Raw genomic sequence first — 57,671 nt, forward strand, 5'->3', positions numbered from 1 at the left:
CTTAGTTGATCAACTTGCTGCGTGGTGATAGGTCGAAGAGCGTCTTGGTAACTCGATTAAGCTGCTCTTCGCTGATAAACACCCTTTGAGCCATACCAGCTACTGTCCATGGTTGATGCAGACTACTTTCAATTTCATTATAGAGCGCTTGAACACGAGCGGTGGTGCTTGTTGATTTAGGTTCAAAACCCGTCAACGTTCGGACTATTTCACTCAAGAGTAACTTACGGTAACTGGCTCGGCCCCCTATCTCAAAGTAAACCAAGTTCATTAATGACCAGATCTGCTCACACTCTCCAAAAGGCACAATCCCCTGACCTAAACTTGCTATGTGTTGCCACTGCTTAGTATCGGGGGTCAACATCCACGCCATTTTCCAATAGTTATATTGCGGATCGAGTTCAAAACGAAATGGGGTTCCGGCAGGAAGAACCACCAGCGTATACGGTGTAATCGCTTGTACTGATGTCGTGGTTGTTAGAATGCCGCCACCTTCCATAGTGAAAATCAACGTATGAACATTAACGGATTCTCGCTCAACCCAATAACCATCGTATAGTTTTGCCATACCGCCCATATAGACACCAAAGCTTTTCATCTCTGGGATATCTTCAACGGTCAAAAAACGTTCTTTGCAATGTTCCGCGAGAAAAACATCATCTTGCCACGTTGATTTAGGCTCCATGGTATCAATGACGGATTCGCACAGGTTTTGTTGTTTTTTAAACATGTTGTTACTTCGCTCAAATCACTATAGTTCTGCCATAAATCGGAGAGCTTATGACAACTAACATCAACCCTAACTCATCTATGAATAACAAGCCAGAGAGCATATTACCACGTATCGTTAAACTTGGTTTACCTGTAGCTTTGCAAAGTGCGCTGGTTGCTATTCTTGCCCTTGCTGACGTCTTGATGGTCAGTGATTTTGGTATGGAAGCAGCAGCCGCTGTGGGAATCGCATCAAAATGGCACTTCGTTGCGATTATGATTATGGCAGGGTTGGCCTCAGCAAACGGTACATTAGTTGCTCAATACTGGGGAAAGAATGACCGAAAAAGTGCACGTACAGTGTCATCCATCGCGATGGTGTTTGGTTTAAAAGTTCTGCTGCCTGTTACAGCAATCATCACTCTTGGTTCTCAGTTTTTAATGATGTTGCAAACTAGCGATCAAACCGTGATTGAGCTTGGAGCGACTTACCTATGGTATGGGTTCCCTGTTCTACTTCTAACTCACATTGTTGTAGTGGTAGAAGCAAGCATGCGCTCATCAGGTGACACCGTAACTCCACTATTGTTAGGTGGTATTACTATTGCACTCAACATTGCGCTTAACTTCGTTCTAATTAAAGGGGCTTTTGGCATTCCAGCAATGGGCGTTGCAGGTGCTGCATTGGCGACAACCTTAGCGCGATTGATTCAAGTGGGCTTAATGTATAGCTACATGCGTGTGCGTAAACACTGGCTGCTAACCACCCCAAGCTCACCGCACCGTCCATCACTGTGGCTTTCTTACCGTCGTATTGCGTTGCCGCTAACGATGAATGCCGTGTTGTGGGCAATGGGTACCATGGCGTACCAAATGATCTTCGGTCACATGGGCACAACAGAGCTTGCGGTGTTCTCGATGCTCGCGCCGTTCGAATCGCTGTGTTACTCGATCTTCTTTGGTATCTCCGTAGCGTGTTCAGTATTGCTTGGCCATTCGCTGGGCCGTGATGAATTTGATGATGCTATGAGCATGGGTCTAACATTCATTAAAGCCGTCGTTGGCTTTGGCGCTCTCGTTGGCTTGCTACTGTTTATGGGTAAAGAGCATGTACTATCATGGTTAAACCTTTCTACAGATGCATTGTACCCGCTTGCTTCGCCAGCAATGATGATCATGTGTTTTGCAGTGGTGATTCGTATGCTCAACATGGTGATCATTAACGGTATTATTCGTGCTGGTGGTGATAACGCTTTCTGCCTTCGCATGGATTTCATCGCGATGTGGATGGTGGGTATTCCAGTGTGTGTTTATGGCGCGTTTGTCGCTGGGTGGGACTTCAAATACATCTATGGCCTGATGTTAGTAGAAGAAGTGGTGAAATTGGCAATATGCTCGCACCGCTACTTGAGCCGACGCTGGATCAACAATCTCACAGTGACCTACGACGAGCCTCAAGCGGTGTAGCTTTATACATAAAGTATTCTTTCTACAAGACTGCCTTCTGATAATGCAGTTAGCAGAAACACAAAAGGTCTGAGCAATCAGACCTTTTTCGTTTCTTCTGCGACCACTTTAAAGCACTAGTTACTTCTTGTTCATTCGGATATGGCGATTAGACACATTCGGCAGTGGCTTCTCTGGCACTTTACGTTTCTCATGAATCAAATGTCGTATTGCTAAAATCGGATGCTTAAGTAGCATTCTTGGCCCTGCATAGCGCATCACTAAACGCATCTGCTCTTTCGGGTCAGGCTTATAACAATGAATCGGACACTTATTACAGGTCGGCTTTGCTTCGCCATAAGGGCATCTATCAAGTCGTGTCGCTGCATAACGCAACAGTTGCTCACACTCTTCACATAACGCGTTATTCTGACGAACCGCACCGTGGTGATCTTTGCAGTAGATGTGCACCATCGCAATAACGGTTTTGTACTCCGTTGCGAGTTCGCCTTGTAGAATGTTGTTATGTTGGAACATGATTAATTACCTAATGAGAGACCGTACAGGTTGAGTTCTAGATCTAAAATGATTATCCTCCACCGCATAAACTAAATACAAGGCTATGCAGCAATGAACCGTAAGAAAAAAATCAATCAAATTCTAAAGAAAAGACAGAAACAGGCGAATTCTAAACTGCATGGTAGCAACAAGCCTCGCTATATTTCTAAAGCTGACCGCGCAAAAATGGAAGCTGAAGAACAAGCGAAAGCCGCTCTAGAGCAAGCTGAGGGTTCAGTAGAGACAACGGTTGAAGCAGAAGAAGCTGGTATTGAAACTAAAGAAAAAAAAGCTGCAGAGTAAACTTTTGACTCACGAGATACTCTTGCTCAGCGCTCAGATCAGAGCCTGTAGACAAGAACAAAAAAAGCAGCCTCTATTTGGGCTGCTTTTTTGATCCTACCGTATTAACCTAGCGACTTAGCTATTCAATTAACCTTTGAATGGTTTAACTTCCCAACGTGCGAACGGCGCTTTTGCATTAATCCCTGCTCTTCCCCAGCGGTCTACCGAGTCAACAACAAGAATTCGCTCATTAGGCACCAATGACTTAATCAAAGTCGTCGGCTTTTTCGCTGTCACTAACCATAGCGCATCGTCTTCTGAAAACATCGCTTTGAGCTTCGCTTTATCTTGCTCTGTCCATTCCAGTTCAGCTTTGAACATACGTTCTTCAACAAACAGTTGGCTGCCAGAAGCAAAATCTTCCAAGCTTTCTGAAAGCAACAATACTGAATCTACATCGTTATCCAATAATACCGCTTGTTGCTTGTTAATCAGTTCACGAACATCAAGCATCACACGCTGCAAATTACGATCAATCGTCTCTGCTTGCGCTGGCCACAATAACTTAAAGTCGTCAGCCACGATAGCGGCCATTCGCGTTAGATTGGTTGGATTTAACCAAGCATACTTAGACACATCACCACTCGATAACGTCAACGCAGCGACACCTTGTGCTCGTGGAGTAATCGCTTGAGCCGCATCCACCTCTACCAAACGGATGTTACCCTGCCTTGCGTATACAAATGTAGGATCCGCTTGCCAAATAGATGACAGTGTTAATGCAACGGTCGCCTTCTCTCCTGACTTAAGCACCTTGCTTTCACCCTTAGTGCCAAACCAGTTAGGTAAGCGATCAATGCCGTAACGTTTTGGTGGTAGGTATTCAGTGGTAATGTCAGTGCCTTTGGTTAGCTCTGTTGCCAATGCATAAGTCACAGGTGTGCTCGTTAAGATATCTTCTGCATTAGCGTTCAGTGACACCACAGATCCAGCCATTAACACACTACCAAGTACACCCACTTGAGCCGCTGTTTTTACTGAGCTTGAAATACGATTCATCAAAGGAGTCATGGTTATGCCTTTCTTATAATTCGGTATAGCGTTGCCGCTAGGAAAAACGTTGCAGAAACGATGATTATTGAAGCGCCTGACGGCACAGGCAGTTTAAGTTCCATCGGTAATACCGTTCCGACTAAACATGCAATGGTTGCCAGCAACGCAGAAAGCAAAACAAAGCTCCCCATGCGTTTAGTCAACAATCGCGCCGTAGCACCCGGAATCAATAATAACGCACCAACCAAAACAGCACCCACGATCTTCACCGCAGCAATCGTCACCAAAGTAATCATCATCACAAACAGGTAGTCATAGAAGCTGGTGTTATAGCCGCGCACCTTGGCAATATCCGGGCTAATACAAGTGAGAAGAATACGGTTGAACGTCGGTATCAAGAGCAAAATGATGAGCGCGCAGCTGCCTGCGAGAATTGCTAAATCTTGGTCTGTTACCGTGAGAATCGAGCCAAATAACACGTTCTCAAGCATGTGGATATTGATCTTACGCGCCACGTACATCAGCAATGCCGCACCTACTGCCAATGCTAGCGCAAGAAAAACACCGACTAAGGTATCGTATGGCACATTGGTTCTGTTTCTTACAAAGTGAAGAAGCAAAGCGAAGATCATACAGAAGCTAAACAAGCCAATAATTGGGTTTTCTGGTGGCTCACCAAGCAAAACACCAATGGCAATACCGGTTAATGCTGCGTGACCTACCGCTTCAGAGAAGAATGCCAGACGCTTTGCAATGACCAAAGTACCAAGGCCACCTAATAACGGGCCAAGTAACAATGCGGCAACCAGTGCGTTCACCATAAACGCATACATGAAGCTGTCTGATAACCAACCCGCTTCAACGCCACTAGTGGCAAGTTGTCGTAACCACTCCATTACGCAACCTCCTTCGATTTGGGGATGGCAGATCCACTGCTATAGTGCTGAAACAGACTCTCGATTTTAGTAGGGTGTAGTACTTGTTCATGTGGACCACTATCCACCAAGAATCGATTCACAACATGTACATTCGCTTCAAGGCGACGCACTGCGGTTACATCATGGTGAACGGCAAGAATCGTACGGCCTTCATCAACACATTCACGAACTAGCGATTCTAAATAACGAACGCCCTGCTCATCCATGCCAGTCGTAGGTTCATCCAACACCAATAGGCTTGGGTTATCCAATAAGGCTTGAGCAAACAACACACGTTGCTGCTCGCCACCCGACAATTGACCCATACGGCGGTCGCTACGAGTCGCCATTCCCACACGGTCGAGTTGCGCTAATGCAAGATCCAATTGCTTAGACTTACGACGCCAAAACAGTGGAATTCGAGTTTGGTTAAGCAGGACGAAATCCATTACCGTCAGAGGTAAGCTCGATTCGAAGGTCGCTTTCTGAGGAACGTAACCAATGCTTGGCTTTTGTGGCCAATGAATGTTGATTTGACCAGAGAAAGGCGTCAAACCAAGAACTGAACGTAGCAAAGAGGTTTTGCCACCGCCGTTTGGCCCCATGATCACATGGCACTCACCCGCTTTAAGATCTAGCGTGATATCATCAAGAATCACGTTGTTGTCGTATTGCAGACCGAGTTGGTTGATTGAAATTGATGGACCTTGCATTACGCCTTCCCGCTTTTAGTCTGGTTAGCCGCAGCAAATTTCATGGCCTCGATTAACGTTTCTAAGTTCTTCTTCATTTCGATTTCCACCTTATCGTCTTGATACTCACCGTGCGTCATGTGAGAGAAACGGTAAAGCTGAACGCCTGTTTCTGCTTCAATCGTGTCAACAAAGCGGTTTGGCATGTTTAGCTCGTAGAACAGAACATCAATGCCTGATGCGCGGATTTTCTCGATCGTATCTTGCAGTTGGCTCGCACTTGGTTCAACACCGTGTGCAGGCTCAATCACCGCCGCAACATCCACACCAAACTCTTGAAGGATATAGCCATAAGCATTGTGCGTGGTCGCCACTTTCATACCTGATGTATCGAGTTCACCTAATGACAACATCGCATCACGCTTCATAAAGCGAAATTGCTTGGCGTACTTACGTGCATTCTTACGATAAAAAGCTGCATTGTTTGGATCGAGTTTAGAAACTTCACTCGCGATGGTGTACACCTTTTGGATTGTTGTAGAAAGTCCAACAAACGTATGTGGGTTCACCGCGCCTTGGCCAACAGACTGGCCTAATGCAGGAAGTAGAGGTACTTCTTTGTTCGCTTCAATAACCATTAAATCATCACGTTGCGCAGCTGAAATGACTTTTAATGCGAAGTCATCGTGGCCAATACCGTTTACGACGATTGCATCCATCTGGCTCAATCGCTTCAAGTCATTCGGTTGTGGCAAGTAGTTATGCGGGTTAAAGCCAGCATCAACCAAAGGAAGGATGTTCACTTTGTCACCTACCACTGCTTTTACGTAGCTATAGTAAGGCTGTAGGGTAATACCTATCGTCAACTTGTCGCTGTCGACTGTGTATTCTTTTGCCAATGCATTGGGTGTCGATAGCACCGCCATTAACGACATCAATAGAGTCATGAATCGCATAGTAAATCTCTTATTATTTGTGAACTTATGGTCAATGAGCTGATTAGTCCGTAAGCTTTTTGATTTTGTGAACATCTTCTTTTTGAACATATTGCTGATGAGAACCTAAAGTTTGAAACATTGCTTAATGAGAAGCAGCGTCATGTTGTTCAGATACTTCTGACTCGTTCACCACCAGTTTCCAGCCTGCGGATTCCAATGTGTTTTCATCAAATTGAGTAGGTTTGCTTGCGACACCACCAAAGAAAATCCAGATTTCCGGAGAAACACTATTCGCATTCAAAATAAAGGAGTCCGCGAAGCCATGATCGCTTTGTGCAGCATATTCACTTGATGTAGCGTGTTCACTTGGCGTAGAAAAGTAGTAACCACGCTCGTCCAATAGCCAAGCATGAGAACCTTTGCGCTTCCAACTCTGGTCTTCAACAAATGGCGCAACCCATTCATCTTTAAGTGACACAACACTTGGCCATTCGCCGTCTAAGTCCATGCGAAGATCACGAATCTCTTCATGAGCTAAACGGAGTTCTGACAGCATCGCCAAGTTTGCTTGTTCAACATCAGTCACTAAGACTTGGTGATCAAGGGTCACTTCGATATGAGATTCTGCTTGATTAAACGGAATAGCAACCGTCGCAAAACAAAGGATGAATATAATGATTAGGCCAACCCACTTGCCCTCTCTTCCGCCTGTGTCAGCGCGTACACTTTGAATCATCATTTTTCTTTGATCTCTACAACGTCGACTTCAACAGGAAACTCGTGACCTGAATCAAACACAAGGTAAAACTCAGAATTTGGGTTTGGAAATTCGACAATAGAGCGTTTATCCGTCATCTCTTTCGCTATCAAGTTATCTTCGTAGTCGTACATCGCGACTGCGTAATCTATCGCTTTACTACCATCAGAGTAACCCGCTTCACAGGCAACCGTTTTGCCTTCAAACCAACAGCTCATCAACGGAAAATGTGCTTGCACAGGTAATGCAGCGAAACCAAGTCCCAGAGCTAAGCAAGGAGTCATTAATACGTTAAGTTTTGTTTTTATTGTCATGGTTCGTACCCTAGCCACAGTGCAAATTCTCAGTAGTAAACTGAGCAATAAAGGGCTCAAATGAGCCCTTGTCTTTTTCAACTAATAATGGTGACCAAAAAGTTCTAGTCAGATAGTTGGTAGTCCAATAATTCAAGGATTCAGCCCCGGAAAAACCGCCTATTGAATCTGAGCTTCAAACGTTAGGTGCACATTCGCACTTGCTTTGTCTGCCAATGGGTTGTCAACCAACTCACCTTTATAGTTCGCTTTCATTATGTAACGACCAGCAACGTCCGGAGTGAAAGTAATTTCACCATTTTCATTACTCACTAAATCAATTTGTTCTTGATGGTTGCGGTAAAGCGTACCTTCACGAGTAATATCTACTTTCACGTCTTTCTGGATTTCACCGTTGAAGAAGAATTGGAATGTCACCGGTTCGCCTTCAAGAATGTCGGAAGGGTGTGTCACGGGCTTCAACTCAAGAAGCTTACCTTCAATTTTGAATACTGTTTCCGTTGGCTTTCCAACAGTAATGTAGCTTTCTGCGCGAGTGAAGCTGAGCTGTGTTATCACGTCACGTGGATTCTCAGGTAGCAATGAATCACGCTCAACTTTGGTTGCTTTAATCCATTTCTCTGTGTCACGACGACCCGCTTTGTATAGCGTGTAGTATGACGGCTGGTTGTTAATCGCAACCTTGTGTGTGCCTTCTTCTTCAAAGTAAAAATCAAAGATTGAACGGCGTTTACTACGAACAACAAAATTAGGACGCTCGTTACGACCATCTGGCATAATTACATATGCATTTTCGCTGCCCGCTGGTTTATCATAAACAAACGCTCCATGAGATGCCGTCACATCGAACGTTAGCCAATCCCCTCCCTCTTTAGAAACGGTGAAATGAGAAGGCAAAACCCAACGAGGGTGAGCTTGTGCAGTCGTCGTTGCTGCTAGACCGAACGCCATTACACCCGCAAGAGCAAGCGCCTTTATTTTTGTCTGTTTCATCATGTTCAATTCCATTATTTGTAATTTTTAATCGTGTCACTCAATGAGCGTCTACGATGGCTACCATTATTTATCGCTTCTTTATCTACTACTTAACGATATAGTTGAGCGTAATCTGACCGGTCTCTTCCGTTGGTTCTAATTGGTAAGAAGCATTTTTGTCAGTGAGTGCTACTTTTTGGCGAAGATAGTTTCGGCCACCATGTTCACGTACAACTTCAATATAAACCGTGTATTCACCTTGCTCTAACGATTGACCGGCATCATTTTTGCCATCCCAAGCAAAACGATATTGACCAACAGGACGTGTTGCGGAAGTCACCGCATCAACGAGTTCGCGGTCGTAACGTCCGACTTTTCGCCACCAACTCCGTAAATCTTTAAGCCATTCATCTTGGCCGACCCAAAGCTCGATCGTTTTCACTGACTTTCTTTCACTGTTCTCTACCCATATCGCTACGTAAGGGCGCTTGTATGGAGAAGCCTCAATTCTTGGTAACTCGAAATGCACATCGAGCTTTGCTGTGTCAGGAAGCACCTCAGCCATGCCTAAGCTTGGTAAAAGAGACAAAGCAAGGAGCGATTTGCTCCAATTCATATTTTTCATGTTTAACAACCTTTCAAATCCGTTGCGCCTTTAATTCACCCTCACACCGCCTCATGGAACGGATAGCGGGTTACGGTACGGCGACAAAATAGATAGCAAGTGAAATTGCAGACCCAAATACCGTCCATTTAATAGAGGTATTAAGTGTTTTTTTCTTAGGTAACAGTAAGCACACACCTGTCAGTACAAAGAAGACCATCAATAGCGCAGTAATATCGATGAACCACTTCCACACTTCACCGCTATTACGCCCTTTGTGTAGGTCATTCAACAATGCAATAACGCCATAATTCGTTGTTTCGACTTCCACCATTTCAGAAGTCACATCGACGAACACAGAAGCGTTGTAGCCAGGTCCTTTGAAGTCCATAGACACTTCACCGATGAGCAACTCACCGTCTTCAATCTCTGCGTAGATGTCTAAACCCGAAGGAACGCCAGATAGGTTTGCTTCTTCAAACAAAAACGTTTCAAAAGCAGACTCGTCGGCTTTCAGTCGACCGTCTTGGATCGTAAACAAACTCGTGGGAAGCGTTAGCGTAGAGTGTTGGATATTGGGTTGGCTGGATTCAAATAGCTCAGGGCGATTAAGGGTGATGCCTGTCACTGAAAAGAAAAGAACAACAAACAGCAGCGCCATAGAAATATAAACATGAAGTCGACGAGCCCATGATTGAACTGCCCTACTTTTTAACGACATACAAACCAGTACCTATAGATTTTATGGCGATAATTTAGTTGATAATAATTCGTATTGGCATTCAATTTACATTGTTTACGTTTCTCGCGCGTCGCAAGTAAATTCACATAACATCTACTGAAGAACAATCGAACTGTATACGTATAAGAATCGCGGCAATATAAGTGGGAAACGTAGATATCCTGAGCTCTAGAGCTTATAAAATGGCCCTGTTTAGTCGGAGTTCCGTGCATTTAAGAAAGGAAGTTGAAGCTATTTAGAACAGAGATCACTATCAAGGGCATTGGCATGACGATTAGCTCAAGAGTGGTTTAAGCTTATTGACTATAAAACAGACATAACCATGCAAGTTTAAAAGGATTTAGAAATGCGTATGATTGTAGCTTTGGCTGTATTGGTAACGGCTTGTACTAGCCAGATTGTTAGTACTGACGAACATGTCGAGAGTTACATCGGTTCCAATATTGCCGATGCTCAAACGTTGTATTTAACGCCCCACTCTCAAGCCGTTACATTTTGGGAGTCACGCACATTTGCTTGGGTGGAAACTCAAACCTCACTCGAGAATGGTGAAATACAACATTCTTTCAAAAACCCCTATCGTGACTGCACCATTAACTGGATTGTAGACCAAAGCGGAGTGATCATTGCGGGATCACACAGTGGCGATATGTGTAGCCCTTAACTTTGCCTTTGCTCATACCTCGATCAAACAGCAAGGCCTAATGAAGCACTAAGGCTCAATTTTATTCAATGTACAAAAAAGGGTGTCATTTGAACATTCAAATGACACCCTTTCACTGTCTTATTTGGGACTCTGTTTTCTAGCTTCTAACTATATGTGATTAGGCGTTTCCACTTTCGCTTACCGTTCTAAGCTGAGTCAGGTATTTAATCCAACCTTTAGCCTCAGGAGACGGTTCAATGTTGTTCGCGCGCTTAGCTTGAGCGAGAGCATTATCTAAGTTCTTCAACTTATACCATGAACGTACTTTCGCTAATGCAACGTCAGCTTGCTTGTTCTTGTCTTTCACTTTGTCTAAAACAACCAGAGCTCGCTTGTAGTAACCTTGCTGAACCAATAATTGAGCAACATTCCAATGGTATCGAGTGTTCATATTCGACGCTAACGTCCACACTTCAATAGCATTGTCCCACTCTTTCGCTAACTGCCAGTAGGTTGCTTGCTCAGCCAGAAGTTGAACATCGCTGTTTGCGTCATCTAACTTGCTAATTTCTTGCGCAGCGCGCTCAGGGATGCCTCGTTTCGCGTACAGTTGAGCAAGTAGCCGACGGTCTGAATTATTCAGTTCAACACCTTGTAGCTCAGCAAGCGCTAAGGTATTCAACGCATCTCGGCTACGCTCTAGCCTTAACTGAATCCCGACCAGTTGACGCCACCAGTTGTCTTTTTCGGGTTGAAGTTCAACTAAACTTTCTAACGTAGGAATTGATTGCTTCCATTGTTTTAACTGTAGTTGAGCACCCAGCTTTAACGAGAGAGGCGACAACTGTGGTTTTGAATTAAACTTGTTATGATTACCTATAGCCGCCAGTACTTTCGTCCAGTTTTCGATTTGGTATTCAGCTTGAGCAATTCGCATCCATAGCGTGTCTTTCTTTTCAGTTTCCGGTGCTGTTTTAACGAGCTCATAATAGTGTGGTAATGCCGCTTTAAAATGCTGCTCGCTAAGCAGCAAATCAGCTAACATACGTTTCGTTACCCAAGCTTGCTCATCGACCAATAAGCCACTATCCACTGCATAAGTAAGCTGCTTGATTGCCGTCTCTGTTTTACCATCTTGCCAGTAAAACACACCAAGCATGCGAGCGACATAGGCCTTGTCATAGCCTTTAGATAACTCCAAACTAGCCAAAACCTCAATCGCCTGTTTAACCTGCTCCTCTTGAGCAAGTTTATTCGCCTTTTGAACACGAATAACGGTGTATTGGGTAAGCTCTTTTGCCGGTACTGTAAGGGGCATTATCAACAAGCCCACTAATATCCATATCTGTTTCATCATTTTGCCAACTTAAACTCTAGTTTCACGGTTTGACCAACCTGCGCTACCGCTTTTCCATCGACGACTTTAGGTTGATACTTCCATTTTTTAAGTGCTCTTATCGCTTCACGTTCAAACATACGACGTGGATTTGCATCCGTAACTTGAATATCAACAGAACGTCCTGTTTCATCGATTGTAAAAGACAAAATGACATACCCTTCTGCGCCACGCTTTAGCGCTTTTGCTGGATATCGAGGTTCAACTCGATAAAGCGGCATTACCTGTTGATTTGACCCAAAATCAGAAAATGTTGGAGCGTTAATCGCTAGGCCTTCAATTGAAGTATTCAAATCCAGTGAAGACAGTGAAGACATTGAATTCAGAGGCGTTACTTCAGCTTGCGACTGAGACGTTTGCGCTTGCGGTGGCGGCTCTGGCATTTCGGGTTGTTCCGGGACTGCACGTTGTCTTCTCTGTACTTCTTGTTCTTGTTCAACCATCACCATGTTGAAACTTAACGTCTCACTGTTGTCTGGCGAACGTTGGTGTCCATTATCGACCATCCAAGCCATGAAAGAAAATAGTGCTAAACCCAACGCTCCCGCTAAAGGTAATGCAAGAAATAGGCGAATCATTGATTAAGATCCTCCAAGATCATCGCTTTTCAGCTGCAAGCGCAATATTTTTAACACCCGCATCTTTGGCAGCGTCCATCACTTTAACAACCGTACCGTTATAAGCATGCTCGTCCGCCTGAATAACCAAAGAAGCATCAGGTTGTTCTAGCAACAAGTGTTCTAACGTCGCTTGAACACGTTCAACATCCACAACACGTTTATCTATGAAAATGTCATTCGCAGAAGTAATCGCGACAAAGATACCTGCATCTTTTTGGCTCACTACATTTGAAGCTTGCGGGCGATTGACTTCAACACCAGATTCACGAACAAATGAACTCGTCACAATGAAGAAAATAAGCATGATGAATACGATATCAAGCATCGAAGTAAGGTCTATTTGAGCCTCTTCGTTTTTAGAATGACGTCGACCGAGTCTCATCGTTGACTCCTTAAAGATTTTTCTAATTTCAATTCTAAGCGGTTACAGACTTTCGCTAAACGAGCATGAACAAACATGCCCGCTAATGCAGCAACCATACCCGCCATCGTTGGTAAAGTTGCCAACGAGATACCTGAGGCCATCAATTTAGGATCACTGCTTCCTTGAGTCGCCATGACATCAAAAACGGAGATCATACCGGTTACGGTACCGAGCAAACCCAACATCGGACAAATAGCAACTAACAGCTTAATAAAGTTCAAGTTTTGGTTAAGCAAGATACTCGCTTGCCCCAACCAACCTTCACGAATGGCTTTAGCATGCCAAGAAGAGTGATCTTCTCTTTCATGCCACTTTGTAATCCAAGCTTGGCGTTGCTTTGGAAAATAGAACGCGAGATAAAGCACACGTTCTACCACAAGTACCCAAAAAACGAGGACGACAGCCGCTAGCCACCACAGGACGAAACCGCCCTGATCCATAAAGTTTGATAAAGACAGCAGCCAGTTACTCGTTAACCAACTCGCTGGTAATAGAGAACCCGACAAAATATCCATTACGCGGCAGTCCCAACTTGTGAAACAACAGCGCTTGGTTCAATAGACTTCTCTGCCTGCTCAGCAACAAGGCCAATGCCCTGTTTCTCCAAAATATTACGAATGTTCTCTGACTGAGTACTCAGAATGTTGTGTGCCAATAGCAGTGGCATTGCAGCAACAAGGCCAAGTACCGTTGTAACAAGTGCCATCGAAATGCCGCCCGCCATTACTTTAGGGTCACCATTACCAAACTGTGTGATCACTTGGAATGTTTCTATCATGCCGGTTACGGTACCTAGCAAGCCAAGCATTGGTGCTAGAGCAGCTAGAAGCTTCAGCATTGATAAACCTTTCTCTAGGTGAGTTTGTTCATCCACTACCGCTTCTAAAAGTCGCAGTTCTAATGCTTCTACTGTTTGATTTTTCTCTTTGCTGTAAACCGCAAGAACACGACCCAGAGGGTTGTCTCCCGCTTGTTCAGGTTTTTTAAGTTGAGCGCGAATCTTCTGACGAGCGATAGCCAAAGAAATACCACGAACCAATGCGATGATTAAGCCAATTGCCAACAAGCCAAGAATAACTTTACCTACTAGGCCACCGGCTTGCAGACGATCAGCTAGGCTTGGTTCCAAAGCTAATTGTTCTAGCATGAATCCACGAGAAGGATCGACGACCACGTTAGACACTTCGCCATTAGCTAAAGTAGAAAGCGACGCCAGTGTTGGACCTTGTGAAGGCTGCTTCAAGTAAACTATTGCATCTTGATGTCTAGCATCCCACCATACGTAACCTGACTCAGCAACTAAGCCAATAGAACCCAGTCGATAAGCTTCTGCCTTTTCAGTGACCCCTTCACTATTAACTAGTGAAACTGTCGACTTGCTTATCTCTGAACTTGCTTGAATTTGCTCCATCATGCTCAACCAAAGACCTGTTAACTGGGGCATTGACGGTAATGATTTTGCGTCCACGATTTGATAAACAGTTTCTGTATACGCTGCGCGATCTACGTTAGTTACTGTATCCGTAAGCTCATGTTCAAGGTCTTTTGCATTTTGTCTTACAACGCCAAACAACTCACCTAAGCTACCTGTTTCTAAACGCAGTTTCTCTTCTAAACGAGCAAGCTTGTTTTCGTTATCACTGAATGTCTGAGTCAGAACATCGGTCGCACCTTGAATAGAGCTACGTTTAGCTTCAAGCTGTGCTTTGATCGCTCTGAGTTGTTGTTCTGTCTTTTTAAAGTCAGCTTCACGAATTACGTTATGAGACGCTTGCGTGCGACTCTCTGATTTTGCTTTGTTAACAAGCTGAGCTGTCGTGTCTGATGCAGAGAAAGCAGAAAATGAAATTGACGTAATGCAAAGCAATGCTGCTAATGGCTTTAAGTTCATTACTTAACCTCCGCAACAGTTAAAGAAACAGGTAAAGTAATTAAGCTTGGAGACGCTTGCTTATTAGCAATATCGTACGCTTTGTCCAACTCAGATTTCATCGAAGAATCCAACTCTTGCCATTGATCGCTATTTTGGTCCCAAGACCAATATTGGGTACCATTTAAGTTACGAGCGACCAGTGAAATGCGGCCAAGATGCAAAATATCAACTTCAAGCACTTTATCTTGACTTAACTCGACACGGCTTGAATAAGAACTTAGCTTAATACCGTAATCCACTTCAATTTGGTACGCCTCTAAAATACGGCGATATTTTTCAGCATCACTGACATCAGCACGAGTCATCATCGCTTTCAGCTTTTCAACGCGACGCAGACGGCTATTTGTCTTGAAAGGTAGATCGCTTTCAATAACTTCCTGGAGACCATCGATCATCTTGTACATTAAAGGCACAACACCTTGACGTGTTAGTTTGATTTCGTCGATCTGCCCTTCAATACTCAGCGCTTCTTGATCTTGGCTCTTAACCAATGCGGCAAGATGATCGTGATAGATTTCTAAATTTTTCACTTCTTCTTGCAGACGCTCAACCTCAGCTTGCAGCAATAATGTTGCTTGTGAGCTTTTATCAATAACCTTTTGGCTCGAAGCCGACGCGTTATTGGTCTTGTTTTGAATTGATTGAGCTTGATCCAAGCTGTTTGCCATCGATGACGTTGCAACCAAACTGATGGCAAGTGCTAGGCTAGTTTTTAAAAGATTCATAATTGTAGTCATTTACTTTAGAAGAAGAACAAATGAGTTTTATTGATAAGCAGTCTCATTATCATTAAAAACCACTCGCATTGCTAGGGGTATTTTTACTAAATAGCAGAATCAAGAAAGGGGAAAGTCGAAACCTTCCCCTTAATATTTAAGCTACCAATAGTACCCTACTAACAAATTAGTATTTTACCTGTAACGTAGCCATGTAGTTACGACCTTCGCCAACAACAACGCCGCGAGTGCTGCCGCCTTCTAGGTAATCTGTATCGAATAAGTTATCTACATTAAAGCGTGCAACAAAGTCTAAGTTTTCATCGTACTTAATCGTATGTGCAACACCAGCATCTACACGAGTGTAAGCGTCTTTCTTAAACGTGTTAGCACTTTCAGTGTAACGCTCACCTACGTGATACACACCTAGGTTTACATCAGTACCGTTGTTGAATGCGTAAGTAGACCAGATGCTTGCAGTAAATTCAGGAACGTCTGCTGGTGTTTTACCATTAAGAGCAGGGTCATTCTTATATTCAGCATCTAAGAACATTGTTGATGCACTTACAGAGAACGCATCCGTCACGTAGCCCGTCGCAGCTAGCTCCACACCAGTGTGAACTTGCTCACCCACCTGTGTAGTACGAGTATCTTTTGCATGAGATGCAGGAAGGTCTTCTGTAACTTGCATGTTCGTTTGTGTGATCTGGAATACTGCTCCTGATACGAATAAACGCTCATCAAACAGTTCCCACTTTGAGCCTAGCTCATAAAGTGTACCTTTCTTCGCATCTTGAGACTGGCCGAAGTTCACATCATCTTTATCAGAAATCTCACTTACAGGTTCAAAACTTTCAGAGTAAACCGCGTAAATAGAACCGTTTGGCGCCGGAGAGTAAATCGCACCGAACTTAGGTAGGATGTTATTGTAACTCTCTTCTTTACCAGAACTGCTCGTCGTATCATCGTAAGCGAAACGAACACCAGCAAGTGCTTGCCACTGCTCATTGAACGTCACTAAATCTTGAAGATATAGACCGTAGTGTTGGCTCTTCGAGTGTGATACTGAATCATCGTTGTTATAGTGAATGTCTGCAGGCATATCAAAGCCTTTGCCACACTCTTTCATTGTGTCTGCTTCTGAAGCGTTAAAACAAGCGTAGTCTGATACGTACAGGCGCTTGTAATCGTAGTGCAACCCATTTGCACCCACCAACAGACGGTGATTCACACCAAATGCATCAACATCACCAGTAAAATCCACGTAAGCCGTATCAAACGTCCACTCATCATGACGGTCTGATACTTTGTAACCATAACCTAGTGTTTTCTTGGTTTTTCTGTCTTTCTTTGAATCAATAACGTTATCTGATTCAGTACGGCGACGTTCGTAAAACTGACGACTGATACCCGATTTAACTGCCCATGTATCGCTCAAGTTTGCTGTAACAGCCACACCGTAGTTTGCTACGTCGTTGTCTGTTTGTGCGAAGCGTTGGTCATTAACCGTATTTGGGGTAATCGCTTTACCTGTTTTCGTATCAATCTTTGAGCCGTTATCTAGATCACCTAACTCTTGAGTACGGTCGTAATGCGCAGATAGCATCACATCTTCGTTGATATCGTAATCAACAAATAGGCCACCAACAAAGCGGTCAGTCTCTACATCTGTGCCGTCAAAACGTGTGCGGTAAGAGTCTTGGTTTTCTTGTGAAACAATAAGACGAGCACGTAGAGTTTGATCATCGTTCAATGAACCGCTTACATCAGCGGTAGTACGTGTGTAGCTGTCAGAACCAATGTCTTGGCTTACGCTAACTTGAGTTTCATACGTAGGCTTCTTAGCAACCATGTTAACAAGGCCACCAGGTGCTGATTTACCGTAGAGCAAACCTGCAGGACCTTTTAGTACTTCAACACGTTCTAGTAGTTCTACCGGTTGACGGTAATGAGACCAGTGTTGAACGCCATCGCGCAAGTAACCAGAACTGCTTCCTAGAGAGAAACCACGTAGGTTGAAGCGCTCACGGTTTGTTGATTTAGAACCCGCTGAAATTGACGCATCATTTTTTAATACTTCGCCAAGCGTGCTTGCGCGTTGCTCATCAATGATTTGCTCACTGATAATCGTAACTTGTCCTGGAGTCTCTAATTGAGTCGCCTCCATGCGCATTGCTGTTGTATTCGTGTCGGCTTTATAACCGTAATCACGACCTTCAACAACCATATGCTCGTCAGTTTTTACTGCTTCTGCCAATACTGCTGGTGAAGCTAATACTGCGCCGATCACTAAAGCCAATGGCTTTTTTGAAAACATGTCCTTTTCTCCACTTTTATTCTTTTAGACGAACACTTTGTTATTTATTCGATGTGTCCGTTAGACCGTTTCCGGTACCACTGAATTATTTCGATGGTGAATATAAGTGATAACTATTACTATTTGCATTAAATTTACATTCTTTGCATTCGTAAAGTTTTGTAAAGACGAGCTGACGAGTCGTTAACCTGCAGTTAAAAGAAACCAATTCAATACAGTCATTTAACGAGCACTTGAATTAAAAATCGGCTCTCTGCGCCAAACTTTTTGAAACACCGCCATTTGCGCAGTCAATGTAATAAGCAAACATCTATAACAAAATCCTCTTATCTTATTTATTACCTTCAGAACGACGATTTTTTGTATAAAACACTCGATAAATGTAAAGGACTGGTGAATTATTTTGTTTTATTTTGTTTTATTTGAACAATTATCAGTGATTATGATCACATCTGTAATTCCAAACTCATTTTTTGTTTTTCGATTTAATCAACCGACTGCTAATCTCCTGCTCACTTTGGAAAGGTATCAAAGTTATAAATAATAAGGAGTGTTCTAAATGAATACCAAGAAACCTATGTCTCTGACTGGCCGAGTTATCCTCGGTATGGTCGTAGGTATATTAACGGGATTTGCCATTCAATCCCTTTTTGCAGACAGCGGATTTGTTAACAACTACATCGTTAACGGACTCTTTGAAGTAGGCGGACAGATCTTTGTCGCCAGTTTAAAAATGCTTGTTGTACCACTCGTCTTCGTTTCACTCGTGTGCGGTACAAGCTCTCTTAAAGACTTATCAACTCTTGGCCGTATGGGGGGCAAAACACTTGCACTTTATATCGGTACAACTGCTGTAGCTATCACTCTAGCACTGACTATCGGTAATTTGTTCCAACCTGGAGCGGGTGCGGATCTTACGGCTGCGAGCTCTTTCAAATCAGCTGATGCTCCTTCTTTGGGCCAAGTCATCATCGACATGTTCCCGACCAACCCTATTCAGGCGATGGCTGAGGGCAAAACGCTACAAGTTATCGTATTTGCTGTGTTGTTTGGTATTGCAATCAGTGCAGCGGGTAAACCAGGTGAGCGTATCGCTGCGGTTTTCTCTGATCTAAACGAAGTGATTATGAAGCTAGTTGCGCTACTAATGAACCTTGCGCCTTACGGCGTATTCTTCTTAATGGCGAAGCTGTTCTCTGGCCTTGGTTTAAGCGCAATTTGGAACCTAGCAGAATACTTCTTAGTGCTTGCGGGTACCCTACTTCTACACGGTTTGGTTACCTACAGCGCGATGCTTAAAGGATTCACAGGCCTAAGTCCGATTACGTTCTTACGTAAGATGGAAGATGCAATCATGTTTGCGTTTTCAACTGCCTCTTCGAACGCAACGATTCCAGTAACAATGGAAACGGCTAAAAACCGCATGGGCGTAGACAACAAAGTCGCTTCATTCACCGTACCACTAGGTGCAACAGTGAACATGGATGGCACAGCTATCATGCAAGGTGTTGCAACTGCGTTTATTGCACAAGCTTACAACATCGACCTGACTATGGGTGATTACCTAATGGTTATCCTAACAGCGACATTGGCGTCTGTTGGTACCGCAGGTGTTCCTGGTGTTGGTCTTGTTATGCTAGCGATGGTATTGAACCAAGTTGGTCTACCGCTTGAAGGTATTGCTCTAATCATGGGTGTTGACCGCCTTCTTGATATGATTCGTACCGCTGTAAACATCACAGGTGATAGTGCCGTAACTATCATCGTTGCTAAGTCTGAAGGTTCTCTTGATGAGTCTCGCTTCAATGACCCGGCAGCTGGTGAGAAAGAAGAAGAAGTTAAGCTAGCACGCCAACAGGCATAATCTAGCTTCTCTGTCGCTCTTATCTCCAAGCTAAGGCGTAATTAATGGCTATGCCTTAGCTGATCAATGAAAAGCGTATAAACAAAAACACCACTGCATCTGCAGTGGCGTTTTTTATTGGGTTCTCTTTGAGCCGAAACGATTCAACTCTCATCTATCTTCTCGTTACAGGGGCTGAGCGTTGAGTGCCGAGCCTAACGCTTAATCTACGATAGGAAACATAAGGTTCACTCTAAGTCCCCCACCTTCTCTGTTCTCAGCGGTAACATGCCCATTCATCACTCCCATGGCTTCCTTAACGATCGCGAGTCCAAGACCGTAACCACCAGACTGTTTATCTCTGGCTGACTCGATGCGGGTAAACGGGTCAAAGATATCTGCAATCTTGTTATCTGGGATACCTTCACCATCATCCTCCACAGAAATGACACTGTAACGCTTATCATTGACCTGCCCATAGGTCTTGACGACAATATCCGCATTGCCCCCTGCGTATTTGATCGCATTTCCTACAAGGTTACTGATCACCCTCAAAAGTAGCCTCTCGTCAACATTAACCATTGATGTTGCAGTTTCCAAATCACCAGTCAAAGTTTGATTAGGTTTCAAGTCATTTTGCATCTGTACAATGAGCATTGAGCAATACTGCTCAAGATGCATTGGAGTTAACTTAGAATCATAACGAGAGGTTTCTAGCCGGCTGAACTCAAGAATTTCACCCACCAGCTTATTCATCTCTTCCGTTTCGCTTTCCATCCGTTCGAGTAAACCCATACTTTTTTCATCGACCTTACTACGTAGTAAATGTAATGCGAGATTCTGCCTTGCTAACGGTGTCCTCAACTCATGTGATACATCACGAATCAAACGACGCTGCTTTTCAGCCAGAGACTTAATCTCAAAGGTCATATGGTCAAAATCATTGGCAAGCTCATTGAATTCACGTGTAGTTGAATCCAACTCAGACACAACACTCACTGAAAAATCTCCTTGTGCGAGCCTTCGACTGGCCTCCCTTAAACGATCGAGTGGCTGCTGCAGACTTTTCGCCATAATAATGGAAAACAGCGATAACACGATCAAAGCAATCACAGCTTTCAGCGCGTAGGAATACGGTGCAAAGGATTTTGCTGGATGAAACTGGCCTGGCAGTTGGATCACGAGTGTATTGCCGTTATCAAGTGGCAAGCCGAAGATAGGCTTACTCACACGATCACTGAGTTGATGGTCTAATGTACGCAGGTACTTCAACTTAAATTCAAAATGCGGATGCATGTGTCGGTGGGTAATAGGTCGGTTGTTTTCATCGATAATGAATAAATAATAACGTTGGGCATTGCCCCAGTCGGCAAGCTCATCCATGTCCCCTTCTTCGATCAGTACATTAGCTTGATAAGCCAAATCCAACATTTCAGCTTTGACAGGTTCAGGTACCTTCAACAAGGCTTTCATCAGCGCTCGTTCTGCGACACCTTGAAGGATGAGGATACTGACTAAAATCACGGTCAGGCAACTGAACAGCTGAAACGTTAAGCCATCCTTACGCTTGATAACGAAATCAGGGCACCGTAAAAACCAGTTACTCATACTCCTACCGACTCTAGGTAGCTGTAGCCTTGACCGCGCACAGTTTTAATATGTTGCTTTGATAAGCCAGCCTGCACCAATTTTCGACGTATGTTGCTGATATGCATATCTAGATTACGGTCGAAGGGGCACAGCTCTTTCTTCAAGACATGTATTTGCAAGTCAGATTTTGATACAACGATGCCATTATTTTTGATCAGATAATCGAGCAACTCTTTTTCAGTGCCCGTTAAAGGTAAACGGGTAAGTTGCTCGCACAAACCTTGATTAGATGAAGCCATTGATTGTCTTTGTCGCTCAAACCCAACTCGGCGTAAGATCACCTTAATCCGGGTCAAAAGCTCAGGAACATTGAAAGGCTTAGCGATGTATTGATCTGCCCCGGCTTGATAGCCATCTAGCATGGAGGCATCATCATTAAGCGCAGTTAGCATAAGGATAGGAGTAGCAAAACGCTGACAAATACGTCTTGCGACTTGAATACCACTTAAATTGGGGAGCATCACATCGAGTAAGACTAAATCAACAGGATTTGATTGAATAAACTCTAGAGCTGATTCACCGCAATGAACGGTATCAACGTGATACCCTTCATTTTCCAACACTTCACCCAGTAACTCACACAACTGAATATCATCATCAACAACTAAAACACGAGACATTTCACACACCGATAAATAAGAACTGTTTGCATTCTAATTATCGTTATTATTGATTTCAATTATAAAGTGCGTGATTTCCTCTATAGAAGAAAATCTTTTTCAATCGGTACAAATTTTGAGGCAGAATCGATAAGATTTTGAGCTGTTAACCCAGGAACGCCATACACTTCAACAGGTTTTCCAAAGCGCTCTTTGATTCGTTCTACCAAGATTTCAAAATCGCCATCACCCGATACCAAAACAATCGTATCAACCGTCTCCGCAAGCTCTATCGCATCTAACGCGATACCGACATCCCAATCCCCTTTGGCGCTACCATCACGACGCTGAATAAACGGTTTTAGCTTCACATTAAAACCAACACCACGAAGGATATGGTGGAATTGGCGCTGTTTAGGATCTTGGCTTGAGATTGCGTAAGCATTGGCTTCGACAACGTTACGTCCTTCCGTGGCAACATACCAAAACTGGTTATAGTCGAAGTTAGAACGGTATTTATCGCGTGTTGTATAGTAAACGTTCTGAACGTCGACCAAAATTGCTATGTTTTCCATAAATTCATACCTTTAGATTTTCCGTATACCCTATTCTATTCACTTCTAAAATGCGAGTCGCTTTCTTTAATAAAAATGAACTCATTAGCTATGCTTAACGTACTTATTATTGGCTTAGCGTAGCTATTGCTAGCTTAACGTAGTTGCCATTAACTTAGAGCTTGTTTGGGTTTATCGAGGAAGGTGGAACATGCAGTACCGACAAATAATCAGATCATGCCTTGCCAGCGACACCATTGACTCAGTATTGACACGTTGCTGCGCGGCAATAACTAAGGCTGCGATAACTAAGGCATCGGTAACAAACGTAATTTCCAAAACACTGAACGCTCTAATAACAAGCACGGTTATGTTTATGATTCTGTCAGTCAACTCGTTACACGCCTACCCAGCCTACTCTCATTCCAAAGCTCTGCCACACCGCAGTGTTATTTATTTCGCTCCAACAGAAGATTCGATCGTAAAAGAGTTTCTTAATGAAGTCTTGATTAACAATTGTCAATTGGACGAGCGAGATGTAGTAATCATGGTCATCGCAGAAAGCGGCTACACCGTTCCTGCATGGTTAGTTGAAGAGTTTAATTTGGATGCAGTGACTAACAGTTATGGAATACCCAAAGGTTCACACACTGCCGTGTTGATTGGTAAAGACGGGAAAGAGAAACATAGGTGGAGTGGTAAAACCGACTGGAGTTTAATCACTAATATTATTGACGAAATGCCCATGCGCCAACAAGAAATGCAGCGACAGAGTAGCCGCTGCAGTATTTGATTCTTAGTCAGCTAAGCTTGATCATCAATCACTTAAGCTTGCTTGTTAAACCAAGCCAGTTTTTCATGAAGCTGAGCAACACTTCCAACCACAATCAGTGCAGGGCTCTTTGCAACGCCAGCAAGATCAGCTAGATCACGTAGCCCACCTCTAAACACTTTCTGCTCTTGGCGAGTGCCATTTTCGATAATCGCAACAGGCATGTCTTCTCGCATACCATTATCGAGTAAGTTCTTCTGAATGTTCGGACTCTCTTTCAAGCCCATGTAAAACACGATGGTATGGTTGTGCTGAGCAAGAGATTGCCAGTCAATATCTTCGCCATCTTTCTTCAAATGACCCGTAATAAACTGTACGCTTTGCGCGTGGTCACGGTGAGTCAATGGAATTCCCGCATATGCGGTCGCTCCTGCGGCTGCAGTAATGCCAGGAATCACTTCAAATCTCACGTCATTCTCAGCTAACGTTTCGCACTCTTCGCCACCACGGCCAAAGATAAACGAATCACCACCTTTTAGACGCACAACGTGCTTGTTTTCTTGTGCTTTGGTCACCAATAGTTGGTTGATCTGATCTTGTGGTACGCAGTGGTGATCGAGCTTCTTACCCACATACAACATTTCAGCTTCTGGATTAGCCATCGCTAAGATATCTTTTGATACCAAGCGGTCATAAACCAAAACGTCTGCTTGTTGAATCACTCGTGCGGCTTTTAGTGTAAGTAGGTCTGGGTCGCCCGGACCTGCACCTACCAATGAAACAAATCCATTGCTTACTTCTTTAACATTCGATGACGATACTTCTGACATTCTGCGCTCCGAAGGTTTGCTTGTTTTATCTCAAGCTTCAATCTATGTGATAAGTCACTGTATTCATGATGACTTATCAAAATCCTTACCTCTTAGACTATCAGGTGTTGAAATAAATATTCAGTCTAAATACTAACGAAGATAGAAATAATTATAACAAAACAATCTATTGCGGATGTTTTGCTCAATAGCAAACAACGCATCTATGATAACTAAGGTGTTGTCTGCCCGAGAATACACTGACAGCTTTCAAACTAAAAAAGCCCCAAACACGTTGTTGGGGCTTTCAATCTCATACTAACTTACGTTTACCGTATTACTTCGCGCCTAGAGAAGGAGCTGTTTTAACATGAGTCAGGTATAGGGGAACACACGTTAACAGTAGGCCACCAACGATGTTACCTAAGATTGTTGGGATAAGGTTGAAGTTCAACCATGTCGCGATACCGAAGTCAGCGCCAAGAATCATACCCAGTGGGAATAGAAACATGTTTACAACTGTGTGCTCAAATACAAGTGCGAAGAAGATGAAGATTGGGAACCACATCATTGCTACACGACCAGCAACTGTACGTGCAGTCATGTTACCAATCACACCTAGACAAACCATTAGGTTACAGAAGATGCCGCGCACGAAACATGTGATCCAGCCGTCCATGCCCATGTTTTCAAACCCTAGGCTACGACCTGTAGAAACAGCAATGAACTTTTGAGCAACTGCGTTTGGTTCTAAAGAGAAGTTACCTGTAAGTGAAATTGCCACTAACACTGCAACAATTAAAGAACCGATAAGGTTACCAAGACCAACAAGACCCCAACAACGTAAAATACGACCCCAAGTAATACCTGGACGGTTATCAAATTTCGCTAAAGGAGCAAGGCCAAATACACCGGTTACTAGGTCATAGCCCATTACACTTAGAATGACGAAGCCCACAGGGAACACAAGAGCGCCAACAATACCAATGCCTGTTTGCACGATAGTCGTGATTGCCACTACAACAGCAAGAGAAAGAATGATGCCTGCCATTGTGCTTCGAATCAGTAGATCACGAGTACTTGTTTTCGTTTTCGCTTCACCTACATCGATCATTGTTTGAACGAATTCTGCTGGTTTAAAATCAGTAGACATAAGATTGTCCTTAAAAAGTTAAAATTAAAAGTTGAAATCGGATAGGAAAAGGTTCTAATTGCCGAATTAAGGCAATGTCGATAACTAGAACCCTTGATCTATCAAATCTTGCTAAGTAACTGTGTCGAAATTTCGAACTAACTATGATTTCGCACTAGCTATGGTTTCGAACTAACTATGCTGAAACTTCTACAGCACCTTTAGTAACGCGAGCTTTATACGCTTTTACACTGAAGCTCTCGTCTTCCATGCACACACCTGTTGCTAGGTTAAAGCGTTGCTTCTTAAGTGGGCTTGCCACCCAAAGCTCACCTTTGTGCTCAACCGTTAAACCGCGAGATAAAACGTTTGATTGAAAAAACGGGTCAGTGTTACTAATAGCGAACACTTCTTCGGCTTTAGTTGGGCGGAAAATAGCCACTTGCTCACCACCAACCAACGCACAAACACCGGTACCTGGAATAATGTCTTCGATCTTACAAACTTTGGTAAATGCCATGATGTCGTCTCCCAATTAAACCAGTTCAACGTGAAGGATATCGCCCTTCGCTTCTGGGTGTTTTTCTGTGAATGTTGCTGGGCGGTGTTGTTCACGGCCATCGTCAACAAACACAACGTTTTCATCACGGTCGTCAGCATTGATGAAGTGTGAGAAGCGCTTAAGTTGAGCTTCGTCGTTGATAGTGTCAGTCCACTCACAAGCAAAGTTACCCACAAGGCCAGCTACGTCCGCTTCAAGTTGGTCATTGATGCCAAGCTTGTTGTCGACAATCACTTCACGTAGGTAGTCAACACCACCCTCTAGGTTGTCCATCCATACCGAAGTACGTTGTAGTGGCGCAGCCGTGCGGATGTAGAACATCATGAAACGGTCGATGTATTTGATCAGCGTTTCTTGGTCTAGGTCGCTTGCAAGTAAGTCTGCGTGACGAGGCTTCATACCACCGTTACCACATACGTACATGTTCCAACCTGCGTCAGTCGCGATAATACCTAAGTCTTTACCTTGAGCTTCAGCACACTCACGAGTACAGCCAGACACACCAAACTTCATCTTATGAGGAGTACGGATGCCTTTGTAACGGTTCTCGATCATCACACCTAGGCCAACTGAATCTTGAACGCCGTAACGACACCAAGTTGAACCGACACATGTCTTAGCCATACGTAGCGCCTTCGCGTACGCTTGACCTGTTTCGTAGCCCGCAGCAACTAACTTCTTCCAGATTGCTGGTAAGTCATCTTTTTGAGCACCGAATAGACCGATACGCTGAGCACCTGTGATCTTGGTGTAAAGGTTGTATTCAGCCGCTACATCAGCAAGAACGCTTAGTGCTTGAGGCGTTACTTCACCACCTGCCATACGAGGGATAACAGAGTAAGTACCGTCTTTTTGGATGTTACCTAGGAAGTTATCGTTGGTATCATGCAGTTTCACTAGCTCAGGCTTAAGGATGTGCTCACCCCAGCAAGAAGCAAGAATAGAACCCGCTAGAGGCTTACATACTTCACAGCCGTAGCCTTTACCGTATTTCTCTAGTAACTCATCGAATGTTTTGATTTCTTCGATACGAATCAAGTGGAAAAGCTCTTGGCGAGAGTAAGCAAAGTGCTCACATACGTCGTTCTTCACTTCCACACCGGCTTTAGCAAGTTCAGCGTTCAGTACTGAAGTCACAAGTGGAATACAACCACCACAGCCAGTACCAGCACCAGTTACTGCTTTGATATCACCAATGGTGTGGTGACCTTCAGCAACGGCTTGTGCAATCTTGCCTTTAGTTACATCGAAACAAGAACAGATAACAGCAGACTCAGGAAGAGAATCCGCGCCAAGTGTTGGCTTTTCAGCACCCGCGTGAGCAGGAAGAATCAATGCATCTGGATGCTCTGGCAGGTCGATTTCATTCAGCATTAACTGAAGAAGATCACCATAGTCAGACGTATCACCGACCATTACCGCGCCAAGCAGCTTCTTGTTGTCTTCAGAAACGATTAGTCGCTTGTAAATTTCTTGTTCTTCGTTTTGGTAAACGTAGCTCTTACAACCTGGAGTGCGGCCGTTAGCATCACCGATAGAACCTACTTTCACGCCAAGAAGCTTAAGCTTCGCAGACATGTCTGCACCTTCAAATGTGCTTTCGTTACCAACAACGTGGTCAACCGCAACGGTCGCCATTTTGTAACCAGGAGCCACTAGACCGTAGAACGTTTGGTTCCAAGATGCACACTCACCGATAGCGTAGATATCTTTGTCTGTCGTTTGACAGTGATCGTTAATCTCGATACCACCGCGAGGCGCAATACCTAGGCCCATTTGACGAGCAAGTTTGTCTTGTGGGCGAATACCAGCAGAGAATACGATGAAATCAGTTTCTAGCTCTGTACCGTCTGCAAAACGCATTACGTTACGAGCTTCAGTGCCTTCAGGAGCAATTTCAAGCGTGTTCTTACTTGTATGAACGTTTACGCCCATACGTTCGATTTTTTGACGAAGTTGGTTACCGCCCGCTTGGTCAAGTTGCTCAGCCATTAGCTTAGGAGCGAACTCAACAACGTGTGTGGTTACGCCAAGTGCTTTCAGTGCGCCCGCCGCTTCAAGGCCAAGTAAGCCACCACCGACAACAACACCAGACTTTGAGTTCTTCGCGGTTGCTTCAATCGCTTTCAAATCTTCGATTGTACGGTAAACGAAACAGTCTTTACCTTCGTGACCTTTGATTGGCGGAACGAATGGGAAAGAACCAGTTGCAAGAACAAGTTTGTCGTATTGAATTTCACGACCTGTGCTTGAGTAAACAGTCTTTTTCTCACGGTTAACGTTAATTGCACGTTCGCCGATCAGCATGTTGATGCCGTGTTTCTCGTAGAAGCCTTCTTTAACTAAAGAAAGTTCGTCCGCAGTATGGTGTGAAAAATAAGAAGAAAGGTGTACACGGTCATAGGCTACGCGAGGCTCTTCACAGAACACCGTGATGTCCATGTTAGCGACATCTGTCTTCTCGACTAAATCTTCGATATAGCGATGGCCTACCATCCCGTTACCGATTACGACTAGCTTCATCTTGCTCATAAGAATTCCTGAAGGTTATATATTTCTTAACTACACGAATAATGAATTATGAAAGAAAATGAAAATATGATGTAAATCAATTACGAAATCGAACTACCCAAAAGGGGTAGAACAAAAGAGGTAGAACTGCTTAATTATCAGTCAAAGCAAACGAATAACCGTAGGTTTGGTAGGGTTTAGCGGGGTTTTATATACACTTCAACGCATTAAGAAGTAGGTTGTAAACTTTCACAACAGGTTACCAACAACGTAAGTAAATGACAATCATTTTCATTTAGCTTCTTATAAATATATATAGAAGCCTATAAATACATGTAGAACACCGTTTGCGTGAAAAACTATGTGTAATTGTGAAAACCACTCCTACCTATTCGGAATGTAAACAAAGCTGTTCGCCCTTTAATGTCGTGATGAATTCAGTTTATAGCTTGGGTCATCGGTTTGTTTGCTTGATCTAACACAAGAACCCTTTTGATTCACATGTGTGATGTAAAAATCAACTTCCAACCAAACCCTGAATAAATTAGCATTGTTGAAAATAATTCTTATTTAACAGAGTGAATACGATGCGCCTAATTTTACTAATCCTATCTATTATTGCAGCCCCTGCGTTTGCTGAAACAAAGGTCATCAAACAAGTGATGGACATGAATTCTGAAAACATCGATAAGATGTATCAATTCATTCCTGATTACGTAGAGATCGAACCTGGTGACAAGGTGCTTTTTAAAGGAACCGTTGGCTCTCATACTGCTCATAGCATTCAAGGGATGCTTCCTAACGGAGCTAAACCTCTTATGATATCTGGGTCAAATGCTCAGGAAGTCACTTTTGATAAGCCCGGAGTTTATGGCATAAAATGTAAAGTACATCACCGACACGGAATGGTGGCACTTGTGGTTGTTGGTGATCCAAGTGTTAACTTAGAAGAAGCTCGCACCGCGGCAAAAAAACGTGTGAGTCGCAGAGCTCAGAAAAAGATGCAAGGCTTGCTCGATCAAGCAGAGCAAAAGGTTCAATAACCTTTGTCCCTTCCTTTAAGCATCAGCTCTCTGTTGATGTGTGATAGGAATGCCAGCCTGAAGACAGGCTGAGGGGTCAGTAACAAGAAGAAACACCGCCGAATTGGCGCTGTTTCTTCTAACTTATCTAACTTATCTAACTTAGACATTGTCAAATATTCCGCACTAAACGTAAAAGCAGATCAAACTAGCCAACCCGTTCTAAATGAAACTCCGACAACCACAAACAAAATTGAAATAATGGTCACTGGCACAATATGCAGCGCCATATCAACCAAGTTGTCCTTCGATAGTTTTGGAATCACACGAAAGCGTGCGTCTAGGGCTAGCAATACCGTCAGAGACAGCAACGTCAATTTAGCGGCAATGCCATGAGCCAGTGGAATCGACATATCAAACCATAAGCTAACGTCCGGCAACATGTGATAAGCGAGCATCAACCCAGTCACCACTTGAACTACCAAAGCAGGCATTCCCACCTTTTCGTACCCTTGCTCAAATTCCAATAACATTTCTGGAGAACGGTGTTTCAAGACTTTAGGAAGGATAACGACGCTGAGAATAATGTGCCCTCCCGTCCAAATGGTGGCAGCCAATACATGCAAAACCAATAATACGCCAAACATAAACTTCCCTTACACAATGTTACGTGGTGCAAAGGAGAACCCTTCAAACTCACGCTTATATTTTGATTCACCAATTTTCTTTATTTTGGCGACGCCCATTTTGTAGTTGTAGTTACCACTGATTTGGTCAACTACCCTTGTTGTTAAAGCATTCGCTGGGTTCTTCATGTCCATCATATTGCAATACAACACACCTTTTTTCGTGGCTGAGGTGACAATCGCAACGGCTTTAATCTCCGCGTAATCCAGTTGAATGTGACCATTTTTCATTAGGTTACTAAACTGAAAATCACCTGACTCGATACCCAGAATCGTATCTTTAAAATTGGCCACCCGCTCCGAGTACACAAGCACTTCATCTCCGGCTTCTATGCCCCGTTTGTCCGCATCTTCTGGGTGAACTTCAATCCAGTTTTCAGGCCAGCGATGAGTGATGTAAGGCCTGCGCTCGGTATCATCAAACCCTGACTGCCAAATTTCGTTGATACGACCATTCGAGAACCACAACTCGTCCTTTTGGGGAGTAAGCCAAGCATGGAAATCACTAAACAGATCCCAAGGATGTTTTTGAAGATTGACCTTCCCCGTCTGACTATTAAATTGAGTGAGCTGTTTGCGCATAATATTGGCGCCTTGAGGGCCATCTTGTAGCCCTTTATCGACCAGATCATCCCAACTCATTTCAGTGTCATGTAGGCGCTTAGTGCCAATCAGCTTTTTGGTGTCATAGTTATAAAAAACAGGCCCTTGGATCCCTTCAGTACCAAATTCAGTGAGCTTTTGATGAAGCGTTTTTCCTTCAGCATGTGCTGCAACTTTAATCATATTGAAATCTTTACGGCTACCACGGCTAAATCGTGATGACTCTTCAGCTACGTCATTTGAGTTTTGCCAATCAAACCCGTCGTACCCCATTCGCGAAGCCATTTGAGCAACAATCCACCAGTCTGGCTTAGCCTGACCCGGCGCATCAGCGAACTTTTGGTAAAGGCGTAGACGACGCTCACCATTAGCGCGCATGAAATCCTCTTCCCCCCAAGTCGCGGCCGGAAAGATGATATCAGCGAATTGTTTACCAATAGGATCACGTAAATAAATATCTTGATTGATGACGACCATTCCACCGGAATCTGCACGCTTTTTGAGTGTATCTATAATGTGCTGTTTATCACGTCGCATCGCTTGGTGAGGATTACGTGTTGTTAAGTCGGTGAATTTCTCTTTCAACCCATAACTACCACACATAGCTTGAATCCATGTTGTACCAATGACATGGGCCATACGGGTATGCCCGGAATAGAGATATCTATCGGTGTCTATTGAGCGCCTGCGCCTACCTGCGACTTTTTCAGGTGACTTATTCCTTGGTAGTTTCCCACCGGCTAGTCCACCACGTTGATGCCCACCAAATCGACCAATCACACGCCCTTCTCGGCCACCAGTACCGATTATCGTTGCAAGGGAGGCGATGGCGTTGGTATTCCCGGTATTATTCGACCAATAAAAGCCCTTCTCTATACCAATTGAGGCTTTAACTCGTTGACCGTTGACTGGCATTGCCAACATCTCAGCGGCTTTATGGATCTTCTCAACATCGATACCCGCTATCGACGCGGCATACTCAGGTGCGTACTCTTTCTGCTCCAAATTCCATTGCTTATAATCATCAAAGCCATTCGTTTGGAATTTGCCCCAAGTGGTTCTCCACTGCCATGGCGTATTACGCGTACCCTGACCAAAACCTGAGCTCGATTCCCATTTATTATTGACCCAGTTTTCAATCCACTCGTTATCTTGCCAACCTTGCTCTAAGATCACTCGAGCAATTGCACCAATCACAAGATTATCGCTACCAGGGTTAATATCGAGGTGTAATCCACCTTGAGCTTTAAGCCACGCTATTCCAGCGGTTTCACGAGGGTTCAAAATCACGGTTTTCATCCCACGATGCACCGCTGGCATAATAAACTGCGTAAAGATGATGGTTTTTGTCTCATACGGATCTGTTCCGCAGATCATTAAGGTGTCTGCCGCGCCCCAATCATCATAACTCGGAGCGAAATTATCAAAACCCGCATCTCGAAATCCTGGGGTTGCGGTGACATCTGACGGCGTATCATGAAACGAAAAATTCGCGGTATTGACATGACGCAATGCATACTTTGTTATCGCATAGGTGTTTTCAATATACTGATAGGAATAGGTTTTTACGCAGTAACTGTTCGAACCGTGCGTATCAATCACATGACGGCCGACTTGGGCTGCTATATCCAACGCAAAATCCCATTCTACCGGTTGTAACTGACCGTTAATTCGAACAAGTGGTTGCTTCAATCGATCTTTGGTTGGTGTTTCTGGGTTATAAAGCTTTCTTGCGAGCAGTCCACCACGAACCGAAGAATCACCGCCTTTATTGACGACCTGTATGTCTTTGTCTGCCACTACAACCACATGGTGTGGTTTGCCATTATGCGAAACAATATTATGTTGCTGTGGCGAAACCCAAGTTTGCAGAGCATGAACCGGGAAATCGACACCAAAGGCGTTTTCACTAGCAGCCGCGCCGCCTGAAGGGCTATTTACGGGCCAACGATAAACCTTATAACCACACGCAACAATACAATAGTCACACGCTGTTGTGATGACTTCCGCACTAGCAGGTGGCAGTAATGTACTAGTCGGTTGCAGATACTGGCTGTTTAAAGCAGATTGATCGTTTAAAGCCAATTTATCGTTAAAAGAAAGTTGAGTCATCTAGCTAATCTCCACATCGATCAGGTTTTCCATTCGACCAAAGATCAACCCCATAACCCCGACCGCATAGATATCATCACCTTCTAGCTCCAGCAGTACTTGAGGTAAGCTCTCAAAGGCTTGACCAGAAACCATAATGCCATGACGTCGTAAATCAAATGTAGACAGGTGGAATGGACATTGCCCGACAATGCGATGCTCCCCTGTTGCTTTGTAAGCACCAGTTAAAGGCCCGCCTTGATGAGTACACGTCATCGAGTACGCCACAATATCTCGCTGTAACCCTATCCCACCGCCACATTCGATGTCGGATTTAACCAGCATCGCAATCGAGTTTTTTCCTTCATCTGGATATTGAAAGTGAACCGGAATGTGGTTACTGAGTTGACTTAACTTTGCGATTTTCTTACGCGGGTAACCAACAATACGACCTTCAACCTGAGTTTCAGAATCCGTTCCTGCAAATAAGGTAAGAGGAACCATTGATACGGCAGTCGCCGCGCCGGAATAGAGTAAAAAATCACGTCGTGACATCATGCATTTGTTGTGTCGTTTACTCGAATTTTGCTCTGAGTTGGCGATCATTTTTCTGCTCCAGCAAGTTCTTCTTTAGTAAATAACGGTTGGTATTCTGGAATTGTCGGCTCTTCAATAAAAATCTGTTCACCTGAAAATGCTTCGATAAAGCTCAGTAAGTTCTTTTTATCTTGCTCCGTTAAACCGAGAGGTTGAATTAAAGCAGATTTTGTCTGAGGGTAACCAGTAGTACGTCCGTCATCCGCCACACCACCTCGGTCGTAGAAATCAATCACCGCTTCTAAAGTTGGAATAGTGCCATTGTGCATGTAGGGCGCAGTGTATTTTGTATAACGTAGGCTTGGCGTGCGAAACTTACCTAACATCTCTTTACGTTTTGCACGAAAGTAAGCACCGGGATCAGCTTTTGTAGTGCGGTACATCTCTTCGGTGACACCTTTAGAATAAAGCTCAAATCGAAACGTTATCTGTGCCAGTCCATCATCATTCCACCAAGGGCTTGGCGGCACGCCAATGTTGTAGAATTTCTGGTCAGAAGCCAAAGCCCCGTTGTGACAAGCTATGCAATTCGCTTTGCCCTCAAACAGTGCTTTACCCTTCAATTGGGACTCAGACAAAGCGGTTTTGTCACCGAGTAAATAGTTATCTATTGGTGTGTCACGTTGAATCATCGTACGTTCAAACGCGGCTATAGCACGCCAAGCGTTGTGTATTTTCGGAGTATCATCACCAAACACTCGCTTAAAACGTTCAACATACTCAGGTACTAACGCTAAACGCGCTTCCATGATGTCATCTTCACCATTACCCGCGACCGCGCCCTTCGCAGCATCTTTGGCTTGCGCTTCCAATGACATAGCGCTGCCCGCCCAGAAAAATTTGTCATAATAAGCCGCATTAATAATCGTTTGGCTATTACGCCAATGTACCGTACCCGGATATCCCATGGATAAGTCATCAGGAAAACCCCAGCCCTGAGATTGAATATGGCAACCAGCACATGGGCTCGTCGTATCGCCACTTAGCCGACCGTCATAAAATAAGACCTTTCCCAACTCAATTTTTTCTGGTGTTTGTTTATTATCCGCAGGTACAGGCACCTCCCCTAGAGGCTCAAGCTGTACCTTTGCATTAACAACATTGGGAAGCCCCGTCATCCCAATAAGAACAAAGAGTGCTGCCTTTAATACAGAGCGTTTAGTTACTAGCATTTGACCAATCCTCCGTGTATTCGTAGCCGAAGTCATAGTCTAACCATTCGTATTCTTCGCCTATAAGGGCGTCTCCAGATAACGATTCCAAAAAAGCCACCAGCGCCTTTTTTTCATAGTCCGTTAGAGAAAGTGTGGTGAGTCGAGAGTCTTTGTTTGAATCTTCGCCACCACCTTGATTATAAAACTCAACCACATCTTCAAGCGTGGCAAGCATGCCATTGTGCATATATGGCGCAGTTTGAGTGAGCTCTCGCAGCGTTGGCGTTATGAACTTACCGCGATCGCTACCATCCGCTTTATGAGTTTGAACATGCGCACCAACATCGCGCTTTAACGTTAAGTAATCTTGCACACCCATAAACATGTTGTAGGCAAGAAAAGATTGATGTCGCATGGGGTCTAAAAATATCTCATGATTTTCTGGCACTCCGGTATTGTGTGCCTTTCCGTCCGAAAACAGTGCGCCACGGTGGCATTGGCTGCACCCCGCTTTGCCTGTGAACAGTTTTTCTCCCTGGCTCGCTAAGTCGCTAAGCTCACCCTTGTCAAAAGGGACGTTTTTCGAAGTCAATGTTTTTAGGTATTCAGGCAGAGCTTTGCGTACTCCGCCATTTGACGGTTCTCCAAGATTGGCCGCTTTAAACATCTCGACGTATATTGGGTCTTGTTTGAGGCGTTCCTGCATCAAACGCATGTCCATATTCATCAGCCAGTCTTCAGTGATATTTTCCCGCACCACATCGTTTAGGTTGGTGCCAATACGACCATCGTGAAACCACACCTCTTTATAGGCTGTATTAATAAGTGTTGGAGCATTGCGAAATCCATCACTCCCCGTATAGGCCGGGCTCAACGGTTCAGGGTAAGAAAAACCATTAGACGGAATGTGGCAACTGGAGCACGATATCGAGTCGTCCCCAGACAAGCGCGTATCAAAAAACAGTCGTTTACCGAGTTCTGCCTTCGCCGTATTTATACTTATAGGGGGCAGAGCGGCGTATAGAGTTGCAGAGAAAAGGGCACACACTCCTACCAAGCTTTTTAGTGCGATGCTCATCGACATTCCTTCGGGGTTACTATCATCTACCTCTATTATTAACACATGAAACATTAAAGATATGATTAGGATCATACAATTAGAAATGATAAGAGTTATTATTCAAACTTGTTAATTCAGTGGTGCTTAAATAAATGTCTCTAGATAAATTACTTCACAAAGTTAAAGACATCTACTTGACTGGAAACCTATCCGAACAGGTATTGGCAGCACAAATATTAAGCCGTTTTCAAAACACTAAATATCTGATTATAGAAAGGTTAGCGTCCCAGAATCCTGACCTTGTTATTACTAGTCTTGAATGCCTCGCTTTAGATAATGCAGCGCCTATTGAGCCCATCCTCAACTGCTATCAATACTGGGACGACAGCGAAATTAAATTGGCATCGTTAATGGCTATTGAGAACAACCAACACTCTCTACTCGTTGTTCCTGTATTATTAGAAGCAGTATGCGACGAAAATGACTACTGGGATGGAGGTTGGAATGACGGAGATGACATCAGCTTGATAGCTGCGCGGATTTTAGACAATCACAAACACCAACTAGATCACGAACAGTCTCTGCGTTTACTACACCGACTTCAGAATGACCCCGAGCCAGATCTAAAAGGCAAACTCATTGCTTTACTTTCGCGCCACTCCCCGACTCTGCTAAATGAAAACAACGTACTCAAAAGCACCGCTGATACTCGGATTTTTTTGAGAAACACTCAAGACAAAGTCGTATTATACAAAGCCACACAACACCCTGATATTAGCTGCCAAAAAGTGGCATTTCAGCGTCTATCTGAAATGGATTGTCGTGAATATCTGCAGGTATTTTTAAACGGCCTGTCTCATTCAGACCCATCCATCAGAGAGAGCTCTGTACATCAATTAACGAAATGGAATTACCTAGTAGATATAAAGCACCTTAATTTTGAATTGCTGCTATCTGGTATGCTGCTCAACTCACTCATAGGGCTACTGAGTAACAAAGATAAACTGCATGTCATTGACCAACTTCAAAATAAACCGAATCTAGCCAATGCAACCGCAGCGGTTATTTTACTGATTTCAAATTTGGAAACTCAGCATAAACAGTTGCAACTAGCCCGTTTTATACCCCATTTCTATCAAGTGTTTTCAAAGTTGGAAGAGTCAGAACAACTCGACAGCCTAAACAGCCTATTAACTGAAACTTCCGAACAATTTAGCGTTGCCTTTATTCGGCAACAACTTCAGCAGGAAGCTTGTAGTAACTCTATCAAGCGACTGTTAATTGAACACCTTTCGAAAAACCCAAAAACTAGCCACCAAAGCTATTTAAAAGAACTCACTTTAGGGACATCAGGTATCATAGTTGCGGATTCTTCATTAAAACCTAGAACAACAACGAGCATCGCCCCTATAGATGAAATGAATAACACGGTAATCAATGGCACCAATGAACAGTCAGCACTTGTGACATCAACACTTGATTCACTAATGCAAACTCACTCTCCAGCTGTATCTACCGCCCCCTCAAGCTTAACATCAGTTAAGAAGCGTTCTAACAGATCTGCAAAGATAGAGGCTCTAGAAAATCAAGCGATCGCTCTAGAGTTTTGCTCAAACAAAACATGGCTGTGCGGCCTTTGCTCTGACGACAAAATAAGTCATCTAACCAAAGCGGCATTTCACGCCTTGATTCATGCCTTATGTAGACACAATATAAGCTTTTCCGATGTACAATCATCACGCTTTAATCAGCTCACGTTAGAACTCTTGCTAGATGAGCAATCCGAAAATATCGGCGACATCCTCGACTGGCTTGGCGATGATTGGATACAACAGAACCGTTTGTCACTGATGTCATCACCCTGCCTATCTTTAAGAGTCGGCTTAATAAAACACATCAATGACGAGCAACAATTATTAGAATTGATCAAACATTCGTATATCGGCATTCAGCACGCAGCACTCAATCAACTTGCGCTTAATGGTGTTTGTCCCCATAAGAAACTGATCGGGTTGCTTTTGGAAGAGCCGTTACTTTATCCACAGTTGGCAAACTTTGAAGCACATACGGTTTATGAATTACTTGAAAGTGAATTCGATCGCCGATCCTCAACGACTCTTCAAGCCACTCTCACGTATCTTGAAACGACAAGTAATCACCCCTAACAAAGAACTCAAATCTGGTAGCAAAATCATGTCCATTGATTTGAGGCTTTCATTTTTACTTCACTCGCAGCCGGTAAAGTTAGTAGCAACGAATTAAGCCTCGCTTTGTAAGGTATTGTATGGGTTTGTCTAACAGCAACTTCTGTCACTAAACAACGCACTTCAGTTCCGTATATTGATACTTCGTATGAATAATAAGGTGTGTCATGAAAACTCTATCTTTAGCTACCTTAGCGACAGCTATCTTTCTCATTGGATGCGGTTCAAATCAAAGTAAATCGCTATTCAATCAGGCAAACGCAGCACCGTCAGTTGTGCATGGGGTCACGATTGAAGCCGTTCCCTCTCAATTCGCTGAATACTCTCAAGCAGGCTACAACCGATATGTCGCGGTCAATGCCCCGAATGGCAAATCTATCCATATTTTGATTATGGATCGCCTGAGCGATTATCAAATAGTCAAAGCCGTCAATGTTCTCAACCACTATCTAACCCCTGTTGATGGCACTAAGTATGGGAGCACTGACTCAAAACGCGAGATTGCAAACGCGATGGCCGACAATGGCGCAATACTAAAGCTAATGAATTATTACGATGAGCCACGATACAACGATGACTTGCCCGGGCAGCCCTTGTTCGAAGAAGAGATTCAGGTTGAAGGCGGTGAATGGTATGTCCAACAAGATTATGAAGAGCATCGTGACGCCTCTTATGAGGAAATACTGCATTTAGTCCATGACTATGGCATCGGGGTTTTTAACGCGCCTGAAGATGCAGTAACCGCATTACCTGAATTTCAAAAAGAATTTAATGCGATACAGAGACAAGCATTACACAATGCTTACACACCACCCCGTGATATTTTAGAAGAGTGGCAAGAAGAAGTCAGCGTTGATCAAGAGTACTTTGCCGCTGTAATTGATAGCTACTACGGGCTTTGGGGAGCATACAACGGCAAAGGTATGTGGGGGTTATACCAAGTTAAAACCCGCGACGATTTCTCAAAAGAAGACCCCGATGCACAAGCGATAGTAGAACAGATTTTCTCTCCAACATTAACTTACGATGCATACCTGGCCGATACATTCACCGGAACATTTAAAATGAGGTATGACCCAGTGACGTCCTATACTCATCACTCTCAATACCTTACTAAACTAACGCTATCAGGTAACAATGATGCGAATATTGAGATCAACCAGCATGACAACCGCGTAACCGGAAACGCGGGGGTAAATACAGTGATCGCCCATGGCCCTAAAAGTGAATACCAAATTCATGATCTGGGGAATGGTAAATTTCAGCTTAATGATACCGTTGTTTCGCGTGACGGCTTGAACGTGCTATCCAGTATCGAAAAAGTACAGTTCACTGATCAGCTTTGGACCTTTTAACTAGCAACACTCAAAAGCCAAATCACTTTCCTAAAGACGTAAAAAAGCCCGACCATTTCTGATCGGGCTTTCTAAATGATGGAGGCGCCTCCCGGAGTCGAACCGAGGTCCACGGATTTGCAATCCGCTGCATAGCCACTCTGCCAAGGCGCCTTCAATAGTGTTTTAAGAGAACAACTCTGTTGATTACTACCCAACAAGGTAACAATCGAATAGATGGTGCCCCGGGCCGGACTTGAACCGGCACAACGCGAACGTCGAGGGATTTTAAATCCCTTGTGTCTACCAATTCCACCACCAGGGCACGCAATTCTTTATTGCGATGCCGATTACTGAAAAGTAAAACACCATCTTAATGTCAAAATGAATCAACATTACAAAATTTGGAGCGATACATCGGGTTCGAACCGATGACCTCAACCTTGGCAAGGTTGCGCTCTACCAACTGAGCTAGTATCGCAATTTCATTCTTATTGCCTCTTAATTTATCAAACTAAGAGAAAGAATGGAGGCGCCTCCCGGAGTCGAACCGAGGTCCACGGATTTGCAATCCGCTGCATAGCCACTCTGCCAAGGCGCCTTTATCAACATAAAATATATTGAAGTGTTTAAAGAGAACCACTCTTTGTTCAACACTCTACTAAAAGTAGAAACTAGATAGATGGTGCCCCGGGCCGGACTTGAACCGGCACAGCGCGAACGCCGAGGGATTTTAAATCCCTTGTGTCTACCAATTCCACCACCAGGGCAACGCAATCATGCGATGCTGATTACTGAAGAGTAAAACACCATCTCTCCGCGACCTAAGCCGTGAGAACGAGGTGTACTTTAACGGATGAAAAAAATTCGTCAACAATAAATTTTATCATTTAATTCAAGTGATTAATTATCGAACTCTACAGAATGAATTTAGTGCAGCTTGTACGGTTCTTATGCGTAGATTTTGAGTTTTAACAGGAACTCATAAGCCGAAGTCCAGTTTGAAGATTCACTAAATACCGCTGATTCAGTTGAATGAATGAAACACTCCTTCGTTTTCATGTGCTTTTCACATTCAAAGGCTAAAGTTTTACACAACTATAATTACGAAATGAAAACGTGAAGTCACTAAAACGATACCAATATGAACGCTACGCGGTTCTTTGTAACCTCGCCTACCCGAGAGTTTTTAAACAGACTCGTTACGGTTTTGACCCTAATGGACAACGCATCATCAAGAACCAGTTTGGCAAAACCATGATTCGAGTGTTGTGGAGCATCGACAAAGATGAGGTGGTTGTGGTTATCAAGGGATCACACAGTGTTTCTGACTGGCTACTCACTTTTGCATTATGGACAAGAAGCTGCAAAAGAATTGGTCTCAACTATCGAGTGCATGCGGGGTTCTACCATCTTATGTTTCAGGAAAGCCAACCAAGCCGTAATGAAGATAAACTGGGACAAACTGTCATTGAACGCTTGGAAACCACTTTGATTCCTCTATTGGAACAAGGCAAAAGAATATCGATTACTGGCCACTCTTCTGGTGGCTCTATTGGCTGTGTATTCGCTGATTACTTGGACCAAAAATACCCAGGTTGTATTAAACGAATCGTCACGTTTGGGCAGCCCGCGGTCGGTGATTGGAGTTTCAAAAAAAACTACCGTTTAAGCAAGAAAACCTACCGTATCTGTTGCGACATCGATATTGTTACCTTCATGCCGCCCGTACCGCTGTTGTATTGGCATGTAGGGAAAGTACTTTGGCTCTATAACGGCAGGATCTACGAAAACACACCGACGTTTATACGCCTTGGGCGCTCTGTTCTAAGTTGGTTGATCAGACCTTTCTCTTACCACTTAATGAGCAAATATATTCGCAATAAGGATTTCTTTGATAAACATTGAAATGAGTACGTTGGAAGCTTATGAAGAAGCCAGAAACGAAAAAACCAGCCACAAGGACTGGGTTTTTCTGAATGATGGAGGCGCCTCCCGGAGTCGAACCGAGGTCCACGGATTTGCAATCCGCTGCATAGCCACTCTGCCAAGGCGCCTTCAAGTCGTGTTTTAAGAGAACGACTCTGTTGATTACTACCCAACAAGGTAACAATCAAATAGATGGTGCCCCGGGCCGGACTTGAACCGGCACAGCGCGAACGCCGAGGGATTTTAAATCCCTTGTGTCTACCAATTCCACCACCAGGGCACGCAATTTTTATTGCGATGCCGATTACTGAAAAGTAAAACACCATCTTAATGTCAAAATGAATCAACATTACAAAATTTGGAGCGATACATCGGGTTCGAACCGATGACCTCAACCTTGGCAAGGTTGCGCTCTACCAACTGAGCTAGTATCGCAATTTCATTCGTCTAACTTCTCATTAACTAAATAAGAGAGAAAGAGAATGGAGGCGCCTCCCGGAGTCGAACCGAGGTCCACGGATTTGCAATCCGCTGCATAGCCACTCTGCCAAGGCGCCTTTTCAATTCAACACTTTAGGGGCTAAAGCAAGCCACACCGCTGTGTTCGGGTGCCTACTTTACGGATCGCGGGGAGATAGTCAAACAAAAAAATGAATTTCAATTCCGTTTGCTGACATTTAAATCAAATTGCTGCATGTTCGATCTCTTCAATCAATAAACACGCAGCAAAATGGAGCAAATTAAGGAATTCGACGTTACCACTTCTTCATAAAACGACCGACTAGGCTTGGATGGTAAGCCCAACAATGGTCAAACATCGTCATAAGTTGTGGGTTGCCATATTTCGAAAGACTAACCGCATGAAAACGGTTTTTGTGCTCTTTCAATTTTTCAACCTGAGCAATCATTTCATCAGACTGCTTAGGAGCAATAAAGTCAGAAAGCACGATCAAATCTGCGTTCTTGTATTTGTCACCCGTCATCAAATCAATCGACTTCATCAGAACAGGTTCTAAATCTGTACCGCCATGGAATGAGTAGCTTAAAAAGTCACTCGCTTCACGTAGGCCATCTTGCCTTGTTAATTCATAGGTAATCTGCTCAGAAGAGAACAAAATCACGTAACAGTCTCTCTCTTCCGCAAGAGCGATTTGCATCAAAGCATAAGCCATTGCTTTAGCTGACTGCTCAGGGAAACCACTCATAGAGCCCGAAGCGTCGACACAGACGATAAACGGGCCCTTTTCAATATCGATATTCTTGCTATCAGGCTTTTGCGCTTTCACTTTACGTAATGTCCGTGATTTACCTTGCGAACGATAGCTCAATAAACGCTTGTCGGCCAAGTGCTTATAAAAGATAACCTCAAGTTCAGGGTAAGCGAGAAACATGGTTTCGTTTGGCAGCATCTTGTTGAGATCATCACTTTCATGAATCCCAACAATATCATCGACTGCTTCATCGCTTTTCTCTTCAACCATCTGTAGTTCTTCTACAGGGGCTTTGTGTAGCGAAGGATCATCTTCCTCACCAGCCATACGGCCTAGCTTTTCTGCGATCTCTTGCAAACCCTTGTGCTTATTCAGAAACTCAGCGTGGCGCTTCATGATGGTTAGGTCTGTTTTGCTTAATTTGGCCGATGCCATGTCCCACAAACGCCCTACACTGCCTTCATCGCCCGACTCTGTCACTTTGTCCATGTTTTTCATGGTTTCCATGCGCTGATAAAGATCAGCTAAGACTTTTTCTTTGCTTGTTTCGAGTTCGGTGACTTGAGCTTGTTTGATGGCATCTGACAGCGATTGGTACCATTGATCACAAAAGTAATGTGGAAACATCGCGTTATAAACACCTTTATTGTTTTCCATCAAACGTCTTGCTTGTAGATAAAATGCTGAGTGCCACTCCAGCTTCTTGATAACGCGATCAATCTCGTCAAAGAACTGAGATTCATCCCAGTAAATCACTTCTTGGTAAAGTGCGATTTCCTCTTGGAAACGGTCGGTTTCACACACTTTAGTGACGCGTTTTTTTACTTTACCGCGCCATTTAACTAAGTGGTTTTTGACTGATGTTTTCACACCTTTATTCTCAGCAGCCATCATCACTTGAGAACGAGCGATAAGATCATTCATCGCGGTATCAATGATACCTGAGTCAGCCACCATCAAAGCGAGGTTTAAGCCGTCAGCTCCTAACATATGCTCCCCCTCTTACTCAAAGTACTGACTCATAAACTTAATGCGTTGTGCGATCTTGCTACTCTTCACTTTTGTCGTTTCAAGCTCTTGTGTTACCGCCTGTAAGCTTGATTCCATCGCTTTCGGTAAATCAGGGTCAATATAGTTATGCGGTAATGCGTCATGGAATTCAGTGCGTACTCTTTTTAACTTGAATTCAGCTGCAGTTAACTGTTCTAGGGCTTTCTCAGCGCCATTCAACCACTTGTTATACAGTTCTTGATCTAAACCGTCAGTAGTCACCACACTCACCAATACAGAACGATTAGCAATATCTTTGATCACTAATTGATTCGATGCATCCAAGTCGAGCTTTAAGCGGCATAGATTTTTGTTTTCGTTTACGTAACCATAAATATCGCCATGACCTTCTTTTAGAACACGGTCAAAATCATCTTTGGCTACATACACCCAACGACTATCGCCTTTCTCAGATTCAGACACCGACATATTGCTTTGCAGCATAACCAATTTAATAAGATTGTATGCGCTACCGACGCTGTACATTTTCGCGTTCTTGATATCATGTTGGTAAACGTCTTTTCGTCGTAAGCCACTGGTTGACTCCACAGAGAGCGACACCGACAGAGTCGATTCAACATCATCTTGAATCTCTTCTAGCTCTTCACGAGACATTTCGATTTGAGATTTAGACTCTTGCTGATCAAACGCTCGGTTCAACGCAAAATCTTTTACAACGCTACGAACCACATCGCGAGATTCAGGGCTATGCCACAAACAATCTTGAAGAAGCATAATATCGAGCGGGTTAACGCTATCACGGCCACTGAAGAATGCGCTCGCTTTCAATAGTTTAACCGCTTTCTTCCAGCGTCTGTCCGAAACATACAAATCCGACTCGGATGCTGAACCTTGCTTCTTAACCGTCTCTTCAAGCATGGTTTTTAGCTCAAATAACTTGTTAAACGAGTTATCCGTCAGCTCCAGATTATCGAGTTCTTTCTGCCATTGATGATATTCAATGTCTGTAATCGCTAACCCTTTTGGAATGACGGCTTCTTGAGAAGTACCTGTTGTCAGCATCGATTTGAAGTTTTGTTTGTTTTGAATACGGTTGACGAACACACGAACTAACATTCGGTCATAAAGTGCTTCTAGCCCGCTGTCTTCGTCTGGAAGTTCATTAGACGCTGAAACCAACAAGCGCATCGGCACACGCTCAATGTCTGCGCCGTTTTTAAATGTCTTTTCGTTAACCACAGTCAGTAACGTATTGAGAATGGCAGGGCCTGCTTTCCAGATCTCATCAAGGAATACAACTTGCGCGGTTGGTAGGTAGCCTTCGGTCAGCCTTACGTAACGACCGTTGTCTTTTAATTCTTGAATGCTTAGTGGGCCGAACACTTCCTCAGGAGTAGAGAAACGTGTCATCAAATATTCGAAGTAGCTACTGTTGTCAAAAGCCTGGATGAGGCGTTTAGCGATAAGGCTTTTTGCGATACCCGGAGGGCCCAATAGGAACACACTTTCGCCAGCCAGAGCCGCCAGTAAACAAAGCTTAATGGTGTCTTCTCTTTCATAAACGCCATCAGAGAGAGCATGCGCTAATTTATTGATTCTTTCAGAGAGTAGCGCCTTGTCAGCATGTGAGGAAATAGAAGGGTTCATGCGTTACTCCGAAAATCTTTGAACAGTTGAGAGTGTAGATACGTTTTTATACATTTGTTAGCACTTTGTTACAAGTATCTTTTATTATTGAGTTGCCTTTATATCAGATGGTTAAGCTGCAATTTTCGCGCAATCATAGATTCCAATTATGAGAGTAGCATCACGAATGGTGTGAAACTAAATCTATTGTTAACCCTAATTTTTCTTTTATTTTCGACACCATAGACGTTATGGTGGTACACGTCTTCAGTTATAAGAAAAATTGGCAAGGAAAGTGGCCAGATTGCATGAGTAAAGTTATCCATCAATGGAAAAGTATTTCTCTTATAGAAGAGAACGTGACGCTCCCTACGAACGTCGTGGTAAAACATACAACAATAAACCACCCCGGCGCGGCCGTTATTCTTCCTATCACTTCGTCTGGAAAAATCATCCTCATTAACCAGTTTCGTCCTTCTCTTAAAAAATGGCTTTTGGAACTCCCTGCTGGCACGATGGAAATTGATGAGACACCTCTTCAATGTGCACAACGCGAACTCGAAGAAGAAACGGGTTACAGTGCAACTTATTTCCAGAGCTTGGGACAAGTTACCCCTTTAGCTGGCTTCTGTGATGAGATCCAACACTTGTTCATCGCAAAAGACTTAAGCCTTACTACCCGCTTTGAATGTGATGAAGATGAAGTAATAGAGGTTATCGAACTTAGCTTGGAAGAACTGCAACATAAAATTCGCAACGATCAAATTACCGATACCAAAACCATCGCTTGTTTAAGCAAAGCCCAACTATGTGGCCATCTATAGCCAATTATATGACTACCTAATAGTACTCTAGGAGATAAACATGGACTTTCGTTCTGACACCGTAACTAAACCTTCGCAAGCTATGCGTGATGTAATGGCAAATGCAGAAGTAGGCGATGATGTATATGGCGATGACCCAACCGTCAACGAACTGGAACAATGGGCTGCAAATGAAACCGGTTTTGAAGCGGCTATGTTCACTTCTTCCGGCACACAGGCCAACCTACTGGGTTTAATGGCGCACTGTGAGCGTGGTGACGAATACCTTTGTGGCCAACAAGCGCACAACTACAAATACGAAGCTGGTGGCGCTGCAGTATTAGGCTCGATTCAACCTCAGCCAATCGAGAACAACCCTGACGGCACGTTAGATTTTAAAAAGCTTGCTGCAGCGATTAAGCCAGACGACAGCCACTTTGCTCGTACTAAGCTTCTTAGTTTAGAAAACACAATCAATGGTAAAGTGCTGCCAGTCTCTTACCTAGCGGAAGCGCGTGAGTTCGTAAACCAACACGGCCTGCAAATGCACTTAGATGGCGCGCGTGTCTATAACGCGGCGGCTGCACTAGATGTTCACATTAAAGAGATCGCACAACACTTCGATTCGATGACAATTTGTTTATCAAAAGGTTTGGGTGCTCCGATTGGCTCTCTACTTCTTGGTAGCAAAGCGTACATCGCTAAAGCTCGTCGATTGCGTAAAATGGTCGGTGGTGGTATGCGTCAGGCTGGTATTCTTGCTGCAGCAGGTAAAATGGCGCTCACGGAGAACGTGGCTCAACTTAAAGTAGACCATGAAAACGCAAAAAAACTAGCGATTGGTCTAAGCAAGTTAGAAGGTTTCTCAGTTAACCCTGATTTCATTCAGACTAATATTGTGTTTGCGAAGTTAGATCAGTCGATTGATATTAACCGTATCGCACGTGAGTTAGGAGAGCAAGGCATTACAATGTCACCAGGTAACCCTGTACGTTTTGTTACTCATAGAGATATCAGTTCAAAAGACATCGCGACTTTCCTAACTAAGTTGGAAAGTGCGCTTTAACGCTGAACAAGATTCGCATTAAAGCAATTAAGACTAGAGCTTCCCTTACGAAGCTTTAGTCTTTTAAAAAAATCATTCACCTCTTCCACCGAAAAATAGCCACCTCACCTATACCTATACCTATACCTATACCTATACCGACTAATCTGCCTAATAGACTCAACTAAATTAACTGCAACAGAACGCAATCTTGTTTTGGCCTATGTGAATACCTTCTATGTATTAAACCTGCGTTTAAGTATTAAATTATCGTTAAATTTCGATTTTCATTTGTGAGATTAAATTTTTCATGCACGATAAAATCAAATAATTTAATCGTAATAATTTAATTTTTATTTGCCACGCGTACGGTATTTAAGAATAAAACACACCAATTCTAAAAAAACATCGTAAGAGGCTAATTTAAATAGAAATTACCGACTAATATAGATAGCCACTTTTCACTATTACAATTAAAAATTGTCACATTCAAATTATAAACCAGTGAATAAAACTAAAAATAAGATATTCCTGGAAGAATAATCCATCGAAAAATTCACCAAAAATAACGCCGTAGACCATAGTTCTAATTTTATCAATTAATAAAAATCCACTCGTAAATTTAACTGTGGGTCAAAAACTGCCTATCTAATTGAAAACAAAATTATTATCTAAAAATGTACTATTTATACCTTACCTTAAACTCATACTAAAACTCATACTTCGCCTAAATAATAAACTTTTTTTACTACTTCACCATTTTTTAAAGCACTTATAGTTTTGAAAGTTAAGCAACAGGTTACATTCAATCAATGAGAGGTGAAATGATGATTAGAGCATTCGTATTTATTCACAAATTCATCGTCTCAACGTTAATTTTTAGTCTGTCACTTTCATTCTACACCAGTGCTAACACCTTAACGTTAGGAATTAATGGCCAGATCAAAGATCGATGCGAAATAAATTTCTTTTCTGGCAATGTCATGAAGTTTACGGAACACCGTGATGTGCAACTATTGCCTTTTAATATGTATTGTAACCGTCCGTTGGGTATAACGATTAATTCAAAATATGGAGGTTTAAAATATCAACACCAAGGGGTTGATATTATTGAAACTTATAATCTGTCATTACAAATAGACGAGCTTCGTCTTGATGAAAGTAGGCACAGCAGCCAACTTACTTCACCAGTAATGATAAACAGTTCTGGTGTTATTCCTTTCTCTCAACAGGGGAGCCTTAGGGTAGCACTCGAAAATAGCTTGCGTTTCGCGGGTTATTATCAAGACGTTATTGAGATCGAAGTTTACCCTTCGATTCATAGCGTGACCAAGTAAAAGCTCTGCAATGTATCTGCAGAACAACATACGCTCAGCAGTATTCGAGCCAATCATTTAAGATAAAGGAATTTCTAATGAAAAAGCTAACACTCTACGCAGCAACAGTCACAGCTATTTTTGGTGCTCAAGTTCAAGCCGCTCCTGGTGATGTCCAGCTAGTTGGTTTTGTTTCACCTGTATGTGAAGTTACTGGTCTTTCAACACAACTGATGGACTTTGGTAATGTATCTCAAATTCAAAACCTTTCTGTTAGTGGCCTTAACATGAAGTGTAATGACGTCGATGGTGCAACTGTAACACTGACGAGTGCTGAGGGTGGTCTAGAGTCCGATGATAGCGAAGACTACGCTCTTACATACGAAGCAACATTTAACCCTTCAGGCTTAGCTCCTTTCACGCTTAATGCGCCAGGAGGCCCAGGCCTAAATGACGTTTCAATCAGTAACTCTTATGGTGGTTCAGGAGTATTGGCGACTGGTGTTGCCGCGTCCATTGATATTGTGACAACAGAAACCTCCCCATGGGCAGGTGGTTATTCAGATACGTTAACCGTAAATATCACCTCAAATTAGAGGTTGAATAAGTCGGGGGCTATTATTTGGCCTCCGACTTCATCTAAGCCTTTGTTGTATTAAAACTTAACCTCAGTTGTATTACGACTCTAGTTTAATTTGGAGCTCATCGCGATGTATAAATGGATCATGCATAAATGGACTGTTCTCTTATTATTGTCACTCACTTGTTTGTCAGCTCATGCGTTCAAAGTAGAGCCGATGTCTATGGAGATGACGCCACTTGGTAAAAGAGCTCAAATGACAATGAGGGTTGAGAATTCGTCTACCGAACCACTCACAGTCGAACTGTCTCCAGTATTTATGACTATGAATGAATACGGAAAAGAGACCACGACGCCTGCAGATGACGAGCTATTAGTGATTCCAGTAACTGCAATTATAGAGCCTGGACGTTCGCAATCTATTATGGTCCGATATTTAGGCGATCCGTCCATTACAGAGTCAAAAGCTTTTCGTATTGCTGTTAAGCAAGTGAAAGTTCAAAGAGCAAGTAGCAACCAAGGGCAAGTGAGTCTGTTACTTCAGTTTAATACGCTTATCAACGTGCGACCTCAGAACACTGCCTCTCAACTAGAAATTAAAAGTATCGAACCAAATAACAAGAATAACAAATGGGTCCTTGAAGTACTGAACAGCGGTAATAGTTATGGTCGGTTAACCAATACGACATGGAAAATTTCTGACGGCAAAAAATCAACCTATTTAAAAGGCGTAGAAATCGCCAAACGTATTCCAGGAACTTTAGTTCTTCCCTATTCCACTCGTTTTTTCGAAATGCAGCCACTTGAAAATTACAATGTAGAGACGCTATCGATTGAAATCGAGCAGGATCAGTAGCAATGAGACGTTATATTTTTGGTGGGTTCATTTCTTGTTTTCTGTGTGCACAAGCGCTTGGCATAACACTGTTTCCAACCGTCATTGAACTCAATACCGATCACAGGGCAACATCGCAACTGGTTGTGACTAACAACTCAACGCGGGATCTCCCACTTGAAGCTAACGTTCGTCGTTTGAAATTCTTACCTGATGGTACGTTCCAAACATCAGATCTATCGAGTGAGGTGATGTTTGTGTTTCCACCTGCCGCTATGTTGGCACCCGGTGAACGTCAAGTATTCCGTATACAATGGTTGGGAAACCGCCAACTCGAAACTTCCCAAAGTTACTTTGTTCGTTTCAGTACCGTAAATATTGGTCAAAACAACGAAAAAATGGACAGTCCTACCAGTTTAACAACCGGTATCAATTTGCAAGTTCACTACAATGCGTTGTTGCACATTCACTCATCCTCGCTAGAGCCTGACGTGAACTTACATATAGATGAACAAGGAAAACTAACACTCACTAATTCAGGGTCGCGATTTACCTATACATCGTTACTTCATTTTAAGGGGCTCGAATCTCAGAACCAAAAGGTACATGAGGCTTTAGGTGAACAGTTTATTCCACCACGCTCGACTATTACTTTGCCTTCTTCTTTAAATTACTTACCAGTAGGCACTTATCATGGATATGAAAACTGAAACCTCTCACAAGATGTGGCAAGTTTTCTATGTCTTGGGATTAGTACTGTTTTATTGTGCCGCCTTAAGCCCTGTAACTTGGGGCCAGGATATGGTATTGAACCCGACAGGACGCGACATTCAACTTACCTCTTTACTAAGGATAAGTGACACCATTCTTGGTGAAGCGGATATTATCATTACCGCAAACAACGAAATTCTTTTGCCAAAGGAAAGTACGCTGTCTCTCCTTTCGTCTGTCGTCACTCAAGAAGGTATTGGTAAGCTCCATGACACGACAGACGATGAGATGCTGTCGCAGCACCACTTTATGAGCGTAGGGCTGGGACTTAATTTCGACTTTTCTTCGTTGGAATGTATCGTGACGGTTCCGCCAGAATTTAGCTTAACCCAACAACTCTCGATGAACGGCGCAGATGATTTTTATAACTATGCTGAGCCAAGTCTGTTAAGCGGATACGTTAACGTCGCCCTTTCCGCCAATGAGAGCCAATATGTCGATCAAAAATCGTCAAGGCAAGATCTTTATCGCAGTCAATTCGACTCTGCACTTAACATTGGTTTTTTCAATTTTGAATATGAATCCTATTTAGAAAATGGTTCATCGAAAAAGTCACAATATGTGAGAGAAGGAACTCGTCTTAATATTGACTTTGCACAGCAAGGTACACGACTTGTGCTCGGCGATATGTACAACAGTGGCCAATCTTTTCAGGACAGTACCGATATACTTGGTATTGGCTTAACTCGAGATTTCACACTGATTCCAACCAGAAATGCACGACCACGAGCCAATCAATCATTCACACTTCAAAGAGCCTCGAATGTCGATGTCTATATAGATGGGATTGCAGTCCAACGACTAACTTTAGGCGCTGGTAGCTACAACCTGAGTGATATACCTCTTGCGCAAGGTAGTAACGATATTGTACTCGTCATTACCGATCGTTCTGGAAACGAAGAGCGTATCGAGTTTTCTATTGCGACGGGTAACGACTTGCTCAATAGCGGTGAGTTTGAATATAGCATTATGTACGGAGCACCCTCTGAACTCCAAAATGGACAACTAGAATACCTAACCGATGAGCGTATTTTCCATGGTTATATTGATGTGGGGATTAACCCTTGGTTAACGTTAGGTACCAACTTTCAAACCCGTGAAGATTTATACCAATATGGTACTACCGCACTCATCGCTTCTAGATGGGGAGTCACTGAACTCAATGCTTCACGTAGCGAACATCCTGTATTAGGAAATGGCGATGCTTACAAATTTGCATTCGATGCGGAATTTTCCAGTAAGAATACACTGGCTCCACAACTGAGTGTTAGTTATGAGTATCTGAGCAACAATTTTACTGGTGTTGCTGGGTTTGACGCCTCCGATAAAGACATCAACTTAACCACTCATTATGCTTCTGCATTCGGTTCGATTTATCTAAGTCGATCATTACGTGCCGCCATGACAGTCAATTACCGTTCAGGAATAGACAAAGAGAACGACTATTGGCTAATTAGCCCGAGTTTATCGGACGGACTGTTTGATACTCACGCGACTTGGAGTGCCCGTGTTAGCTATCAAGATCACGCCAGTAAAGACGATGACATCAGCACTACGCTCACCATAAGTTGGCCTCTTAGCCGACAAACTCGTGTCGTCGGTCGTTACAGTACAGAGCTAAGAGAAGCCGCCTTAGATTACAGCTATCAGAATAATATAGGTAACACCGGAGGGATATCAGGCTTTGCGAGTGTCATTACGAATGAAGAAACGGACGCCGATATGGACGCTGGTATTAACTATACAGCAAACCGTTACGAATTCAGTGCCACCCATGCCTCGCGACTTGACGACATTAATGGTGACACAAGAAACCACAGTACCGACGTGACCATCAGCAGTGCACTTGCGTTTGCAGGTTCATCGGTAACGATCGGCAGACCAGTCCGAGAAGCATTCGCTATTGTCAGCAAGCATGAAAGCCTCGCAGAGAATGACGTGGCATTAGACCCAACAAAAGATGGAGAGTACGCACGCGTTTACCTTAACGGAGATGCCAGTGCCATGGTCCCTGATCTTGTTGCTTATAATAGCCAAGTCATCGGTTATGAGGTCGATAACTTACCACCGGGATATGATTTGGGGGATGGTGCTTTTTGGGTTAAGCCTGATTACAAGCGGGGCTTCCAACTACAAATTGGTTCCGATGCTGTCTTAACCGTGATTGGTAAGCTATACGACCGTCAAAGTAACAATCCAATTTCACTTGTCGCTGGTGTAGCACATTACCTTGGTGAAGCTAAACAGTTACCGATTGACTTCTTTACCAATCGGAGTGGCATATTTGCGATATCTGGGTTAAAGCCAGGGAAATATCAACTGATTCTTGACACTAAAGGACAAGAGTCAGCCGTCATTACTCTCAGCGAGCGCAGTGACAACTTGATCAGACTAGGAGATGTGTATGTGGATTAAACAACTTCGGTGGGGAGGATGGTTCCTCATCGCCATAAATTCTGTATCCTCTGTATTAGCATGTGAAGCTAGTGCATTGACGATTCAACCCGTCTCATCCCAGTCTCAATACGACGTTTTCAACACTGGTAATTACGCAACAATTAATACTTACAGGATCGATGCGAATATAATTGGCGAAGACTGTAAATTGAGTTTGGTTCTACAACTTAATGATACTAGTCGGACGTTAAAAGGGGTAAACCAAGACAAACTCAACTTCGAGTGGAGTGGACAAGTGGGTGTGCCAATCGCCAATCAGTGGCATGTATCATTAACCGACAGTCAACCTTCGACAACCATACAAATGCGTTTCCCAAGCAAACAGTGGCTAGCGTCAGGAACCTACCGGGGGCTTTTAGAAGTGTCGCCCTCTTATACCTCAGACAACCAACAAATAGAGATTAGCCCTAGCTCACTCCCAGTATCTGTTACCGTGCCACCAGCTGCAAAAGTTCACTTTTATGGGTTAACTCAACAGCATTATGACCTTGATCTAGGAACATTATATTCAAACAAGATTATTCGTTCTGCACCGAACCTATGGGTGCAAAGTAATACAGCGTATACCATCGTATTGGAATCATCCCATCAAGGGATGCTACGTCATGAATCTGATGAGACAAAATGGGATATTCCATACGAACTTTCCCTAGATAACGATAGAGTAAACCTCGGTCAACTTGATGCAAAAATTCAGCGTATTTCGGCTACGATCGGTCAACCTATTCCTTTGAGTTTTGTAATTGGGGAAACAGAGAACAAACCGGGAGGAATATATGACGATACATTACAAATTTCTATAGAACCCCTCCTTTCACAGCAGCCTTAAATATGTAATTATATAAATCCTGAGATATGCAACGCAATTATATAAAACCCAGTATCATATAATCACAACACGATTTGTCAGTTTCGGAGTAAAGTATGCATAACAGTAAAAATAATTTAAAGCACATGCTCCTAATTGGCGATAACGGTATAAATAACCAGTTTATTCAACGAGAAATAGAGAAATACAGTGACTTTTGTTTTAGTCGCGAATGTATTTCAGGCATTGAACGTTCGAATCATCGCAAGACGTTTGATGTCATTCTCATTAGTTACTTACTCTTAGCTGACATCAAAGATGTTTACATCACCTTATCAAAAGTAGAGTCCAACAAATGGGTAATCTATGACGTTCCCTCTGATATTACCGGACAGAGTATTACCGTAATGCAACTATTCAACATGTTTAATATAAAGGGCATAATCTATCAAGATGCTCCTGTAGAACACCTTACACGTTGCTTGAAAACGGTTTGTGATGACGACCTATGGTTACCGAGGAAGTTAATGTCGCATATTTTATCCAATGCGCGCTCCCAAACATTCAAGTCACAGGTAATATTATCTACCCTTACAAAAAGAGAAGCTCAAATATTTAAACGAGTTATCAGAGGAGATACAAATTTAGAGATATCAAGTGAACTATTTATTTCAGAAAGTACAGTAAAAACGCATGTATATAATATATATAAAAAAATAAACGTAACCAACCGAAAAGAAGCAATAAGAAAAGCAAATTTTATCAATAGTTTAGAGACTATTATACAACCAGGCATGTAGTTAATATTTGAGTCACAAATATAGAGACACTGGATTGCAGTTATTTTTACAACAGATCGTATTATAATTTAGGCCCTTGAAAAGGTGATCTTCTATTATCCCCCTCCGTCATAAAATCACAGTTAGACTGAACAACGAAGTTTAAATCATATCACCAGTGACTTAATTACATTCTGCCCTCTAAGGTACGAATAGAATTTTTGAACTCACAAAACATCACTTCTTAAGCCCTCTACTCGCCTAACAGAACGAAGTCAGTTGTAACTGTCAACACTATTAGCTTCTAAAATATCTAAAGCATTAAGCATCTAAAGCAATTCGGACTTGAGCTTCCCCTTAGGGTAAGCTTTATTGTTATGTTTTTACCGGAGCAAAAGCATGACTTACCGTTCCTTCACTTTACTATTACTCACTCTTTCCCCTAGCCTTCATGCCTCTAATTTTGGCGATCCTGAACTGGGTAAAATGAAGTCACCAAGTTGCATTTTCTGTCATAACCCCACGGGTGAAACAAGTAACACTGCTTACCCAAAACTTTCTGGCCAAGATTCAACTTACCTCTATAACACAATGAAAGCTTACCAGAACGGTGATAGACAAGGCGCTTACGCTGAGATGATGCAAACACAACTGAGTAAACTCAATGATCAAGACTTGAAAGATATTGCGGCTTTTTATGCTTCACAACAGTAATGGATTTCACCTTCATTAGATCAGTCTAAGTTAAATAAACATCACTAAGTCGCCTATACTTCAAGCAAACTCACTGAGCTCATTGAAGGTCGGGAGAGATATACCTTTACACGTATCATCCAACCCTTACAATGTGCAGCAAATATATTTATCAAGGTTTATCTCTATGTCTATTCAATGGTTTCCGGGTCACATGCATAAAGCCCGTAAAGAAATCGAAGAAGTTATCCCACAGGTTGATGTGATCATCGAAGTACTGGACGCTCGTATCCCGTTCAGTAGTGAAAACCCAATGATCTCTTCACTGCGCGGCGATAAGCCTTGTGTAAAAGTGTTGAACAAGCGCGATCTTGCGGATCCTGAGCTTACTGAGCGTTGGATTGAGCACTTCGAGAAAGAGCAAGGCGTTAAAGCGATTGCGATTACTACTAGCGCTAAAGAAGAAGTGAACCACGTTATGGAGCTCGTGCGTAAGTTAGCACCGCACCGTGAACAGATGGGTAAGAACATTCGTACAATGATCATGGGCATCCCGAACGTGGGTAAATCGACCATCATCAACTGTTTAGCGGGACGTACGATCGCGGTTACTGGTAACCAACCTGCGGTAACTCGTCGTCAACAACGTATCAATCTACAAAATGGCGTGATCCTTTCAGATACTCCTGGAATCCTATGGCCTAAAGTAGAAAACCCACACAGTGGCTTCCGCTTGGCTGCAACAGGCGCTGTAAAAGATACGGCAATGGAATACGATGAAGTGGCATTCTACACAGTCGAGTACCTTGCAAAGCAATACCCTAACCTTTTGCAAGAACGCTACCAAATTGAAGAGCTTCCAGAGTCTGACATCGAATTAATGGAAGCGATTGGTCGTAAGCGTGGCGCACTTCGTGCTGGTGGTCATATCGACATTCACAAATGTTCGGAAATCCTACTTCACGAACTGCGTAATGGTACTTTAGGTAAAGTAACGTTAGAGCTACCAGAAATGATCACACAAGAACTGATCGAAGTTGAAGAAGCGGCTGCGCTGAAAGCCGAACAACAGATTAAGAAAAAAGAAGAGCGTCGTAAGCGTTACTTGAAGAACAAGCGTTAATCTCTCTTCGTTTTAAGAAAAAATCACATGGTGCGACTAAGTGCCAAATAATTGAAGTGTCTAATCTAATCAAAAAAGCCCCGAACAATTTAATGCTCGGGGCTTTTTGGTTTGTTCTTCAGCTTTAAAGCAACTTCAGTAAGAGGCAGCTGTTGAGCAAGGAACCATTATTCAACTTGAAGTGACTAAGAATACACAATGCTTGCTGTTTTCTGTTCAAGTTCAACGGGAGAGCTCCAAGAAATCACCTTCTCATTCACTTGACTTCCACATGGTGCATTCCAAACTTGCTCTAGCTCTTCTTTACCACCAATCGCTTGATAAAAAGCAATCGCTTGGTGATTTTCAGACATCACCTCTAGGTACAGACCTGAATCCGAATAGTATTGCTGCAACCACTTCGATAATTCAGACAATAAACGCTTACCAACACCACGACCGCGATAGGCATTATCTACATGTAACGCATCGATGAACGTGCCACGCTCAAAGTTGTGATTACCAAACGCGCAGACGAAACCAACCAGTAAACCGCCCTCTTCAAGCAATAAAACATGTTGGTTAAAAGGAGGGTTAATCAAACGAGTCTGCCAAATAACAGATCTGTCCTCCAAAACATCATTTTCTAAGTAATCATCAGCAAGAATGCCACGATAATATAGCTTCCAGCTATCCGCGTGTAATTGGGCAATCCGCTCATAATCTTTATATTCAGCTACCTTAATTTCCATTTATTAGCCCTTAGTACTTCCATTTATGACTTGCTACTACATTTCACACTACCTTTATACAATATTTAAGCAAAACATACTAATACACGTTTACACTTTCAATATTGACTTACACGTGTACGCTGATATTCTAGCGCACAGATGTAAGCTCAATGGAAATTTGCTAATGAATAGTGCCGACAAACAATCTACAAAAAAGCCGCCATTAATCTGGCTCAATATTTTTGTATTCTCTTTTAGTATGCTGCTTGCTGTTGTTGCAGCTCCCGTTTATGGCTACTTTTTTGGCTATGGTATGGAGCACTGGATATGGCTAGCGATCTGCTTTACGTTCTGTAACCTTTCAATCACGACGGGTTATCATCGCTTATGGTCACACAAAGCGTTTGAAGCGCATTCAAGCCTAAGATTCCTGTTTGCACTAGGTGGCGCATTTGCCCTGCAGAACAGCGCGTTACACTGGTCTTCTGATCACCGTGTGCACCACAAACATGTAGATAACAACGACAAAGACCCATACTCAGCAAAACGTGGTTTTTGGTATTCTCACATCGGGTGGATGATTCGTAACTACAGCACCTCGATGTATGAAAATTATGAAAATTGTCGAGATTTAAAGAAAGACAAAATTGTTATGTGGCAGCACAAGCACTATGTTCTGTTGGCATTGCTAATGAACTTCGGTGTTCCTATCGCATTGGGTGTTATTTACGGTGACGTACTTGG

At 43.2% G+C, this 57,671-nt stretch carries 53 protein-coding genes, 9 tRNA genes and 1 pseudogene (1 of these 63 only partly in view); 21 read left to right on the plus strand and 42 right to left on the minus strand.

Translation table 11 applies throughout. The annotated features are described in order from the left end of the window. Positions 1-7: 7 nt before the first annotated feature. Positions 8-730: pseudogene (locus MED222_RS19350) on the minus strand (helix-turn-helix transcriptional regulator); the annotation flags it as partial. 50 nt (positions 731-780) lie between these two features. Here MED222_RS19350 and MED222_RS19345 point away from each other — a divergent pair. After that, positions 781-2,178 carry an MATE family efflux transporter gene (locus MED222_RS19345; protein WP_009845391.1) on the plus strand — a complete coding sequence of 466 codons (1,398 nt, stop codon included), beginning with the start codon at positions 781-783 and terminating at the stop codon, positions 2,176-2,178. 120 nt (positions 2,179-2,298) lie between these two features. Here the strand turns inward: MED222_RS19345 and MED222_RS19340 are convergent, their stop codons facing one another. Further along, positions 2,299-2,694: a nitrous oxide-stimulated promoter family protein gene (locus MED222_RS19340; protein WP_009845392.1), complete on the minus strand. Its 396-nt coding sequence runs from the start codon at positions 2,692-2,694 to the stop codon at positions 2,299-2,301. A 93-nt stretch (positions 2,695-2,787) separates the two neighbouring features. Between MED222_RS19340 and MED222_RS19335 the strand changes: the two genes are divergently transcribed. Beyond that, entirely contained in the window at positions 2,788-3,018 is a 231-nt protein-coding gene (locus tag MED222_RS19335; RefSeq protein ID WP_009845393.1) for a DUF2986 domain-containing protein, read from the plus strand. Positions 3,019-3,147: 129 nt separating this feature from the next. Here MED222_RS19335 and MED222_RS19330 read toward each other — a convergent pair whose 3' ends face one another. The 9 genes from MED222_RS19330 to MED222_RS19290 form a co-directional block, all read right to left on the minus strand. Continuing rightward, entirely contained in the window at positions 3,148-4,071 is a 924-nt protein-coding gene (locus MED222_RS19330) for an ABC transporter substrate-binding protein (protein WP_009845394.1), read from the minus strand. Positions 4,072-4,073: 2 nt separating this feature from the next. Then, the gene (locus MED222_RS19325) at positions 4,074-4,949 is read right to left on the minus strand and encodes a metal ABC transporter permease (RefSeq protein ID WP_009845395.1); all 876 of its coding nucleotides are present in this window, start codon (positions 4,947-4,949) and stop codon (positions 4,074-4,076) included. Next, the gene (locus MED222_RS19320) at positions 4,949-5,683 is read right to left on the minus strand and encodes a metal ABC transporter ATP-binding protein (RefSeq protein WP_009845396.1); all 735 of its coding nucleotides are present in this window, start codon (positions 5,681-5,683) and stop codon (positions 4,949-4,951) included. Before MED222_RS19320 ends, MED222_RS19325 begins: the two co-directional genes overlap by 1 nt. Continuing rightward, on the minus strand, positions 5,683-6,618 hold the full coding sequence (locus tag MED222_RS19315) for a metal ABC transporter solute-binding protein, Zn/Mn family (protein WP_009845397.1): 936 nt from the start codon (positions 6,616-6,618) through the stop codon (positions 5,683-5,685). The genes MED222_RS19320 and MED222_RS19315 overlap by 1 nt, the downstream gene beginning before the upstream one ends. A gap of 124 nt (positions 6,619-6,742) precedes the next feature. Further along, positions 6,743-7,339, minus strand: a complete 597-nt coding sequence (locus MED222_RS19310; RefSeq protein WP_009845398.1) for a DUF6162 family protein — start codon at positions 7,337-7,339, stop codon at positions 6,743-6,745. Further along, positions 7,336-7,671 carry a hypothetical protein gene (locus tag MED222_RS19305; RefSeq protein WP_009845399.1) on the minus strand — a complete coding sequence of 112 codons (336 nt, stop codon included), beginning with the start codon at positions 7,669-7,671 and terminating at the stop codon, positions 7,336-7,338. The genes MED222_RS19310 and MED222_RS19305 overlap by 4 nt, the downstream gene beginning before the upstream one ends. Positions 7,672-7,830: 159 nt before the next feature. Next, entirely contained in the window at positions 7,831-8,667 is an 837-nt protein-coding gene (locus MED222_RS19300; RefSeq protein WP_009845400.1) for a DUF4198 domain-containing protein, read from the minus strand. 85 nt (positions 8,668-8,752) lie between these two features. Further along, the gene (locus MED222_RS19295; protein WP_009845401.1) at positions 8,753-9,271 is read right to left on the minus strand and encodes a DUF2271 domain-containing protein; all 519 of its coding nucleotides are present in this window, start codon (positions 9,269-9,271) and stop codon (positions 8,753-8,755) included. 70 nt (positions 9,272-9,341) lie between these two features. Beyond that, positions 9,342-9,971, minus strand: coding sequence for a PepSY-associated TM helix domain-containing protein (locus MED222_RS19290; protein ID WP_032555053.1), 630 nt, complete (start codon positions 9,969-9,971; stop codon positions 9,342-9,344). 367 nt (positions 9,972-10,338) lie between these two features. Here MED222_RS19290 and MED222_RS19285 point away from each other — a divergent pair, with 367 nt between their 5' ends. Next, positions 10,339-10,656: a hypothetical protein gene (locus tag MED222_RS19285; RefSeq protein ID WP_009845403.1), complete on the plus strand. Its 318-nt coding sequence runs from the start codon at positions 10,339-10,341 to the stop codon at positions 10,654-10,656. A gap of 160 nt (positions 10,657-10,816) precedes the next feature. On the opposite strand, the gene MED222_RS19280 is transcribed toward MED222_RS19285, so the two are convergent. The 7 genes from MED222_RS19280 to MED222_RS19250 all read right to left on the minus strand — a co-directional run bounded on the left by MED222_RS19280 (position 10,817) and on the right by MED222_RS19250 (position 18,044). Continuing rightward, complete coding sequence (locus MED222_RS19280; RefSeq protein ID WP_017099923.1) at positions 10,817-11,995, minus strand: tetratricopeptide repeat protein; 1,179 nt, start codon at positions 11,993-11,995, stop codon at positions 10,817-10,819. Further along, complete coding sequence (locus tag MED222_RS19275; RefSeq protein WP_009845405.1) at positions 11,992-12,612, minus strand: energy transducer TonB; 621 nt, start codon at positions 12,610-12,612, stop codon at positions 11,992-11,994. The genes MED222_RS19280 and MED222_RS19275 overlap by 4 nt, the downstream gene beginning before the upstream one ends. A gap of 19 nt (positions 12,613-12,631) precedes the next feature. Then, entirely contained in the window at positions 12,632-13,036 is a 405-nt protein-coding gene (locus tag MED222_RS19270; protein ID WP_009845406.1) for an ExbD/TolR family protein, read from the minus strand. Next, positions 13,033-13,593, minus strand: coding sequence for a MotA/TolQ/ExbB proton channel family protein (locus MED222_RS19265; RefSeq protein WP_009845407.1), 561 nt, complete (start codon positions 13,591-13,593; stop codon positions 13,033-13,035). The genes MED222_RS19270 and MED222_RS19265 overlap by 4 nt, the downstream gene beginning before the upstream one ends. Further along, complete coding sequence (locus tag MED222_RS19260; protein WP_009845408.1) at positions 13,593-14,969, minus strand: MotA/TolQ/ExbB proton channel family protein; 1,377 nt, start codon at positions 14,967-14,969, stop codon at positions 13,593-13,595. The genes MED222_RS19265 and MED222_RS19260 overlap by 1 nt, the downstream gene beginning before the upstream one ends. After that, positions 14,969-15,736 carry a DUF3450 domain-containing protein gene (locus MED222_RS19255; RefSeq protein WP_009845409.1) on the minus strand — a complete coding sequence of 256 codons (768 nt, stop codon included), beginning with the start codon at positions 15,734-15,736 and terminating at the stop codon, positions 14,969-14,971. The genes MED222_RS19260 and MED222_RS19255 overlap by 1 nt, the downstream gene beginning before the upstream one ends. A gap of 178 nt (positions 15,737-15,914) precedes the next feature. Continuing rightward, positions 15,915-18,044 (minus strand): TonB-dependent siderophore receptor, encoded by a 2,130-nt coding sequence (locus MED222_RS19250; protein ID WP_009845410.1) that lies wholly within the window; start codon positions 18,042-18,044, stop codon positions 15,915-15,917. A gap of 559 nt (positions 18,045-18,603) precedes the next feature. Here MED222_RS19250 and MED222_RS19245 point away from each other — a divergent pair. Then, positions 18,604-19,908 carry a dicarboxylate/amino acid:cation symporter gene (locus tag MED222_RS19245; protein WP_009845411.1) on the plus strand — a complete coding sequence of 435 codons (1,305 nt, stop codon included), beginning with the start codon at positions 18,604-18,606 and terminating at the stop codon, positions 19,906-19,908. 201 nt (positions 19,909-20,109) lie between these two features. On the opposite strand, the gene MED222_RS19240 is transcribed toward MED222_RS19245, so the two are convergent. The 3 genes from MED222_RS19240 to MED222_RS19230 all read right to left on the minus strand — a co-directional run bounded on the left by MED222_RS19240 (position 20,110) and on the right by MED222_RS19230 (position 22,711). Further along, positions 20,110-21,495 carry a sensor histidine kinase gene (locus tag MED222_RS19240; protein WP_009845412.1) on the minus strand — a complete coding sequence of 462 codons (1,386 nt, stop codon included), beginning with the start codon at positions 21,493-21,495 and terminating at the stop codon, positions 20,110-20,112. After that, entirely contained in the window at positions 21,492-22,157 is a 666-nt protein-coding gene (locus MED222_RS19235; RefSeq protein WP_009845413.1) for a response regulator transcription factor, read from the minus strand. Before MED222_RS19235 ends, MED222_RS19240 begins: the two co-directional genes overlap by 4 nt. Before the next feature lie 80 nt (positions 22,158-22,237). Beyond that, a complete protein-coding gene (locus MED222_RS19230) occupies positions 22,238-22,711 on the minus strand; it encodes a LabA-like NYN domain-containing protein (RefSeq protein ID WP_009845414.1) in 474 nt (157 codons plus the stop codon). Positions 22,712-22,901: 190 nt separating this feature from the next. On the opposite strand from MED222_RS19230, the gene MED222_RS21365 reads away from it, so the two are divergent. Next, positions 22,902-23,483 carry a DUF4174 domain-containing protein gene (locus tag MED222_RS21365; protein WP_032555054.1) on the plus strand — a complete coding sequence of 194 codons (582 nt, stop codon included), beginning with the start codon at positions 22,902-22,904 and terminating at the stop codon, positions 23,481-23,483. A gap of 32 nt (positions 23,484-23,515) precedes the next feature. On the opposite strand, the gene cobA is transcribed toward MED222_RS21365, so the two are convergent. From cobA to nirB, 4 genes are all read right to left on the minus strand, one after another. Continuing rightward, the gene (gene cobA / locus MED222_RS19225) at positions 23,516-24,292 is read right to left on the minus strand and encodes a uroporphyrinogen-III C-methyltransferase (protein WP_009845416.1); all 777 of its coding nucleotides are present in this window, start codon (positions 24,290-24,292) and stop codon (positions 23,516-23,518) included. Positions 24,293-24,608: 316 nt separating this feature from the next. Continuing rightward, on the minus strand, positions 24,609-25,424 hold the full coding sequence (locus tag MED222_RS19220; protein ID WP_009845417.1) for a formate/nitrite transporter family protein: 816 nt from the start codon (positions 25,422-25,424) through the stop codon (positions 24,609-24,611). Positions 25,425-25,599: 175 nt separating this feature from the next. After that, positions 25,600-25,923, minus strand: a complete 324-nt coding sequence (gene nirD, locus MED222_RS19215; protein WP_009845418.1) for a nitrite reductase small subunit NirD — start codon at positions 25,921-25,923, stop codon at positions 25,600-25,602. Between the two features lie 15 nt (positions 25,924-25,938). Then, on the minus strand, positions 25,939-28,497 hold the full coding sequence (gene nirB, locus MED222_RS19210) for a nitrite reductase large subunit NirB (RefSeq protein ID WP_009845419.1): 2,559 nt from the start codon (positions 28,495-28,497) through the stop codon (positions 25,939-25,941). 566 nt (positions 28,498-29,063) lie between these two features. Here nirB and MED222_RS19205 point away from each other — a divergent pair. Next, on the plus strand, positions 29,064-29,519 hold the full coding sequence (locus MED222_RS19205) for a plastocyanin/azurin family copper-binding protein (protein WP_009845420.1): 456 nt from the start codon (positions 29,064-29,066) through the stop codon (positions 29,517-29,519). A 182-nt stretch (positions 29,520-29,701) separates the two neighbouring features. Here MED222_RS19205 and MED222_RS19200 read toward each other — a convergent pair whose 3' ends face one another. Genes MED222_RS19200 through MED222_RS19180 form a run of 5 tightly spaced genes read right to left on the minus strand, consistent with a single transcriptional unit; the run spans position 29,702 to position 35,707 of the window. Next, the gene (locus tag MED222_RS19200) at positions 29,702-30,145 is read right to left on the minus strand and encodes a CopD family protein (RefSeq protein WP_004731117.1); all 444 of its coding nucleotides are present in this window, start codon (positions 30,143-30,145) and stop codon (positions 29,702-29,704) included. A gap of 9 nt (positions 30,146-30,154) precedes the next feature. Continuing rightward, entirely contained in the window at positions 30,155-32,899 is a 2,745-nt protein-coding gene (locus tag MED222_RS19195; protein ID WP_009845421.1) for a molybdopterin-dependent oxidoreductase, read from the minus strand. Then, positions 32,900-33,484: an arsenate reductase (azurin) small subunit gene (locus MED222_RS19190; RefSeq protein ID WP_009845422.1), complete on the minus strand. Its 585-nt coding sequence runs from the start codon at positions 33,482-33,484 to the stop codon at positions 32,900-32,902. It abuts the gene before it with no gap. After that, the gene (locus MED222_RS19185; RefSeq protein ID WP_009845423.1) at positions 33,481-34,647 is read right to left on the minus strand and encodes a cytochrome-c peroxidase; all 1,167 of its coding nucleotides are present in this window, start codon (positions 34,645-34,647) and stop codon (positions 33,481-33,483) included. Before MED222_RS19185 ends, MED222_RS19190 begins: the two co-directional genes overlap by 4 nt. Beyond that, a complete protein-coding gene (locus MED222_RS19180; RefSeq protein WP_009845424.1) occupies positions 34,634-35,707 on the minus strand; it encodes a cytochrome-c peroxidase in 1,074 nt (357 codons plus the stop codon). The genes MED222_RS19185 and MED222_RS19180 overlap by 14 nt, the downstream gene beginning before the upstream one ends. A gap of 134 nt (positions 35,708-35,841) precedes the next feature. Between MED222_RS19180 and MED222_RS19175 the strand changes: the two genes are divergently transcribed. Together MED222_RS19175 and MED222_RS19170 are read left to right on the plus strand one after the other, a co-directional pair. Further along, the gene (locus tag MED222_RS19175; RefSeq protein WP_009845425.1) at positions 35,842-37,854 is read left to right on the plus strand and encodes a hypothetical protein; all 2,013 of its coding nucleotides are present in this window, start codon (positions 35,842-35,844) and stop codon (positions 37,852-37,854) included. A 206-nt stretch (positions 37,855-38,060) separates the two neighbouring features. Next, a complete protein-coding gene (locus MED222_RS19170; RefSeq protein WP_009845426.1) occupies positions 38,061-39,248 on the plus strand; it encodes a hypothetical protein in 1,188 nt (395 codons plus the stop codon). Between the two features lie 79 nt (positions 39,249-39,327). Here MED222_RS19170 and MED222_RS19165 read toward each other — a convergent pair. The 5 genes from MED222_RS19165 to MED222_RS21370 all read right to left on the minus strand — a co-directional run bounded on the left by MED222_RS19165 (position 39,328) and on the right by MED222_RS21370 (position 39,997). Further along, a tRNA-Cys gene (locus MED222_RS19165) sits at positions 39,328-39,401 on the minus strand. Between the two features lie 64 nt (positions 39,402-39,465). Further along, positions 39,466-39,552 (minus strand) — tRNA-Leu (locus tag MED222_RS19160). 80 nt (positions 39,553-39,632) lie between these two features. After that, positions 39,633-39,708 (minus strand) — tRNA-Gly (locus MED222_RS19155). 46 nt (positions 39,709-39,754) lie between these two features. After that, positions 39,755-39,828: transfer RNA gene (locus MED222_RS19150), tRNA-Cys, on the minus strand. Positions 39,829-39,910: 82 nt separating this feature from the next. Continuing rightward, a tRNA-Leu gene (locus tag MED222_RS21370) sits at positions 39,911-39,997 on the minus strand. 349 nt (positions 39,998-40,346) lie between these two features. Between MED222_RS21370 and MED222_RS19145 the strand changes: the two genes are divergently transcribed. Continuing rightward, positions 40,347-41,135 (plus strand): lipase family protein, encoded by a 789-nt coding sequence (locus MED222_RS19145; RefSeq protein ID WP_009845427.1) that lies wholly within the window; start codon positions 40,347-40,349, stop codon positions 41,133-41,135. Between the two features lie 75 nt (positions 41,136-41,210). On the opposite strand, the gene MED222_RS19140 is transcribed toward MED222_RS19145, so the two are convergent. From MED222_RS19140 to MED222_RS19115, 6 genes are all read right to left on the minus strand, one after another. After that, positions 41,211-41,284, minus strand: a tRNA-Cys gene (locus MED222_RS19140). 65 nt (positions 41,285-41,349) lie between these two features. After that, positions 41,350-41,436: transfer RNA gene (locus MED222_RS19135), tRNA-Leu, on the minus strand. Positions 41,437-41,515: 79 nt separating this feature from the next. After that, positions 41,516-41,591, minus strand: a tRNA-Gly gene (locus MED222_RS19130). Between the two features lie 48 nt (positions 41,592-41,639). Beyond that, a tRNA-Cys gene (locus MED222_RS19125) sits at positions 41,640-41,713 on the minus strand. 198 nt (positions 41,714-41,911) lie between these two features. Then, positions 41,912-43,357, minus strand: a complete 1,446-nt coding sequence (gene viaA / locus MED222_RS19120; RefSeq protein ID WP_009845428.1) for an ATPase RavA stimulator ViaA — start codon at positions 43,355-43,357, stop codon at positions 41,912-41,914. A gap of 12 nt (positions 43,358-43,369) precedes the next feature. Beyond that, the gene (locus MED222_RS19115) at positions 43,370-45,025 is read right to left on the minus strand and encodes an ATPase RavA domain-containing protein (protein ID WP_009845429.1); all 1,656 of its coding nucleotides are present in this window, start codon (positions 45,023-45,025) and stop codon (positions 43,370-43,372) included. Positions 45,026-45,312: 287 nt separating this feature from the next. Here MED222_RS19115 and MED222_RS19110 point away from each other — a divergent pair, with 287 nt between their 5' ends. From MED222_RS19110 to ylqF, 11 genes are all read left to right on the plus strand, one after another. Then, positions 45,313-45,828, plus strand: a complete 516-nt coding sequence (locus MED222_RS19110; protein ID WP_009845430.1) for an NUDIX hydrolase — start codon at positions 45,313-45,315, stop codon at positions 45,826-45,828. Positions 45,829-45,868: 40 nt separating this feature from the next. After that, positions 45,869-46,873, plus strand: a complete 1,005-nt coding sequence (ltaE, locus tag MED222_RS19105) for a low-specificity L-threonine aldolase (protein WP_009845431.1) — start codon at positions 45,869-45,871, stop codon at positions 46,871-46,873. A 791-nt stretch (positions 46,874-47,664) separates the two neighbouring features. After that, positions 47,665-48,189, plus strand: a complete 525-nt coding sequence (locus tag MED222_RS21375) for a hypothetical protein (RefSeq protein ID WP_232281791.1) — start codon at positions 47,665-47,667, stop codon at positions 48,187-48,189. Positions 48,190-48,266: 77 nt separating this feature from the next. Then, positions 48,267-48,764 carry a hypothetical protein gene (locus MED222_RS19100; protein WP_009845433.1) on the plus strand — a complete coding sequence of 166 codons (498 nt, stop codon included), beginning with the start codon at positions 48,267-48,269 and terminating at the stop codon, positions 48,762-48,764. Positions 48,765-48,878: 114 nt separating this feature from the next. Continuing rightward, the gene (locus tag MED222_RS19095; protein ID WP_009845434.1) at positions 48,879-49,604 is read left to right on the plus strand and encodes a molecular chaperone; all 726 of its coding nucleotides are present in this window, start codon (positions 48,879-48,881) and stop codon (positions 49,602-49,604) included. 2 nt (positions 49,605-49,606) lie between these two features. Next, complete coding sequence (locus MED222_RS19090) at positions 49,607-50,293, plus strand: molecular chaperone (RefSeq protein WP_009845435.1); 687 nt, start codon at positions 49,607-49,609, stop codon at positions 50,291-50,293. After that, positions 50,277-52,769 (plus strand): fimbria/pilus outer membrane usher protein, encoded by a 2,493-nt coding sequence (locus MED222_RS19085; RefSeq protein WP_009845436.1) that lies wholly within the window; start codon positions 50,277-50,279, stop codon positions 52,767-52,769. The genes MED222_RS19090 and MED222_RS19085 overlap by 17 nt, the downstream gene beginning before the upstream one ends. After that, on the plus strand, positions 52,759-53,640 hold the full coding sequence (locus tag MED222_RS19080; RefSeq protein ID WP_009845437.1) for a hypothetical protein: 882 nt from the start codon (positions 52,759-52,761) through the stop codon (positions 53,638-53,640). The genes MED222_RS19085 and MED222_RS19080 overlap by 11 nt, the downstream gene beginning before the upstream one ends. A 95-nt stretch (positions 53,641-53,735) precedes the next feature. Next, entirely contained in the window at positions 53,736-54,419 is a 684-nt protein-coding gene (locus MED222_RS19075) for a helix-turn-helix domain-containing protein (RefSeq protein ID WP_009845438.1), read from the plus strand. Between the two features lie 378 nt (positions 54,420-54,797). Continuing rightward, entirely contained in the window at positions 54,798-55,112 is a 315-nt protein-coding gene (locus MED222_RS19070) for a c-type cytochrome (protein ID WP_009845439.1), read from the plus strand. Between the two features lie 166 nt (positions 55,113-55,278). Continuing rightward, complete coding sequence (gene ylqF / locus MED222_RS19065) at positions 55,279-56,214, plus strand: ribosome biogenesis GTPase YlqF (protein WP_009845440.1); 936 nt, start codon at positions 55,279-55,281, stop codon at positions 56,212-56,214. Positions 56,215-56,399: 185 nt separating this feature from the next. Here ylqF and MED222_RS19060 read toward each other — a convergent pair whose 3' ends face one another. Continuing rightward, entirely contained in the window at positions 56,400-56,945 is a 546-nt protein-coding gene (locus MED222_RS19060) for a GNAT family N-acetyltransferase (RefSeq protein WP_009845441.1), read from the minus strand. A gap of 166 nt (positions 56,946-57,111) precedes the next feature. On the opposite strand from MED222_RS19060, the gene MED222_RS19055 reads away from it, so the two are divergent. Further along, positions 57,112-57,671: the start of an acyl-CoA desaturase gene (locus MED222_RS19055; RefSeq protein ID WP_009845442.1), read on the plus strand. Its footprint extends 583 nt past the window's final position; 560 of the gene's 1,143 nt are visible here — the first part of the coding sequence; the start codon lies at positions 57,112-57,114; the stop codon falls past the right edge of the window.

The sequence above is a fragment of the Vibrio sp. MED222 genome (genome assembly GCF_000153005.1).
Lineage (GTDB): Bacteria > Pseudomonadota > Gammaproteobacteria > Enterobacterales > Vibrionaceae > Vibrio > Vibrio tasmaniensis_A.

Bases quoted from the DNA above. Each gene is read 5' to 3' on its own strand.
- MED222_RS19345 (WP_009845391.1), top strand. From the start codon at position 781: ATGACAACTAACATCAACCCTAACTCATCTATGAATAACAAGCCAGAG.
- MED222_RS19340 (WP_009845392.1), bottom strand. From the start codon at position 2,694: ATGTTCCAACATAACAACATTCTACAAGGCGAACTCGCAACGGAGTAC.
- MED222_RS19335 (WP_009845393.1), top strand. From the start codon at position 2,788: ATGAACCGTAAGAAAAAAATCAATCAAATTCTAAAGAAAAGACAGAAA.
- MED222_RS19330 (WP_009845394.1), bottom strand. From the start codon at position 4,071: ATGACTCCTTTGATGAATCGTATTTCAAGCTCAGTAAAAACAGCGGCT.
- MED222_RS19325 (WP_009845395.1), bottom strand. From the start codon at position 4,949: ATGGAGTGGTTACGACAACTTGCCACTAGTGGCGTTGAAGCGGGTTGG.
- MED222_RS19320 (WP_009845396.1), bottom strand. From the start codon at position 5,683: ATGCAAGGTCCATCAATTTCAATCAACCAACTCGGTCTGCAATACGAC.
- MED222_RS19315 (WP_009845397.1), bottom strand. From the start codon at position 6,618: ATGCGATTCATGACTCTATTGATGTCGTTAATGGCGGTGCTATCGACA.
- MED222_RS19310 (WP_009845398.1), bottom strand. From the start codon at position 7,339: ATGATGATTCAAAGTGTACGCGCTGACACAGGCGGAAGAGAGGGCAAG.
- MED222_RS19305 (WP_009845399.1), bottom strand. From the start codon at position 7,671: ATGACAATAAAAACAAAACTTAACGTATTAATGACTCCTTGCTTAGCT.
- MED222_RS19300 (WP_009845400.1), bottom strand. From the start codon at position 8,667: ATGATGAAACAGACAAAAATAAAGGCGCTTGCTCTTGCGGGTGTAATG.
- MED222_RS19295 (WP_009845401.1), bottom strand. From the start codon at position 9,271: ATGAAAAATATGAATTGGAGCAAATCGCTCCTTGCTTTGTCTCTTTTA.
- MED222_RS19290 (WP_032555053.1), bottom strand. From the start codon at position 9,971: ATGTCGTTAAAAAGTAGGGCAGTTCAATCATGGGCTCGTCGACTTCAT.
- MED222_RS19285 (WP_009845403.1), top strand. From the start codon at position 10,339: ATGCGTATGATTGTAGCTTTGGCTGTATTGGTAACGGCTTGTACTAGC.
- MED222_RS19280 (WP_017099923.1), bottom strand. From the start codon at position 11,995: ATGATGAAACAGATATGGATATTAGTGGGCTTGTTGATAATGCCCCTT.
- MED222_RS19275 (WP_009845405.1), bottom strand. From the start codon at position 12,612: ATGATTCGCCTATTTCTTGCATTACCTTTAGCGGGAGCGTTGGGTTTA.
- MED222_RS19270 (WP_009845406.1), bottom strand. From the start codon at position 13,036: ATGAGACTCGGTCGACGTCATTCTAAAAACGAAGAGGCTCAAATAGAC.
- MED222_RS19265 (WP_009845407.1), bottom strand. From the start codon at position 13,593: ATGGATATTTTGTCGGGTTCTCTATTACCAGCGAGTTGGTTAACGAGT.
- MED222_RS19260 (WP_009845408.1), bottom strand. From the start codon at position 14,969: ATGAACTTAAAGCCATTAGCAGCATTGCTTTGCATTACGTCAATTTCA.
- MED222_RS19255 (WP_009845409.1), bottom strand. From the start codon at position 15,736: ATGAATCTTTTAAAAACTAGCCTAGCACTTGCCATCAGTTTGGTTGCA.
- MED222_RS19250 (WP_009845410.1), bottom strand. From the start codon at position 18,044: ATGTTTTCAAAAAAGCCATTGGCTTTAGTGATCGGCGCAGTATTAGCT.
- MED222_RS19245 (WP_009845411.1), top strand. From the start codon at position 18,604: ATGAATACCAAGAAACCTATGTCTCTGACTGGCCGAGTTATCCTCGGT.
- MED222_RS19240 (WP_009845412.1), bottom strand. From the start codon at position 21,495: ATGAGTAACTGGTTTTTACGGTGCCCTGATTTCGTTATCAAGCGTAAG.
- MED222_RS19235 (WP_009845413.1), bottom strand. From the start codon at position 22,157: ATGTCTCGTGTTTTAGTTGTTGATGATGATATTCAGTTGTGTGAGTTA.
- MED222_RS19230 (WP_009845414.1), bottom strand. From the start codon at position 22,711: ATGGAAAACATAGCAATTTTGGTCGACGTTCAGAACGTTTACTATACA.
- MED222_RS21365 (WP_032555054.1), top strand. From the start codon at position 22,902: ATGCAGTACCGACAAATAATCAGATCATGCCTTGCCAGCGACACCATT.
- cobA (WP_009845416.1), bottom strand. From the start codon at position 24,292: ATGTCAGAAGTATCGTCATCGAATGTTAAAGAAGTAAGCAATGGATTT.
- MED222_RS19220 (WP_009845417.1), bottom strand. From the start codon at position 25,424: ATGTCTACTGATTTTAAACCAGCAGAATTCGTTCAAACAATGATCGAT.
- nirD (WP_009845418.1), bottom strand. From the start codon at position 25,923: ATGGCATTTACCAAAGTTTGTAAGATCGAAGACATTATTCCAGGTACC.
- nirB (WP_009845419.1), bottom strand. From the start codon at position 28,497: ATGAGCAAGATGAAGCTAGTCGTAATCGGTAACGGGATGGTAGGCCAT.
- MED222_RS19205 (WP_009845420.1), top strand. From the start codon at position 29,064: ATGCGCCTAATTTTACTAATCCTATCTATTATTGCAGCCCCTGCGTTT.
- MED222_RS19200 (WP_004731117.1), bottom strand. From the start codon at position 30,145: ATGTTTGGCGTATTATTGGTTTTGCATGTATTGGCTGCCACCATTTGG.
- MED222_RS19195 (WP_009845421.1), bottom strand. From the start codon at position 32,899: ATGACTCAACTTTCTTTTAACGATAAATTGGCTTTAAACGATCAATCT.
- MED222_RS19190 (WP_009845422.1), bottom strand. From the start codon at position 33,484: ATGATCGCCAACTCAGAGCAAAATTCGAGTAAACGACACAACAAATGC.
- MED222_RS19185 (WP_009845423.1), bottom strand. From the start codon at position 34,647: ATGCTAGTAACTAAACGCTCTGTATTAAAGGCAGCACTCTTTGTTCTT.
- MED222_RS19180 (WP_009845424.1), bottom strand. From the start codon at position 35,707: ATGAGCATCGCACTAAAAAGCTTGGTAGGAGTGTGTGCCCTTTTCTCT.
- MED222_RS19175 (WP_009845425.1), top strand. From the start codon at position 35,842: ATGTCTCTAGATAAATTACTTCACAAAGTTAAAGACATCTACTTGACT.
- MED222_RS19170 (WP_009845426.1), top strand. From the start codon at position 38,061: ATGAAAACTCTATCTTTAGCTACCTTAGCGACAGCTATCTTTCTCATT.
- viaA (WP_009845428.1), bottom strand. From the start codon at position 43,357: ATGTTAGGAGCTGACGGCTTAAACCTCGCTTTGATGGTGGCTGACTCA.
- MED222_RS19115 (WP_009845429.1), bottom strand. From the start codon at position 45,025: ATGAACCCTTCTATTTCCTCACATGCTGACAAGGCGCTACTCTCTGAA.
- MED222_RS19110 (WP_009845430.1), top strand. From the start codon at position 45,313: ATGAGTAAAGTTATCCATCAATGGAAAAGTATTTCTCTTATAGAAGAG.
- ltaE (WP_009845431.1), top strand. From the start codon at position 45,869: ATGGACTTTCGTTCTGACACCGTAACTAAACCTTCGCAAGCTATGCGT.
- MED222_RS21375 (WP_232281791.1), top strand. From the start codon at position 47,665: ATGAGAGGTGAAATGATGATTAGAGCATTCGTATTTATTCACAAATTC.
- MED222_RS19100 (WP_009845433.1), top strand. From the start codon at position 48,267: ATGAAAAAGCTAACACTCTACGCAGCAACAGTCACAGCTATTTTTGGT.
- MED222_RS19095 (WP_009845434.1), top strand. From the start codon at position 48,879: ATGTATAAATGGATCATGCATAAATGGACTGTTCTCTTATTATTGTCA.
- MED222_RS19090 (WP_009845435.1), top strand. From the start codon at position 49,607: ATGAGACGTTATATTTTTGGTGGGTTCATTTCTTGTTTTCTGTGTGCA.
- MED222_RS19085 (WP_009845436.1), top strand. From the start codon at position 50,277: ATGGATATGAAAACTGAAACCTCTCACAAGATGTGGCAAGTTTTCTAT.
- MED222_RS19080 (WP_009845437.1), top strand. From the start codon at position 52,759: ATGTGGATTAAACAACTTCGGTGGGGAGGATGGTTCCTCATCGCCATA.
- MED222_RS19075 (WP_009845438.1), top strand. From the start codon at position 53,736: ATGCATAACAGTAAAAATAATTTAAAGCACATGCTCCTAATTGGCGAT.
- MED222_RS19070 (WP_009845439.1), top strand. From the start codon at position 54,798: ATGACTTACCGTTCCTTCACTTTACTATTACTCACTCTTTCCCCTAGC.
- ylqF (WP_009845440.1), top strand. From the start codon at position 55,279: ATGTCTATTCAATGGTTTCCGGGTCACATGCATAAAGCCCGTAAAGAA.
- MED222_RS19060 (WP_009845441.1), bottom strand. From the start codon at position 56,945: ATGGAAATTAAGGTAGCTGAATATAAAGATTATGAGCGGATTGCCCAA.